This is a genomic window from Nitratireductor indicus C115 (assembly GCF_000300515.1).
GTDB lineage: Bacteria > Pseudomonadota > Alphaproteobacteria > Rhizobiales > Rhizobiaceae > Nitratireductor > Nitratireductor indicus.
In genome coordinates this window covers 110978-167664 of record NZ_AMSI01000012.1, presented here as the reverse complement: position 1 = coordinate 167664, position 56687 = coordinate 110978, and the positions used below count along the sequence as shown (strand labels likewise).

Annotated in this window: 56 protein-coding genes (2 of these 56 running past the window's edge); 25 read left to right on the top strand and 31 right to left on the bottom strand. The window is 60.8% G+C overall.

Annotation, left to right across the window (positions count from 1 at the left end):
- On the top strand, positions 1-903 hold the 3' portion of the coding sequence (locus tag NA8A_RS17370; RefSeq protein WP_009451673.1) for an SAM-dependent methyltransferase. The gene continues 315 nt to the left of window position 1, outside the view; 903 of the gene's 1218 nt are visible here — the last part of the coding sequence; its start codon lies beyond the left edge, outside the window; the stop codon is at positions 901-903.
- On the opposite strand, the gene NA8A_RS17365 is transcribed toward NA8A_RS17370, so the two are convergent.
- Entirely contained in the window at positions 891-1676 is a 786-nt protein-coding gene (locus tag NA8A_RS17365) for an SDR family NAD(P)-dependent oxidoreductase (RefSeq protein ID WP_009451672.1), read from the bottom strand. The two genes, NA8A_RS17370 and NA8A_RS17365, sit on opposite strands and share 13 nt — an antisense overlap.
- A gap of 180 nt (positions 1677-1856) precedes the next feature.
- On the opposite strand from NA8A_RS17365, the gene NA8A_RS17360 reads away from it, so the two are divergent.
- From NA8A_RS17360 to NA8A_RS17345, 4 genes are all read left to right on the top strand, one after another.
- Complete coding sequence (locus tag NA8A_RS17360; RefSeq protein WP_009451671.1) at positions 1857-2786, top strand: alpha/beta fold hydrolase; 930 nt, start codon at positions 1857-1859, stop codon at positions 2784-2786.
- A gap of 127 nt (positions 2787-2913) precedes the next feature.
- On the top strand, positions 2914-3909 hold the full coding sequence (locus tag NA8A_RS17355; RefSeq protein WP_009451670.1) for an ABC transporter substrate-binding protein: 996 nt from the start codon (positions 2914-2916) through the stop codon (positions 3907-3909).
- A 13-nt stretch (positions 3910-3922) separates the two neighbouring features.
- Positions 3923-5599, top strand: coding sequence for an ABC transporter permease (locus NA8A_RS17350; RefSeq protein WP_009451669.1), 1677 nt, complete (start codon positions 3923-3925; stop codon positions 5597-5599).
- The gene (locus NA8A_RS17345) at positions 5596-6657 is read left to right on the top strand and encodes an ABC transporter ATP-binding protein (protein ID WP_009451668.1); all 1062 of its coding nucleotides are present in this window, start codon (positions 5596-5598) and stop codon (positions 6655-6657) included. Before NA8A_RS17350 ends, NA8A_RS17345 begins: the two co-directional genes overlap by 4 nt.
- Positions 6658-6877: 220 nt before the next feature.
- Here the strand turns inward: NA8A_RS17345 and NA8A_RS17340 are convergent, their stop codons facing one another.
- The 4 genes from NA8A_RS17340 to NA8A_RS17325 form a co-directional block, all read right to left on the bottom strand.
- Positions 6878-7720, bottom strand: a complete 843-nt coding sequence (locus tag NA8A_RS17340) for a carbohydrate ABC transporter permease (protein WP_009451667.1) — start codon at positions 7718-7720, stop codon at positions 6878-6880.
- Complete coding sequence (locus NA8A_RS17335; protein WP_040672917.1) at positions 7717-8592, bottom strand: carbohydrate ABC transporter permease; 876 nt, start codon at positions 8590-8592, stop codon at positions 7717-7719. Before NA8A_RS17335 ends, NA8A_RS17340 begins: the two co-directional genes overlap by 4 nt.
- A gap of 80 nt (positions 8593-8672) precedes the next feature.
- On the bottom strand, positions 8673-9968 hold the full coding sequence (locus NA8A_RS17330) for an ABC transporter substrate-binding protein (RefSeq protein ID WP_009451665.1): 1296 nt from the start codon (positions 9966-9968) through the stop codon (positions 8673-8675).
- Between the two features lie 54 nt (positions 9969-10022).
- Positions 10023-11072: an ABC transporter ATP-binding protein gene (locus NA8A_RS17325; RefSeq protein ID WP_009451664.1), complete on the bottom strand. Its 1050-nt coding sequence runs from the start codon at positions 11070-11072 to the stop codon at positions 10023-10025.
- 164 nt (positions 11073-11236) lie between these two features.
- On the opposite strand from NA8A_RS17325, the gene NA8A_RS17320 reads away from it, so the two are divergent.
- Positions 11237-12079 carry a metallophosphoesterase family protein gene (locus NA8A_RS17320; RefSeq protein ID WP_009451663.1) on the top strand — a complete coding sequence of 281 codons (843 nt, stop codon included), beginning with the start codon at positions 11237-11239 and terminating at the stop codon, positions 12077-12079.
- 54 nt (positions 12080-12133) lie between these two features.
- On the opposite strand, the gene surE is transcribed toward NA8A_RS17320, so the two are convergent.
- The gene (gene surE, locus NA8A_RS17315; RefSeq protein WP_009451662.1) at positions 12134-12898 is read right to left on the bottom strand and encodes a 5'/3'-nucleotidase SurE; all 765 of its coding nucleotides are present in this window, start codon (positions 12896-12898) and stop codon (positions 12134-12136) included.
- 245 nt (positions 12899-13143) lie between these two features.
- Here surE and NA8A_RS17310 point away from each other — a divergent pair, with 245 nt between their 5' ends.
- Positions 13144-14130, top strand: coding sequence for a sugar-binding transcriptional regulator (locus NA8A_RS17310; RefSeq protein WP_009451661.1), 987 nt, complete (start codon positions 13144-13146; stop codon positions 14128-14130).
- A 487-nt stretch (positions 14131-14617) separates the two neighbouring features.
- Positions 14618-15004 carry a MerR family transcriptional regulator gene (locus NA8A_RS17305; RefSeq protein WP_009451660.1) on the top strand — a complete coding sequence of 129 codons (387 nt, stop codon included), beginning with the start codon at positions 14618-14620 and terminating at the stop codon, positions 15002-15004.
- 6 nt (positions 15005-15010) lie between these two features.
- Here NA8A_RS17305 and ade read toward each other — a convergent pair whose 3' ends face one another.
- The 5 genes from ade to NA8A_RS17280 form a co-directional block, all read right to left on the bottom strand.
- Positions 15011-16711 (bottom strand): adenine deaminase, encoded by a 1701-nt coding sequence (ade, locus tag NA8A_RS17300; protein ID WP_009451659.1) that lies wholly within the window; start codon positions 16709-16711, stop codon positions 15011-15013.
- A gap of 175 nt (positions 16712-16886) precedes the next feature.
- A complete protein-coding gene (locus NA8A_RS17295) occupies positions 16887-17573 on the bottom strand; it encodes a helix-turn-helix domain-containing protein (RefSeq protein ID WP_009451658.1) in 687 nt (228 codons plus the stop codon).
- A gap of 100 nt (positions 17574-17673) precedes the next feature.
- Positions 17674-18033, bottom strand: coding sequence for a response regulator transcription factor (locus NA8A_RS17290; RefSeq protein WP_009451657.1), 360 nt, complete (start codon positions 18031-18033; stop codon positions 17674-17676).
- 117 nt (positions 18034-18150) lie between these two features.
- Entirely contained in the window at positions 18151-18768 is a 618-nt protein-coding gene (fixJ, locus tag NA8A_RS17285) for a response regulator FixJ (RefSeq protein WP_009451656.1), read from the bottom strand.
- Positions 18761-20113 carry a PAS domain-containing sensor histidine kinase gene (locus tag NA8A_RS17280; protein WP_143088061.1) on the bottom strand — a complete coding sequence of 451 codons (1353 nt, stop codon included), beginning with the start codon at positions 20111-20113 and terminating at the stop codon, positions 18761-18763. Before NA8A_RS17280 ends, fixJ begins: the two co-directional genes overlap by 8 nt.
- A 340-nt stretch (positions 20114-20453) precedes the next feature.
- On the opposite strand from NA8A_RS17280, the gene NA8A_RS17275 reads away from it, so the two are divergent.
- Positions 20454-20753, top strand: coding sequence for a DUF6455 family protein (locus NA8A_RS17275; RefSeq protein WP_009451654.1), 300 nt, complete (start codon positions 20454-20456; stop codon positions 20751-20753).
- 93 nt (positions 20754-20846) lie between these two features.
- On the opposite strand, the gene hemN is transcribed toward NA8A_RS17275, so the two are convergent.
- Positions 20847-22220, bottom strand: coding sequence for an oxygen-independent coproporphyrinogen III oxidase (gene hemN, locus NA8A_RS17270; protein WP_009451653.1), 1374 nt, complete (start codon positions 22218-22220; stop codon positions 20847-20849).
- A 164-nt stretch (positions 22221-22384) separates the two neighbouring features.
- Here hemN and ccoN point away from each other — a divergent pair, with 164 nt between their 5' ends.
- The 8 genes from ccoN (at position 22385) to ccoS (ending at position 30553) form a co-directional block, all read left to right on the top strand.
- Positions 22385-24025: a cytochrome-c oxidase, cbb3-type subunit I gene (gene ccoN / locus NA8A_RS17265; RefSeq protein WP_009451652.1), complete on the top strand. Its 1641-nt coding sequence runs from the start codon at positions 22385-22387 to the stop codon at positions 24023-24025.
- A 12-nt stretch (positions 24026-24037) separates the two neighbouring features.
- Positions 24038-24769: a cytochrome-c oxidase, cbb3-type subunit II gene (gene ccoO / locus NA8A_RS17260; protein WP_009451651.1), complete on the top strand. Its 732-nt coding sequence runs from the start codon at positions 24038-24040 to the stop codon at positions 24767-24769.
- Positions 24770-24779: 10 nt separating this feature from the next.
- Positions 24780-24929: a cbb3-type cytochrome c oxidase subunit 3 gene (locus NA8A_RS17255; protein WP_009451650.1), complete on the top strand. Its 150-nt coding sequence runs from the start codon at positions 24780-24782 to the stop codon at positions 24927-24929.
- Position 24930: 1 nt separating this feature from the next.
- Positions 24931-25794 (top strand): cytochrome-c oxidase, cbb3-type subunit III, encoded by an 864-nt coding sequence (gene ccoP, locus NA8A_RS17250; protein WP_009451649.1) that lies wholly within the window; start codon positions 24931-24933, stop codon positions 25792-25794.
- Between the two features lie 208 nt (positions 25795-26002).
- Positions 26003-27580 (top strand): cytochrome c oxidase accessory protein CcoG, encoded by a 1578-nt coding sequence (gene ccoG / locus NA8A_RS17245; protein WP_040672916.1) that lies wholly within the window; start codon positions 26003-26005, stop codon positions 27578-27580.
- On the top strand, positions 27577-28074 hold the full coding sequence (locus tag NA8A_RS17240; RefSeq protein WP_040672915.1) for a FixH family protein: 498 nt from the start codon (positions 27577-27579) through the stop codon (positions 28072-28074). The genes ccoG and NA8A_RS17240 overlap by 4 nt, the downstream gene beginning before the upstream one ends.
- Entirely contained in the window at positions 28071-30368 is a 2298-nt protein-coding gene (locus tag NA8A_RS17235) for a cation-translocating P-type ATPase (protein ID WP_009451646.1), read from the top strand. Before NA8A_RS17240 ends, NA8A_RS17235 begins: the two co-directional genes overlap by 4 nt.
- Positions 30365-30553, top strand: coding sequence for a cbb3-type cytochrome oxidase assembly protein CcoS (ccoS, locus tag NA8A_RS17230; RefSeq protein ID WP_009451645.1), 189 nt, complete (start codon positions 30365-30367; stop codon positions 30551-30553). Before NA8A_RS17235 ends, ccoS begins: the two co-directional genes overlap by 4 nt.
- Positions 30554-30606: 53 nt before the next feature.
- Here ccoS and NA8A_RS17225 read toward each other — a convergent pair whose 3' ends face one another.
- The 5 genes from NA8A_RS17225 to NA8A_RS17205 form a co-directional block, all read right to left on the bottom strand.
- Positions 30607-31032: a universal stress protein gene (locus NA8A_RS17225; RefSeq protein ID WP_009451644.1), complete on the bottom strand. Its 426-nt coding sequence runs from the start codon at positions 31030-31032 to the stop codon at positions 30607-30609.
- A gap of 13 nt (positions 31033-31045) precedes the next feature.
- Positions 31046-33739, bottom strand: coding sequence for a TRAP transporter permease (locus NA8A_RS17220; RefSeq protein ID WP_009451643.1), 2694 nt, complete (start codon positions 33737-33739; stop codon positions 31046-31048).
- Between the two features lie 85 nt (positions 33740-33824).
- Positions 33825-34805: a TAXI family TRAP transporter solute-binding subunit gene (locus tag NA8A_RS17215; RefSeq protein WP_009451642.1), complete on the bottom strand. Its 981-nt coding sequence runs from the start codon at positions 34803-34805 to the stop codon at positions 33825-33827.
- Positions 34806-35090: 285 nt separating this feature from the next.
- A complete protein-coding gene (locus tag NA8A_RS17210; RefSeq protein ID WP_009451641.1) occupies positions 35091-36413 on the bottom strand; it encodes an aspartate aminotransferase family protein in 1323 nt (440 codons plus the stop codon).
- Positions 36410-37315 (bottom strand): MurR/RpiR family transcriptional regulator, encoded by a 906-nt coding sequence (locus NA8A_RS17205; protein WP_009451640.1) that lies wholly within the window; start codon positions 37313-37315, stop codon positions 36410-36412. Before NA8A_RS17205 ends, NA8A_RS17210 begins: the two co-directional genes overlap by 4 nt.
- Before the next feature lie 81 nt (positions 37316-37396).
- Here NA8A_RS17205 and NA8A_RS17200 point away from each other — a divergent pair, with 81 nt between their 5' ends.
- From NA8A_RS17200 to NA8A_RS17175, 6 genes are all read left to right on the top strand, one after another.
- Positions 37397-38245, top strand: coding sequence for a beta-keto acid cleavage family enzyme (locus tag NA8A_RS17200; protein WP_009451639.1), 849 nt, complete (start codon positions 37397-37399; stop codon positions 38243-38245).
- A gap of 197 nt (positions 38246-38442) precedes the next feature.
- On the top strand, positions 38443-38856 hold the full coding sequence (locus tag NA8A_RS17195; protein ID WP_009451638.1) for an OsmC family protein: 414 nt from the start codon (positions 38443-38445) through the stop codon (positions 38854-38856).
- A 63-nt stretch (positions 38857-38919) separates the two neighbouring features.
- A complete protein-coding gene (gene pcaD / locus NA8A_RS17190) occupies positions 38920-39708 on the top strand; it encodes a 3-oxoadipate enol-lactonase (RefSeq protein WP_009451637.1) in 789 nt (262 codons plus the stop codon).
- 160 nt (positions 39709-39868) lie between these two features.
- Positions 39869-40408: an isoprenylcysteine carboxyl methyltransferase family protein gene (locus NA8A_RS17185; protein ID WP_009451636.1), complete on the top strand. Its 540-nt coding sequence runs from the start codon at positions 39869-39871 to the stop codon at positions 40406-40408.
- 107 nt (positions 40409-40515) lie between these two features.
- A complete protein-coding gene (locus NA8A_RS17180; RefSeq protein ID WP_009451635.1) occupies positions 40516-42588 on the top strand; it encodes a 3-hydroxyacyl-CoA dehydrogenase NAD-binding domain-containing protein in 2073 nt (690 codons plus the stop codon).
- Between the two features lie 52 nt (positions 42589-42640).
- On the top strand, positions 42641-42979 hold the full coding sequence (locus tag NA8A_RS17175) for a protein tyrosine phosphatase family protein (RefSeq protein WP_009451634.1): 339 nt from the start codon (positions 42641-42643) through the stop codon (positions 42977-42979).
- A gap of 57 nt (positions 42980-43036) precedes the next feature.
- Here NA8A_RS17175 and NA8A_RS17170 read toward each other — a convergent pair whose 3' ends face one another.
- From NA8A_RS17170 to NA8A_RS17155, 4 genes are all read right to left on the bottom strand, one after another.
- The gene (locus tag NA8A_RS17170; protein WP_009451633.1) at positions 43037-44359 is read right to left on the bottom strand and encodes a TRAP transporter large permease; all 1323 of its coding nucleotides are present in this window, start codon (positions 44357-44359) and stop codon (positions 43037-43039) included.
- The gene (locus NA8A_RS17165) at positions 44356-44886 is read right to left on the bottom strand and encodes a TRAP transporter small permease (protein ID WP_009451632.1); all 531 of its coding nucleotides are present in this window, start codon (positions 44884-44886) and stop codon (positions 44356-44358) included. The genes NA8A_RS17170 and NA8A_RS17165 overlap by 4 nt, the downstream gene beginning before the upstream one ends.
- Before the next feature lie 144 nt (positions 44887-45030).
- On the bottom strand, positions 45031-46080 hold the full coding sequence (locus tag NA8A_RS17160; protein ID WP_009451631.1) for a TRAP transporter substrate-binding protein: 1050 nt from the start codon (positions 46078-46080) through the stop codon (positions 45031-45033).
- Positions 46081-46284: 204 nt separating this feature from the next.
- Entirely contained in the window at positions 46285-46752 is a 468-nt protein-coding gene (locus NA8A_RS17155; protein WP_040672913.1) for an Lrp/AsnC family transcriptional regulator, read from the bottom strand.
- A 144-nt stretch (positions 46753-46896) separates the two neighbouring features.
- Here NA8A_RS17155 and hppD point away from each other — a divergent pair, with 144 nt between their 5' ends.
- Entirely contained in the window at positions 46897-48009 is a 1113-nt protein-coding gene (hppD, locus tag NA8A_RS17150; RefSeq protein ID WP_009451629.1) for a 4-hydroxyphenylpyruvate dioxygenase, read from the top strand.
- A 110-nt stretch (positions 48010-48119) separates the two neighbouring features.
- Here hppD and NA8A_RS17145 read toward each other — a convergent pair whose 3' ends face one another.
- From NA8A_RS17145 to hmgA, 8 genes are all read right to left on the bottom strand, one after another.
- A complete protein-coding gene (locus tag NA8A_RS17145; RefSeq protein WP_240532813.1) occupies positions 48120-48329 on the bottom strand; it encodes a DUF2783 domain-containing protein in 210 nt (69 codons plus the stop codon).
- A 2-nt stretch (positions 48330-48331) separates the two neighbouring features.
- The gene (locus NA8A_RS17140) at positions 48332-49951 is read right to left on the bottom strand and encodes an FAD-dependent oxidoreductase (RefSeq protein ID WP_009451627.1); all 1620 of its coding nucleotides are present in this window, start codon (positions 49949-49951) and stop codon (positions 48332-48334) included.
- On the bottom strand, positions 49951-50139 hold the full coding sequence (locus NA8A_RS17135; RefSeq protein ID WP_040672910.1) for a hypothetical protein: 189 nt from the start codon (positions 50137-50139) through the stop codon (positions 49951-49953). The genes NA8A_RS17140 and NA8A_RS17135 overlap by 1 nt, the downstream gene beginning before the upstream one ends.
- A 111-nt stretch (positions 50140-50250) precedes the next feature.
- Positions 50251-51201 (bottom strand): MBL fold metallo-hydrolase, encoded by a 951-nt coding sequence (locus NA8A_RS17130; RefSeq protein ID WP_009451625.1) that lies wholly within the window; start codon positions 51199-51201, stop codon positions 50251-50253.
- A gap of 13 nt (positions 51202-51214) precedes the next feature.
- On the bottom strand, positions 51215-51562 hold the full coding sequence (locus tag NA8A_RS17125) for a hypothetical protein (protein ID WP_009451624.1): 348 nt from the start codon (positions 51560-51562) through the stop codon (positions 51215-51217).
- An 11-nt stretch (positions 51563-51573) separates the two neighbouring features.
- On the bottom strand, positions 51574-52581 hold the full coding sequence (locus tag NA8A_RS17120; protein WP_009451623.1) for a fumarylacetoacetate hydrolase family protein: 1008 nt from the start codon (positions 52579-52581) through the stop codon (positions 51574-51576).
- A 10-nt stretch (positions 52582-52591) separates the two neighbouring features.
- Positions 52592-53467, bottom strand: coding sequence for an MBL fold metallo-hydrolase (locus NA8A_RS17115; RefSeq protein ID WP_009451622.1), 876 nt, complete (start codon positions 53465-53467; stop codon positions 52592-52594).
- Positions 53464-54777, bottom strand: coding sequence for a homogentisate 1,2-dioxygenase (gene hmgA / locus NA8A_RS17110; protein ID WP_009451621.1), 1314 nt, complete (start codon positions 54775-54777; stop codon positions 53464-53466). The genes NA8A_RS17115 and hmgA overlap by 4 nt, the downstream gene beginning before the upstream one ends.
- Positions 54778-54890: 113 nt before the next feature.
- On the opposite strand from hmgA, the gene NA8A_RS17105 reads away from it, so the two are divergent.
- Positions 54891-55340, top strand: a complete 450-nt coding sequence (locus NA8A_RS17105; RefSeq protein ID WP_009451620.1) for a MarR family winged helix-turn-helix transcriptional regulator — start codon at positions 54891-54893, stop codon at positions 55338-55340.
- A 6-nt stretch (positions 55341-55346) separates the two neighbouring features.
- Here the strand turns inward: NA8A_RS17105 and tdh are convergent, their stop codons facing one another.
- Both tdh and NA8A_RS17095 read right to left on the bottom strand, forming a co-directional pair.
- Positions 55347-56381 carry an L-threonine 3-dehydrogenase gene (tdh, locus tag NA8A_RS17100; RefSeq protein ID WP_040672907.1) on the bottom strand — a complete coding sequence of 345 codons (1035 nt, stop codon included), beginning with the start codon at positions 56379-56381 and terminating at the stop codon, positions 55347-55349.
- A gap of 52 nt (positions 56382-56433) precedes the next feature.
- Positions 56434-56687, bottom strand: the final stretch of a protein-coding gene (locus NA8A_RS17095) for a glycine C-acetyltransferase (protein WP_009451618.1). Its footprint extends 934 nt past the window's final position; the window shows 254 of its 1188 coding nt (coding positions 935-1188); its start codon lies beyond the right edge, outside the window — the gene reads right to left on this strand; the stop codon is at positions 56434-56436.

Genomic DNA, 56687 nt, shown 5'->3' with positions numbered 1-56687 from the left:
GGCGGCATTCTCGACACATCAGCCCTCGTCTCGCGTTTCGACTTCCTGCGCCACAGGCTGCGTCGCAATTCCCGCGCGGGAAGCCGGCGAAACATCGCCTTCCACTACGATCTCGGCAATGCCTTCTATGCCCAATGGCTCGATAGCACGATGACCTATTCATCGGCGCTTTTCACGCGCGAGGGCCAGAGTCTTGAGGACGCCCAGACAGAAAAATATGACCGCATCCTCAGGCGGCTGCGGATCGGCCCGCAGGATCATGTGCTGGAAATCGGATGCGGTTGGGGCGGGTTTGCAGAACACGCCATCCGAACAACCGGCTGCCGGGTGACAGGGCTGACGCTATCGAAAGAGCAGGCTGTCTTTGCCCGCCAACGGCTGGAGAAAGCCGGGCTGAAGGGCCGGGCCGATATCCGCATCGAAGACTATCGCGATTGCGAGGGGACCTTTGACAAGATCGTTTCCATCGAGATGTTCGAGGCCGTCGGAGAAGAGAACTGGGCGCTCTATTTCGACCAGTTGCGGCGCCTTCTCAAGCCGCAAGGCAAGGCGATGGTTCAGGTCATCACGATCGATGAGGGACGGTTCGAAACCTATCGCCGCAGGGCCGATTTCATCCAGACATACATTTTTCCCGGCGGGTTTCTGCCATCTGTCACCGCATTCGAAAACGTTGCATCTTGCGGCGCTCTGAAGGTCACCGACTGTTTTCGGTTTGGCGGAGATTACGCAGCCACGCTCGATGAGTGGGAAAAGAAATTCAGACCCGCCTGGCCTGCTGTGGCCAAGCTCGGCTTCGATGAGCGCTTCCATCGCATGTGGCTCTATTATCTTGCCTATTGCAGGGTCGGTTTCCGAACGGGGCGGATCGATGTGGCGCAATTCGAACTTCAGAGGTCCTGAGGGTCGCGGACCAGTCGCCGCATGAGGAAAAAGCGAAACCCGGCTGGAAGCGCGTGCAACAGACGAATGACGATGCGCATCTTCCATGGGAAGACGATCTCATAACGCCCATCGGCAAGTCCACGCTCAATCGCTTCGGCGGCCTCCTGCGCCGAGATGAGAAACGGCATCGGAAAATCGTTCTTTTCCGTCAGGGGCGTATCGACAAAACCGGGATTGATTACCGTGACGGCAACGTTCCGGCGCTCTGCTTCCGGTCGCATTGCCTCGCACAGATTGTTGAGCGCGGCCTTCGTGGCGCCATAGGTCGCGCCGCCCGGCAATCCATTATAGCCAGCAACCGATGCCATCACGGCCACATGGCCGCGCCGGCGCTCCATCATGGCGGCAAGAACGGGTTCGAGCGCGTTCATTGTGCCGAACAGATTCACTTCGATCATGGTACGCGCACGCTCGATCGTGAAGTTGAACGCTCCGTCGCGCCGATAGGTGCCCGCAGCCAGAACCGCAAGTTCGACGGGCCCATGCTCCTGCTCCAGGAGCACGAAACTATCGCGCACGGCCTGCGCATCCGTCACATCGAGCGGACAGGCAAAGATGCGGCCTTTCCCGTCGACAGCCAGCGCCTCCAGGGCTTCAGCACTGCGCGCGCTCACGGCTACCCGCCAGCCCTTCCTGGCAAGATGCAGGGCAAGCGCACGACCGATGCCTGAGCTGCCGCCTGTTATCCAAGCCAGCCTGCCCTTGTTCTCATCACTCCTGCCCAGCAGCATATGGCAACTCCCTTTGCCTGTTCTGTTTTCAATACGCTTTCCCTTCAGCGACGGTTCACATCGACCACCGCGGTGAACCGCCAGACGCACTCGCGCGTTAGACTTGATATCCGCGACGGTTTTTTCCGGCGCTCAGACGCCCTATCTGTGAGAATAATTTCAAGCTCTCCAAGGCAGACCATGGATATCGCCACTGCTTCCTCACCGCTCGAAAGCTCCTCAACCGACGGGATGCGCGTGGAAGATCGCCTGACAGATGTGGGCGGTTACCGCATGAGGAGCCTTCTGATCGAAGCCCGGGAAAATGCGGACCTGCCTCCTGTCCTTTTCATTCACGGGGCCAGCACGAGCCTTCTGGACCCGCTCAATGCGTTTCGCGAACCGCTCGAGGGGCGGGCCTCGCTTTTTTTCGTGGACCGGCCGGGGCATGGCGGCTCGCAGGCAGGACCTGCGGAGAACCGCAGGCCGGACGGGCAGGCTCATGCGATTGCCAGGTTGATGGATGAGCGCGGCATCGGCAGGGCAATCGTGGTGGGACACTCCTATGGCGGCGCCGTAGCCGCCGCGCTGGCGCTTGAACACCCCGAGAAGCTGCGCGGGCTGCTGCTTCTTTCCCCGGTTCTCTATCCATGGCCCGGCGGAATTGCATGGTATTACACCGCTTCGGCAATGCCGGTATTCGGCTGGTTGTTCACCCGCCTTGTCGTGCCCCTCGCCGGGCGGCTGGCAATGGAAAGCGCTGCGCGCTCGGTTTTCTCGCCGGACCCTCTTCCTGCGGGCTATATCGAGAAGAGCCGTGCCATCGAGGCCATTCAACCCGCCGCCTTCCGGCACAATGCCCGCGAGATCGCATCGCTGCTCGACTGGACGAAGGAAAACGCCCGCAGATATGCGAAGATTGCAGCCAACACGATTATCGTCACCGGCGACACGGACGACGTCGTCTCACCGGACATCCATTCGCGGCAGATGGCGCAGGCAGTACCGAATGCTGAGCTGATCGTCATCCCCGGGCTCGGGCACAAGCCCGACTATTGCGCGACAGACATGGTCATCGCCTCGATAGAAGCCCTGGCCAGAATGCCCGAGCACAAGCCCCCTCTTGAATAACCATGTTCGGCACGCGCCAGCTCGGCGGTGAAAAGCCGATATGGAAACGTTGCCATATATGCCGGCTGCCGATACGGTGATCCGTCCAACAAGATCACTCGCGACAAGGTTTCTGGGGAGGAAAATCATGAAGTTTTCGCTGCGAACTGCCGCTGCCGCCGTGCTTGCATCCATGCTCACGGTCGGTTCTGCTCATGCGCTGACCGTTTATTCCAGCGTTGACGAGGAAAACGCGAAGAAACTGCTCGATGCCTTCTCCGAGGCAACCGGTGTCGACGTGCAGATGGTGTTCCTCTCTTCCGGCCCCGCACTTTCGCGCATCGAGGCCGAGAAGGCCCGGCCGCAAGCCGATATCTGGTTCGGCGCACCAAGCGAGAACCATATCCTCGCCAAGGAACGCGGACTGACGGAAGCCTATCCTTCGCCCAACGCTTCGGCATTGCGCGACGAATTCAAGGACGCAGACGGCTTCTGGCATGCGATCTACACGAACCCGCTCGGCTTCGGCGTGCGCACCGACATTCTCAAAAGCCGCAACGCGCCGGTTCCAACCTCCTGGGAAGACCTGAAGAACCCCGCCTACAAGGGGTTGATCCAGATGCCCTCGCCGCAATCTTCCGGCACCGCCTATTCCGTGATCCTGACACTCCTTGAGGAGCGTGGCGAAGATGGCGCGTTCGAATATCTGAAGGCGCTCAATCCGAACATTCAGACCTATACCCAGAGTGGCACGGCCCCGAGTGGTGCGCTTGGCGTCGGCGAAACGCCGCTTGCGATCCAGTTCACGCCGGGCTTCCTGAAGCTCGCCGATGAAGGGTATCCGGTCGAGGTCGTCTTCCCGAGCGAGGGTGTCGGCTATGAGGTCGCCTCCATGTCGATCCTCAAGGGCGCGCAGAAACCCGACGAGGCCAAGAAGCTTGTCGACTGGATGACCTCCGCCGAAGGCCAGACGGCGCTCAGCCAGACCAAGACCTACTTCCTGCCGGTGCGCACCGATGTCAGCGGCGGCGCGGGGGTTCCCTCCCTCGACAAGATCAAGCTCGTTTCGGTGAAGCCTTCCTTTGCCGCCGAGAACAAGCAGCGCCTTGTCGAGCGCTGGACCAAGGACGTGCTCGGTCAGTAAGGCAGACAGTATCTTGTCCGGCACCGCACGCTCGCAACTGCGCCTCCTGGCGCGGGACCCGGTTCTGCTCGTCCTGTTGACGGTGATCGCGCTGTCGATCGCCGTCTTCGTCGTCTATCCGCTCGTCAAGGTCTTCATGGCCAGCTTGCATGTCAACGACGTCTGGACGCTCGACGGCTACCGGGAACTCGCCGAACGCCGCCTCTACCGCAACGCGCTGGTCAACAGCCTCAGCGTCGCAGCGCTCGTGGGCATCATCAGCGTGGCCATTGGCTATGTGGCGGCATTCGTCCTGACGCGGCTGGAAGTGCCGGGCAAGACGCTCCTGCATTACATCACGATCCTGCCGATCGTCTCCCCGCCCTTCGTCAGCGCGGTGTCGATCCTCTTCCTGTTCGGCTTCAACGGACTGGTGACACGCCAGCTCCTCGGGCTCAACGACTTTTCCATCTACGGCTTCCACGGGGTGGTGATCTCGCAGGTCTTCACCTTCGCGCCGATCGCCTATCTTTCCCTGCGCGGCGTTCTTGCCTCGCTCAGCCCGACGCTCGAAGACGCAGCGCTAAACATTGGCGCAACCCGCTGGCAGACCTTCTGGAAAGTCACTTTCCCGCTTTCCCTGCCGGGAATCGCGAGTGCGTTCCTCGTCGTCTTCATCGAATCCATGGCCGATTTCGGCAATCCGCTGGTTCTGGCCGGAGCCGCCTTTCCCATGCTTGCGCCGCAGGCCTATCTGGAGATTACCGGCTCCTTCAACCTGTCGCGCGGGGCGACGCTCGCCATCGTGCTGCTCATCCCCTCGATGACGGCCTTCGCCATCCAGCGCTATTATCTGGCCAAGCGGCAATACATCACCGTCACCGGAAAGCCGACGGCATCGACCAGCAAGATCGTCAGCAATCCGATGAAATGGCTGCTCTACGGTATCGTGAGCTTCTTCGCCGTGCTCGTCACGGCGTTCTATGCCGTCATCATCGTCGGCGCCTTCACCCAGGTCTGGGGCTTCAACTACACGCCGACGCTCGCGCATTTCCGATACGTCTTCGATGTCGGGCTGGATTCGGTGAAGGATACGCTGATCGTCGCCATCGTCTCGACCCCGATCAGCGGCATATTGGGCATGCTTGTCGCCTTCCTGGTGGTGAGGCGGGTCTTTCCAGGCCGTACCGCGCTCGAATTCGGCTCGATCCTTTCGTTCGCCGTGCCCGGAACCGTTGTCGGCATCGGCTATATCCTTGCCTTCAACGCACCGCCCATCATCTTGACGGGCACGCTGGCGATCCTCGTCCTGTGCTTCGTCTTCCGCTATGTGCCAGTCGGTATCCAGTCGGGCATCGCCGTATTGCGGCAGATCGATCCTTCGATCGAAGAAGCCGCGCAAAATCTCGGCGCAAACGGCCTGACCACATTCCGCAAGGTGACGCTGCCATTGATCGCGCCCGCCTTCTTCTCCGGGCTTGTCTATGCCTTCGTGCGCGCCATGACGGCCATTAGCGCCGCAATCTTCCTGGTCTCGGCAAACTGGAACCTCATGACCGTGCAGATCCTCAACCAGGTGGGGTCGGGCCGTCTCGGCGTCTCGGCCGCCTTCAGCGTGGTGGTGATCGTCATCGTGCTGATTGCCATCGGCATCATCAGCTTTCTGATCAATCGGTGGACCCGCCACACCTCCATGGTGAGATTTCAATGACAGACAGCATTCGTATCGTCGGCCTCAACAAGGTTTTTCCCAGCCCTGGCGGTGGGTCCGTGCATGCGGTCAAGGATATCAATCTTGATATCGGTGCGGGAAAGCTCGTGACCCTGCTCGGCCCGTCAGGCTGCGGCAAGACCACGCTGCTGCGCATGATCGCGGGCTTCGAGGAGCCTTCCTCGGGCGACCTGTTCTTCGGCGAACGGCGCATGAACGAGGAACCGCCCAACACCCGCGACACGGCCATGGTGTTTCAGTCCTATGCGGTGTTTCCGCATCTGAACGTGTTCGAGAACGTTGCCTTCGGGCTGCGGCTCAGACATCTGCCCAAGGCGGAGATCGAGGCGAAGGTGACGCGTGTACTCGAGCAAACGGGGCTCGAAGGTTATGCGAAGCGCTCGCCCAACCAGCTCTCCGGCGGCCAGCAGCAGCGCGTAGCGCTCGCACGATGCATCGTCATGGAGCCGAAGGTGCTTTTGTTCGATGAACCCTTGTCCAATCTCGACGCCAAGCTGCGCGAGCAGATGCGCGTCGAGATCCGCGAATTGCAGCAGCGCCTCGGCATCACCAGCATCTATGTGACCCATGACCAGGTGGAGGCGATGAGCATCTCGGATGAGATCGTCATCATGAAATCCGGCGTGGTCGAGCAACTCGGCACACCGCAGGAAATCTATGCGCGCCCGGCGAACCGTTTCGTTGCAGACTTCATCGGCAAGGCGAACATCGTCGAGGCGCGGATCGCGGGCAAAAACACAATCGAGATCAACGGCGTCAGCATCGGCGTTCCGCTCGTCCCCGAACTGCCGGCGGGAGCGGAGGTATCAGCGATCCTGCGCCCGGAAGCGATCCACCTTTCAGCCGAGGGCGGACAGTTCCGGGGCATCGTGCGCCGCGTGATGTTCCTCGGCAATATCGCGGAATATCTGGTCGAGGTGGATGGCCTCGGAAACTGGCTGGTGGATATTTCAAACCCCGCGGAGGCCGGACTGTTTCAGGCGGGATCGCAAGTGTTTCTGGAGCCTTCGGCCGGTTCGATCCACATCCTTGGCTGAATGCCCTAGCGCGGTTCATCGTTTCGCAGAAACGCTGTCCCGCCCTATCTTCCTGTTTTTCTGCATTTATACGGATGTCAGGTAATTCCACCTGACTGTAAAATGCCCCAGGTCAAGCCCGGAGACGACTGGCGAAGGGAGAGGGATTCGATCGGAAACCGCGGCGATTTCCGTGAGCTCCTCCGCCGGCCGTCCCCGGACCTGATCGGGAAGCGCCCGGCTATTTGATGCCGGCGCGCATGAAGCTTTGCACGAACTGCCGCTGGAAGAGCAGGAAACCGACCAGAAGCGGAGCGGACGTCATCAGGCTTGCCGCCGAAATTACGCTCCATTGCACGCCCTGATCCGGCGATGCGAAGACCTGCAGCCCCACGGTGAGCGGCCGGGTCGTCACCGAGTTGGTGATGACGAGCGGCCACAGGAGGTTGTTCCAGTGGTAGCTCACCGACACCAGGCCGTAGGCGACATAGATCGGGCGGGCGAGCGGCACATAGACCTTCCAGAGCGTCATCAGCGGGCCAGCGCCTTCCACCCGTGCGGCATCGTCCAGTTCCCGGGGGATGGTCAGAAAGGTCTGGCGCAACAGGAAGATGCCGAAAGCTGACGCCATGTAGGGAAGCCCCATGGCAAGGATCGTGTCGACAAGGCCGAGTTGCGAGATCGTCCGGTAATTCTCCACCAGCAACACCTCGGGCATAATCATCAGCTGGACCAGAACCAGCATGAAGATCAGCGTCTTGCCGCGGAATTCATAACGCGCGAACGCATAGGCCGCGAGGGTGCAGATCACGAACTGGCAGACGAGGATCGTCGAAATCAGCATGAAGGTGTTGAGGAAGTAGCGTCCGAAGGGGGCCGCATTCCACGCGTTGAAGAAATTCTCCAGCGTCAGCGGTGCGAAAAGTTCAAAACGAACCTCATATTCGGGGGCATGAAAGGCCATCCACACCGAATAGAGAAGGGGCAGGACCCACAGGATGCCAAGCAGATAGCATCCCGCCTTTTCGAGCAGGTCCCAGAGTTTTTCGCCGCGCGACTGCGGCAGGGAAGCTGCGATGGTCATTTGTAGTGCACCTTGCGGTCGAGGATGCCGAACTGGATGAAGGCAAGCAGTGCGAGCACGATCAGGATCACGACCGTGATTGCCGAGGCGTAGGCCGTATCCCAGTAACGGAAAGCGACGTTGTAGACATAGTAGAGCAGCAGCGTGCTGGCGTTATCGGGGCCGCCGCGCGTCATGACGATCACATGATCGATCAGTCTGAACGAGTTGATGAATGCGTTGATCATCACGAACAGTGTCGTCGGCATGAGCAGCGGGAATGTGACACGCCGGAAGAAATACCACCGGCCCGCCCCTTCCAGCGCCGCTGCCTCGCCAAGGCTCGGGCTGATCTGCTGCAGGGCAGCCAGGTAGAAGATCATGAAGAATCCGGCTTCCTTCCACACCGCGAGCACCATCAGGCTGCCAAGCGCCGTTTCAGGATCGCCCAGCCAGTTACGTCCATGAAAACCGAAAAGGCCCAGGAACTGGTCGATGAGGCCGTAGCCCGGCGTGTAGAAGAACAGCCACATATTGGCGACGGCGATCATCGGCAGCACCGTCGGCAGGAAGAAGGACATGCGCAAAAGCGCCTTACCCTTGATGGCCGAGTTCACGATAACCGCCATCAGCATCGCCAGCGCGATGGAGGCAGGCACCGTGCCCAGCGCATAAATCGCGTTGTTCTTGAGTGCGGCGACGAAGACCGGATCGCTGAGCATCGACGCATAGTGATCCATGCCGACGAACTTGGCAGGCCGCTTGCCACGCGGGGTCTGGAAAGTGCTGCTGATGAAGGTCATCACAGCAGGAAAATGCGTAAAGGCTGCCAGCAGCACAGCCGCTGGCAGAAGCAACAGCCATGGAGTGACCGCAGTTCTTATCCTGTACACGGAGCCCCTCTTTCAAATTCTGGCTGTCTTGGAAAACCGCAGGGCCGCAACGTTCGTACGGCCCCGCGGGATCGAACCTGCTAGTCGCGATAGGGCTTCAGGATGCGCTCGGCTTCCTGCTGAGCATCCGAAAGAGCCTTGTCGACTGGCTTGCCGCCCGTCAGCGCAGCCTCGATCGCATCGTCGATGACGCGAGCCACGCGCTGGTTCTCGTGGGTGGAGAGCTCCGGCACCATGTAGGGGATCTGCTCGCGTGTTACCGCAGCACCCGGAAACTCGGCAACATAAGCCTTCATTGCATCGGTTTCCCAGGCATCGTCGCGCGCGGCGATGTAGCCCGTCTTGATGCTCCATTCGGCCGATTGTTCAGGCATGGAAAGCCATTTCACGAACTGGAAAGCTGCTTCCTGCTTCTGCGGCTCCACATCGTTGAAGATGTAGGCATTGCCACCGCTGGTCGGAGCGCCGCGCTTCTTGTGTTCGGGAAGAATCTGCACGCCGAAATCGAAGGGGGCGTTGGTCTTGATGTTTGTCAGATTGCCGCTGGTGGTCGTGATCATTGCGGCGCGGCCCTCAAAGAAGTCCTTCGGATTGGTCGCCCACTCGATCACGCCGGGCTTCATCACCTTGTGCTTGGCGGCAAGATCGACCCAATATTGCAGAGCCTCGACCACTTCGGGACTGTCGAAATAGGTCTTGTCGCCGGTCTCTTCATAGATTTTGCCGTCATTCTGGGCGACGTACCCCTGCAAAAGCCAGTAGGAAGTCAGCGAGGACGGCACCTGCATGCCCCAACGCTCCACATTGCCGCCGGCGTCGCGCTTCGTCAGCTTTGTCGCGAAATCGACAACCTCTTCCCAGTTCTGCGGCCCCTTATCGGGATCGAGGCCCACTTCCTTGAAGGCTTCCTTGTTCCAGAAGAACAAGGTGGTGCCGCGCTGGAAGGGCACGCCCCAGGTCTTGTCCTGGGAGCGGCTGTTGGCCATGAACACCGGATTGAAACCGGCAAGCCACGCCTTGTCCTCGTCCGTCTTGACGAAATCCTCCATCGGCACGATGGCGTCTTCATCGATCAGCGAAAACATGTCGGTGGAAAGGATCACGGCGACTTCCGGCGGCTGGCCGGCGCGATAAGCCGTCAGCGCCTTGCTGAAGGTTTCCGAATATGTGCCGGAGTAGATCGGATTGACCTTGATGTCCGGGTGTCCCTCTTCGAAGCGCTCGATCAGCCCTTCGAAAATCTTGCTCACCGGGCCGCCGATGGCCACGGGATAATAGAAGTTGATCTCGACCGGCTCTGCCTCGGCGCCAGCCACCATCGCCAGAAGCGCAAAGGCCGGCAGCGATGCCTTGAAGAAGCGTTTCGTTTTTTTCATGTTCTCCTCCTCACCAATATGGTTCTGCTTACACGGGTGCGTATTCGCGCGGTGTCAGCGCACCGGTTGAACGAAGCCGCTCTCCCTATCGAAAACGTGCATGGCCTCAGGCTCCCAGCTTAGGCTCAGCCGGCTTCCGACCGCGATAGGGCGGACACCGTCCACGCGCACCGTGATATTCTCCTCGCCCGCCTCGCATTCCAGAATGCTGTCGGCGCCGTGATACTCCACATTGCGCACGATGACGGGCAGCATGCCTTCCTCGCCAACGCGGATCTGCTCGGGCCGCAGGCCCATCAGAAGCCCCTCGCCGCGCCCCTCGAACATGCGCGCCGCCGTTCCCTTTACAACCGCGCCACCGGCGCCATCCGCCAGGCCCACGAGGTTCATGGGTGGTGTCCCGATGAAGCGTGCGGCAAAGGTGGTGGCAGGCTTCAGATAAAGCTCTTCCGGAGTTGCCTTCTGCTCAATATGCCCGGCCTTCATGAGAATGACCTGATCGGCAAGGCTCATCGCCTCGATCTGGTCGTGCGTCACATAGACCATGGTCATGCCGAGCGCGCGCTGGATGTTGCGGATTTCGCGGCGCATATCGTGGCGCAATTGCGCATCGAGATTGGAAAGGGGCTCATCCATCAGGCAGATCGGCGCTTCGGCGACGATTGCCCTGCCAAGCGCAACACGCTGCTGCTGGCCACCCGACAATTGTGACGGCTTGCGTCCAAGATAGGGACCAAGCCCAAGAATCTCGACGGCCCGGTTGAGACGGCGACGGCGCTCATCGGCAGGCACGCGGCGCACCTTTAGACCGAAGACGATGTTTTCCTCGACGCTCAGATGCGGGAACAGCGCATAGGACTGAAAGACCATTGCAAGGTCGCGGCGGGCAGGCGGCGCATCGGTCACATCACGACCGCCGATACGGATTGTGCCGGATGTAACGGTATCGAGCCCGGCAATCAGGCGCAGCGTCGTGGATTTGCCGCAGCCGGAAGGTCCAAGAAGCACGGTCAGCGTGCCCGGCTCCACGGTGAAGTTCACGTCCTTCACGGCATCGAACGTCGCCCACCGCTTGTTGAGATTGACGATCTCGATACCTGTCATTCGCGTCCTCCCTCGAAACCGGCGCACATTCCTTCGCAACGCACGCCAGCCGTATGCCTCTGCATATTCATTATTGAACTATTTTATCTTCGTCAATGCATTTGTACAAAAATTGAAATGCGCTAATATGCGTTCAAACGACATATACCCATCGGGAGACATTCATGAGTTTCAGCATCCTCCACATCTCCGACACGCATTTGTCGCCGCGCACGCAGCATTTCCGCGCGAACAACGACATGCTCTCGCAGATGCTGCGAGCAGCCCCGCATGACTGCGTCATTCATACGGGCGACATTACCCTCGACGGCATCCGTTATGAGGAGGACTACATTCTGTGCCGCGCGCTTCTTGAAGGGATAGGCAAGGAAATCCGCTACATTCCCGGCAATCACGATATCGGCGACAACCCCCGGCTCTCCAAGCCGGCGGAGGCAGGCGGCAGCGGCATCAATGCCGAACGGCTCAATCGATTCAAAACCTTCTACGAAAGCGACCGCTTCGCCTTCGATCGCGATGGATGGCGGATCATCGGCATCAATTCCATGCTGATCGGATCCGGCCTCCCGGAAGAGCAGGAGCAATATGACTGGATCGACAGCCAACTTGCCACGCTTGGCGAACGCCATCTCGCCGTATTCTCGCACCAGCCTCTTTACATCGACGCGCCCGACGATACGGAACTCACTTACTGGACTGTGGATCCGACGGGCTGGCCGCGCCTCGCCGCGCTGATGGACCATCCCCAGCTACGCCTTATTGCGAGCGGACACCTGCACCAGCAACGCTCACGCAAGCGCAACGGCGTCGCTCTCGAATGGTGCTCCTCCATCGCCTTCACCACGACCGAGGAACTGGTGCCCGAAATGGGAGGATCGCGACGGGTCGGCTATATGGAGCATATGCTGAACGACGACGGCACGGTGTCCTCCAGGGTCCATCATGTCGATGGTTTTGCCAACACCCATCTGGAAGACGTGATCAAGGAAGTTTACCCCCTGATCTGAAAAAGGCGGCCATTTGGCCGCCTCCCCCTATACTTTCTTTGCCAAAGGCGCGGCTTACGCGACGCCTTTGGCTCCAGCGCCTTCTTCATGAAGGACGCCCACCGGCACCACCGCATTTCCATGCCAGTTGAGCCGCGTAACCGAGGCAATTCCCGCCGCAATCAAGTGATTTTCGTCGCCAGGCAGCGCATGATAATTGCGGTCTGCGAGCGGCTCGATATGGGCGCGAACTGCATCTTCCTCATGAATGCGAACACGCGTCGCCACCTTGTCACGGCCGATCCGGGCAGCCTGCAGCGGCGCGGGCAATGCGTGCGGAAGATTCACGTTCAGCCAATGACCATCGGAAGCCCAATCAGACCGAGCCTCCCAGAAACCGGCTATGCGCTCGGCAAGCCAGCCGATGCCCGACGCGGACATGGGCTGCGCATCGCGCGGCATCGAGAAGGAGACCGCGGGAATTCCATTGAGCGAGGCTTCCCGCGCGACGGCCATTGTGCCGGAATAGGAGACATCCTCGGCCACGTTGCGTCCCTCATTGATGCCTGAAAGCACCAGGTCAGGCCTACGATCGTCCCGAAAGACCCAGTTCATCCCCGCGATGACGCAATCGGCAGGCGTGCCGGAGCAGACGTAGCGGGACGGCCCGATCCGCGAGACCGTGAAGCCCTTGCGCAGGCTTATCCCGTGGCCGAAGCCGCTTCTGTTTCCATCCGGAGCGATGACCCAGACATCATCGCTGAGCTTGCGTGCGGCCGCTTCGAGAAGCGCAAGGCCGGATGCCTCCACCCCATCGTCGTTGGAGAGCAGTATGCGCATTCAATCTACCTTTGTGATCGCGTTCACAGAATTTTCGAGCGGCCTTTCCCCTGAAAGGTTGACCGCATCGTCGGGGGCGATCATATTTGTATGGTTTGTATATTTCTAGAGCAAATGTTCATTTTTGATTGTTACCCTGTATCCTTACGGGATTGGAAAGCTCAATCACGCTAGGAATATAAGGAGGCGCTGGTTATAGATGAACCGGCGACTGCCGGGATGGCTCGAAAGCGAAGGATTTTTGCATGGCAAGGGCGGCCACGAGGAACAAGAAGACCAAGTTCCAGTCCGACCAGGAGGAACTGAAGCTACGCGCGGCCTGGCACTATTTCGTCGAAGGGTTGACGCAGGAGCAGGTCGCCCAGCATCTCGGCATCAGCAGAATCAAGACCTACCGTCTGCTGGCGGCGACGCGCGAGGATGGCACGGTTCAGATCACGATCAATTCGCAGGCCGAGCCCCTCCTGAAGCTGCAGCGCTCGCTTGAGAAGCATCTGGGGCTGTTCGAATGCGTGGTGGTGCCCGCATCCGAGCAGACAGAGGCCAGCGTCAGCTCCGTGATCGGCCACGCCACAGGACGGTATCTTTCCGAACGGCTGGAGGAAGGCCTGTCCATCGGCATCGGATGGGGCGCCACGCTTCAGGCATGCATGAACTCACTTACCTGGCGCGAAATCGACAACATGACCGTGGTTTCGCTGCTCGGCGGGCTGACACACGCAGCGGCGCACAATCCTTCGGCCGTCGCCTGGCGTCTTGCCGAATTCTACAAGACGGAACTCTATCAGATCACCGCGCCGATTTTCCTGCCGAGCGAGAAGCTCGCTTCGGAATTGTGGAAACTCGACGACCTGAAAGACCTTTATGAGCGCGCCCGCAACGTCGATCTGGCGCTCATCAGCGTCAGCGACATCAGCAAGCATGCCTCGATTTTCCGCAGGAACCTTCTGACCGCGGAAGATGCTCAAAGCCTCAGGGAAGCAGGTGCGGTCGGCGACGTTCTGGCGCATTTCGTCGATAATGATGGCAATGTCATCAAGCATCCGATCAACCGCCGCGCCATGTCCATAGACCCCACCGACATTCGCAAGGTGCCCAAGGTGATCATTTCATCCGGCGGGGTACGCAAGGCTTCGGCCATCCGCGCCGGCATCCTTGCGACCAACGCCAAGGTGCTGATCACCGACGAGGCGACCGCGCAGGAGCTTCTGCGCCTGCCTCCTGTGCAGTAATCCCGATAGCTTGTTGAGGCTGCATTCTTCGACAGCTTAAACATCTTTTAAGTGGCAAGCACTGCTTCACAGGCACTCTCGACCTTGCCGTGAAACACAGCAGGCAGTGCAAAGATCGCCAGTGAAACTGCATAGCAGGCTATCGAAAATTGACTTTTACGTAACCTGAATGCAAGTTCATCCCATGGGCAGGCGTTAGTCTGTTCCGGGACATGCTGCTTCGATCCACCCTGCATGGGGTTTATGCCCACATTGCATACCGGTGGAAAATGAGCGGGAGGTTCCGGTTCGGTCGCAATCGTCGGTCCATTGCGGAATGTTGCCCCATTTCCGGCTTTCATCGTGTGGAAAAACAAATAGATGCAGATAACCAACGTTTTCCCGACATGAACCTGTCTTTAAAGACATATGTTGCCTGCTGGCGGGCGAACGGGGAAACAGCGGCCGCAGGGCTAACCGCCTTGGCGGAGATCAGGGGCGCAAAGGCATGCGAGACTACTACTCCATAACCGAGCTCACCCGCGAATTCGGCGTTTCGACCAGAACCCTGCGCTTTTATGAAGATGAAGGGCTGGTCAACCCCGTACGGCGTGGGCGGACCCGCCTCTACCGGCCATCCGACCGGCATCTGGTACGCCAGATTCTGCGCGGACGCAGACTGGGATTTTCGGTCGCAGAGATCCGCGAAATCATTCAGGTCTACAAGGCGCCGCCCGGCGAGGTGGGACAGCTCAAGCTGATGCTGGCGCGCATCGCAGAGAAGCAACAGGATTTGCGGCAAAAGCGCCGAGATCTGGAAGATACCCTCGAAGAACTCGCCCGCGCGGAAGAATCCTGCGTGGAACGCCTTGCCGAACTCGGCGTGACGACCTGATCCTTTTCAGGAGATCAGTTCGAAACGGTCCACATCCACCATGCCGCGGTCGGTGATCTTGAGATGCGGGATCACGGGCAGCGCCAGAAAAGCGAGTTGCAGGAAAGGCTCTTCCAGCGTCACACCGAGCGTTCTCGCGGCGGCCCGAAGCTTCTCCAGCGACGTTTTGACCGCTTCAAAGGGTTCCAGGCTCATCAAACCGGCTACGGGCAAGGCCAGTTCGGCCAGAACCTCACCGCCGCGCACCACCACAAAGCCGCCTTCCAGTTCCTTGAGGCGGTTTGCCGCCAGCGCCATATCGCCATAATCCATGCCGACCACCGCGATATTATGGTGATCGTGACAGACCGTCGAGGCAATAGCCCCGTCCTTCAGACCGAAACCCTTGACGAAGCCAGTCGCGACATTGCCATTCTTGCCGTGTCTTTCGATGACGGCGATCTTTACGAGATCACGGCTTGCGTCCGGCCGCTTGTCTCCGTCCACGGGCGGAATGTCCGCGCTCAGATGTTGCGTGATGATCTTGCCGGGGAGAATGCCGATGACGGGCGTCTCAACCCGGTTGCCACCGGTGCGAAACGACCCGGCGTCTATTTTCGGCGGCTTTACGGAGCCACGCGCAACCGGTGGCACTGTCTCGCGCCGTGCGAATGCCTCCTCCGTCAGGCGCATCCCGCCACAGAAAACCATCTGCGCCCTGCAATCCGCCAGATCGTCCAAAACGACGATGTCGGCCCGCCTGCCCGGAGCGATCTGTCCGCGATCCTTCAAACCGAATGCTTCCGCCGCCGAAAGGCTCGCCGCGCGATAAACCGCCAGGGGCTCGGCCCCGCGGCCAATCGCTGTCCGGATCATATGATCCAAATGTCCATGTTCAGCGATATCAAGAGGATTGCGATCGTCCGTGCAGAAGGCGATATAGGGCGAGTTACGCTCGGTGATCAGCGAATGCAGCGCTTCCAGGTCCTTGGAAACAGACCCCTCGCGGATCAGAATGCGCATGCCCTTGCGCAGTTTTTCCAAGGCCTCGCGCGCGCTCGTCGCCTCGTGCTCCGTGCGGATGCCGGCGGAAAGATAAGCATTCAGGTCGAGCCCTGACACCAGCGGTGCATGACCGTCTATATGCCGGCTGCGCCACGCCTCAAGCTTCGCCATCGCGCCCGCATCCTTGTGGATCACACCGGGGTAGTTCATGAATTCCGCAAGACCTATGACGGCCGGATGATCGCGGAAGGGAAGAAGATCTTCGGCCTCAAGCCGCGCACCTGCAGTTTCCATCTCGGTCGACGGCACGCAGGAAGACAATTGCACGCGCAAATCCATCAGCATGCGCGCGCTGGCTTCGAGAAAATAGCGAATGCCCTCGATGCCCGCGACATTGGCAATTTCGTGAGGATCGCAAATCGCCGTGGTGATGCCGCGTGGTGCGACACAGCGCTCGAACTCGAACGGCGTCACAAGAGAACTCTCGATATGAAGGTGGGTGTCGATGAACCCCGGAACGAGAATTCGTCCCGATACGTCGATTACCTCACGCCCTTCATAGGCTTCGCAGGTGCCCACGATCATGCTTCCGCAGATCGCCACATCGCCTTCGAGGAACTCGCCGGTGACAAGATCGAGAACACGGCCACCCCGCAGGACCACATCTGCCGGTATCCGTCCGTGGGCCTGATCGATCATGTCGGCAAGGGGCGGCAGGGTCATCGGAGGCTCCATCCACGGTCAGCACGCTGGGAACCTAGCGCATCAGCCTGAAAACCGGAATCGGTTTTCCGAAAGCATAACAAGCAACAAGGCTCCGGCCCGAGGCCGGAGCCTTGATCCGCCATTGCCCCAACCTGCCCCGGTTTCCGGGGCAGGCCCGCCAGGCGGATTCCGTTTATTCGCAGAGAGCCTCCAGCGCCGCTTCGTCCAGCACCTCGACCACGCGCGCATTGGTCAGGCGGATGATCCCGCTCGACTTCAGCTTGGACAGCATGCGCGAAACGGTTTCGATGGTCAGGCCCAGATAATCGCCGATATCGGTGCGCGACATGGGCAATTCGATCTGGCGTTCGCCGCCCTGGCGTTTGCGCATATCGAGCAGGAAGGCTGCAACGCGCTCGGCAGCATTCTGACGGCCAATCACCAGAAGGTGTTCCTGCGCACGCACCAGCGCCTCAAGCGCAGCACTCAGGGTCTGCCGCCAGGTGCCCTCGCCCGCCGGCTGACGGAAAACGCGAATGCCGGCACCGCAAACGGCCTCGGCAAAGAAATGATGCCGCCCATCGGCCTCGAACCCGAAAACCTCGCCCGCAACATGGAAGGCGCTGATCTGGCGGCGGCCATCGGCCAGGAGGCGATAAAGGCGCACGACGCCATATTCCACCTGATAAAGGGCCTTGGCTTCCTCGCCCTGCGCATAGATTTCCTGGTTGGCCTCGTAAAAGGCCACCTGATGCGGCTGTTCCGGTGCGAAGGAGGCAGGCATGCGACCGAGATCGCCAAGTCTGTCGCGACCGGCAAAGGAATGTCCGGTCAGGGTGTTGCCGGGGAAATGCGAAGCTGTTGCGGCCTGAGCAAGCATCTGTTGTCTCCCGATTGCACTGGCTGAATGACTCTTGCCTATGCAGGAAGATTGCCTCTTTCGGCGCGCTTGCGAAATTCGGTTTTGTCCCTACGGGAAACTACGTAGCGTGGGCGCGGCGCTCATCATGAAGCAGTTCTTGGACCGCCCTCACCACCGCTCCGCCCAGAAGCGGCTTTTCGACAATCCGCAACCAGGCATGCTGCGGCACCACATCCGGCGCGTTTGCCAAAAGAATGACCGGGCAGCCCTTTTCCAGGATTTCGGCGACCGGGATATGCCGTTCTTCAAGGATCTCATGATCCACCACGATGCAATCCACCATAACACCCTGGTTACCGCCGGCAAGACGCGACAGCTCATCCAGGCCGTCCAGCAATCTCACCCTGTAGCCTTCCGATTCGAGCATGAAACGAAGCGAAAGCCGGAAAGCCGATTCAGGTGCAACGACCGCAATCATGTAAGGCACGGCAAGGCTTCTCCCAGTCCCCGGAAGCGCACATCGCCATCCCGGCAGGGAAACTCTGGGACATGTCGTCGCACAATGCTTTGCTTTGGATCAAAGGAGAGCGGAAAATCAATCGTGTGCGGCTTCGCAGGCCAGAACCATGCGCACGAGCTCAGGCAGATTTCTTGCCTGCATCTTCATCATGACATTTGCCCTGTGCACCTCGACCGTACGCGGCGAAATATCCAGTTCGAATGCAATCGCCTTGTTGGGCAGACCCGCCACGATGCGCTTCATGACCTGACGTTCACGGTCTGAAAGATGCTCGATGCGCTGGCGCACATCAGCAGAATCCGCACCTTCGCGCGGGCGCTTGTCAGCCTCGGCTATGGCTCGGTCCACCGCGGCCAGCAACACCTCGTCATCGAAAGGCTTCTCGATAAAATCGATGGCTCCGGCTTTCATTGCCTCGACCGCCATCGGCACATCGCCATGGCCAGTGATGACGATGGAGGGCAGCATATGGCCCGAATCGCGCAGCTTGAGCAGCAGCTCCACTCCACTCATGTCGGGCATGCGCAGATCGGTGATCAGACACGCATCGTGCAGGCCGGGCGCGACCTTCAGGAAGGCCGTCGCGGATTCATGGATGCGGGCAACATGCCCTGCCATGGTCAACAGAAAAGCCAGCGATTTTCGAACCGGCTCCTCATCGTCAACGATGTGGATCACCACGTCTTCAGACATTCTGCAGTTCCTGTTCTTCCAGTGCAGGCAGGATGAAGCGGAAACGGGTGCCAGTGTTCCCCGTGGTCACCATCTCCAGCGCACCGCCATGGGCTTCTGCTATGCGCTTGGAAATGGAGAGGCCGACGCCCATACCGCCGCGTTTCGAGGTCACGAAGGGCTTGAAGAGATTTTCGGCGATCTCCTCCGGGATGCCGATGCCCGTATCGCATACCTCGATCACGATGGTTCGGGCCTCGCCCGCCTGAACCGATATCCTGAGTTCGCGTTTTCCGCTGTTGCGCATCGCTTCCATCGCATTGCGCATCAGATTGACCATGATCTGCTGTATCTGCACCCGGTCCACCATGACGCGCCCAAGCGCCGGGGCGAACTCGAAGACGGTGCGGACCCCCAGTTCGCGGGAACCGACCAGCGCGAGGGCTGCGGCCTCCTCGATCAGCTTCTGCACATCCTCTGGCTGCTTTTCCGTTTCACCATGGGTTACGAATTCGCGCAGATGACGGATGATCTGCCCGGCATGCAGCGACTGGCGCGCGGTTTCCTCAAGCGCATCGCGCATGCGCTCCGATACGCTGTCGGGCATATCCTTGAGCAGCCGGTTGCAGCCCTGCACATAATTGGAAATGGCCGAAAGCGGCTGGTTCAGCTCATGGGCCAGCGTTGACGCCATCTCGCCAAGCTCGTTCACACGGGCAAGCTGGGCCAGCTCGGACTGAATCTCCTCCAGCTTCGCTTCCGTTTCCGCGCGCTCGGTCAGATCACGAATGAATCCGGTGAAAAACGCCTGGCCGTTGCTCTGCATTTCGCCGACGGCGAGCTTCATCGGAAAGGTCGACCCGTCCTTGCGGCGTCCCACGACCACGCGGTCTATGCCGATAATGCGCTTTTCGCCCGTGCGGAAATAGCGCTGCATATAGCCGTCATGCTGGGCGCGATAAGGTTCGGGCATCAGGAGATTGACGTTCTTGCCCAGAACCTCCTCTTCCTCATAGCCGAACTGCCGCACCGCCGCCCGATTGAAGGAGACCATAGCCCCATGGTCGTTGATCACCACGGTGGCGTCCGGCACGGTGTCCAGTATCGAGCGAAGATGGGCGTCGCGCGCCTCGTAGCGCTGGCGCATCAAACGGCTCGCCTCTCCCGTATCCCGGCACACGGCGCCTGCATGGGCAAGCAGGAGGAGGAATACCGCGAAGCCACCCAATAGCGGCGCAGCCACCGACAGGGAGCCGAGATAGGCCGCAACGCCCACACCTCCTGCAGAAAGCGCGGCAGCCAGAAATCCCGGATAGCGCCCGCCAATCACCGCGGCGCCGAGCGTGGTGAGACCGCCGACAAGCATCGTCCAGGCTTCGCCGAAGGCCCATCCAGTTCCGAAACCCGCGGACAAAAGCGCTGCGCAACCAATCAGCGCGACAGCGTAGCCGGCGATACAGTTGTTCCGAGTCGATCCGGCAATATCAAGCCCTGGCCCCAAGATCGCCCCTTCCAGATGAAATGCTTATCGTGACGCATTATTTCCATCACGCCGGCCATCGCAAGGGGCTGCGAAATCCGTCCCTCCGAAACATGTCAAGGAAAGTCACTGTTCCCAACGGCGAAGCTTGCCGTAATTTGATCCAGCGCAATGCAGACCTTGCCTTAAATCGCTAAAGGGACATGGTTCAACAGGAGTGTCTGCGGTGAACAACCTCAGCGATACGGTCGATAGCCATATGGGCAACAGCTATGCGGGCAAAAGCCATACGCATTTGCTGGTTCGTATGCTCGATCGCTGCGACGTCGATATCCAGCAGCTCACTGATGATTGCCTTGGACAGGCGATGGCGGAGACGATGCGCATCTGTGCGCTTTGCGCCAATGCGCAATCGTGCCGCAGCTGGTTGCAGGCCACCGCCGGCGAACATCACCTGCACCCACCAGCATTTTGCCCGAATGCACGGCGTTTCGAGAAAGCGGCCCGGCAGGTGGCCGCCGCCTGAAGACTTGCGGCTGCGCGCCGGGAAGGCCGCAACGCTTTGACTGTTCTGGCCCGCTTTTATCAACTCCGATATTGCACAAGCCCCGGCAACGGTTCACACCGCCGCCGAATGCCGTGCGCTGCCGCGCTTGAAATATTGATCGAAACGCGCCGCCGTGGAGCGGACAAGCGGTCGCGCCTCGTCTCGCACGACGAAACCTGCATCCGTCTCGACAAGACCCGCCCCGGCATCGTTTCGCGCACAATCACGCGCTTCTTCCACCAGGAGCCGGCCATAATCGCCGAACAGACGAACCACCTCTTCCTGCGAGAAGGCGAAGTCGCACATCAGCCTCTCGATCAGCCAGCCCCGCGCACGGTCTTCCTCGCTGAAGGCAATTCCGCGCGCGACCGCAACTCCGCCGTCCCTGACCGTGCGTTCATAATTGGCGGTTGCCGGGGTGTTCTGTGCATAGCCTTGCGGCAGACGCGAGACCGAGGACGGTCCGAGACCGATCAGGGTCTTGCAGGCATCTTCCGTGTAGCCCTGGAAATTGCGGTAGAGGCGGCCCTCATCGGCAGCAAGTGCAAGGGCGTCGCCAGGCTTGGCGAAATGATCGAGGCCGATGGGTTCGTAACCCGCCTCACATATTATGCGCGCGGCCTCCTGCTGCTGGGCATAACGTTCGCGCGGGCCTGGCAATGCCGCTTCATCGATCATCGTCTGGTGCTTCTTGAACCAGGGCACATGGGCATAACCGAAAAGCGCAATACGGTCCGGAGACAGGGTAAGCGCCTCGCGGATCGTGCGGGCCACGCTATCGACTGTCTGGTGCGGCAACCCATAAAGGAGATCGAGATTGACCGAACGAACACCCCTGGAACGAACGCCGTCGATCACCGCCTTGGTCTGCTCGAAGGTCTGCTCGCGATTGATCGCCTGCTGAACGCGAGGTTCGAAATCCTGCACACCGAGGCTCGCCCGCGTCATACCGATCGCGGCGAAAGCGTCGAAGCGCGCTTCGTCCATGTCGCTGGGGTCGAGTTCGACACTGATTTCCGCATCGTCCATAAATTCGAACGATGTGCGTAGCGCGACACCGAGCCGCACCACATCCTCGGGCTTGAGCATGGTCGGCGAACCGCCCCCGAAATGCAGCGCCCGCACGTGCCCCCTGCTTGCCACCATGCGGCCGACCGTCGCGATCTCACACAGGAGCGCCTCGATGAATTCGGCTACCGGCTCGTAGCGGCGCGTCATCTTCGTATGGCAGGCGCAGAACCAGCAAAGGCGGTCGCAGAAGGGGATATGCACATAAAGCGATATCTCCTCGCCGCGACGCATTTCGCCCAGCCAGCGTGAAAACACCTCGCCGGTCACTCCGGCATGAAAATGCGGAGCGGTGGGATAGCTCGTGTAGCGCGGAACCGCTTCCGAAAACCGTTCTGCGGGCCGTGTTCCGTTCATCTGTTCGCCTGCACGCTGCATGGCTGTCATCCCGATATGGTTGTTGAAACCATTCTCTTTCCGATCCGGGACCGGGAAGCTTTGACGCAGATCAAGGCGCGTGACGATCGGCTAAGAGAAAGGAAGGATGCGAGAATCGGGGGGAACCGGATTCCCGCTCGCTTTTCTGGATTGGGGAAATAGCAATGAGATTTGGCACCGAGATCGTACTGGTCGGCGTTGCGGCCTTTGCTGCGCTAGCCGCAGCCGGCCTCGCGCAGGACTCGGCCTTCCAGGCACATATGTGGGTTCTGTTCTTTGTTCTTTTTGTCGGAACGATCGTGTTGATGCGCAACACGAGCTTCGCTCCGGCGACGGCGGCATCCATACCGCTTCAAACCGATACCGAGAGTTACATGGACGGTCCGGTGCGCTACGGCGTCATCGCCACCATGTTCTGGGGAATTGTCGGCTTTCTCGTGGGCGTCACCGTGGCGCTGCAGCTTGCCTACCCCGATCTCAATCTTGAGCCTTGGTTCAATTTCGGCCGCATGCGCCCGCTGCACACCTCCGCGGTGATCTTCGCCTTCGGCGGCAACGCACTGATCGCCACCTCCTTCTATGTGGTGCAGCGCACGTCGCGCGCGCGACTGTTCGGCGGCAATCTCTCGTGGTTCGTCTTCTGGGGCTACCAGCTCTTCATCGTGATGGCGGCCACCGGCTATCTCCTGGGCATCACCCAGAGCCGCGAATATGCCGAACCCGAATGGTATGTGGACCTGTTCCTGACCATCGTTTGGGTTGCCTATCTCATCGTCTTCCTCGGAACGATCCTGAAGCGCAAGGAGCCGCATATCTATGTGGCGAACTGGTTCTACCTCTCCTTCATCGTAACCATCGCGATGCTGCATGTGGTGAACAACCTCGCGGTTCCCGTCTCGCCGCTCGGCTCCAAGAGCTATTCCCTGTTCTCGGGCGTCCAGGATGCGCTGACCCAGTGGTGGTACGGCCATAATGCGGTGGGCTTCTTCCTGACCGCCGGCTTCCTCGGCATGATGTATTACTTCATCCCCAAGCAGGCCAACCGCCCGGTCTATTCCTACCGCCTGTCGATCATCCACTTCTGGGCGCTGATCTTCCTCTATATCTGGGCCGGTCCGCACCATCTGCATTACACCGCCCTGCCCGACTGGGCGCAGACGCTCGGAATGGTGTTCTCGATCATGCTGTGGATGCCTTCGTGGGGTGGCATGATCAACGGCCTGATGACGCTTTCGGGCGCCTGGGACAAGCTGCGCACGGATCCGATCATCCGCATGATGGTTCTGGCCGTCGCCTTCTACGGAATGTCGACCTTCGAGGGTCCGATGATGTCGGTGAAGGCCGTCAACTCGCTCTCGCACTACACGGACTGGACCATCGGTCACGTCCATTCGGGTGCTCTGGGCTGGGTTGGCATGATCACCTTTGGCGCCGTCTACTATCTGGTTCCGAAGCTGTGGAACCGCGACCGCCTGTACTCGCTGCGTCTGGTGACCTGGCACTTCTGGCTGGCGACGCTCGGCATCGTGGTTTACGCGGCCGTGATGTGGGTGTCGGGCATCCAGCAGGGCCTGATGTGGCGCGAGTATGACGATCAGGGCTTCCTGGTCTACTCCTTCGCCGAAACGGTTGCAGCAATGCACCCCTACTACGTGCTGCGCGCACTCGGCGGCGCCCTGTTCCTGCTCGGCGGCGTGGTGATGGCCTACAACCTCATCATGACCATCCTGGGATACGAGCGTGAGGAAGAGCCCATCGGCGGCCGCGTCACGCAGCCCGCGCCCACCATTCAAAATGCCGGTTAAGGAGCGCTACCAATGGCATTGCTCGACAAACACGCGATCATTGAGAAGAACGCGACCCTGCTTCTGGTGTGCTCCTTTGCTGTGGTGACCATCGGCGGCATCGTGGAGATCGCCCCGCTGTTCTACCTTCAGAACACCATCGAAAAGGTTGAGGGCATGCGCCCCTACAGCCCGCTCGAACTGGCGGGGCGCAACATCTACATCCGCGAGGGCTGCTATCTTTGCCACAGCCAGATGATCCGTCCCTTCAGGGACGAGGTCGAACGCTACGGCAATTACAGCCTTGCGGCGGAATCGATGTACGATCACCCCTTCCAGTGGGGGTCGAAGCGGACGGGGCCCGACCTCGCCCGCGTCGGCGGCCGCTATTCCAACACCTGGCACGTCGATCACCTGACCGATCCGCGCTCCGTGGTGCCGGAATCGGTGATGCCCCGCTATGGCTTCCTGAAGGACACGCCGCTCGAGATCGGAGACTTCTCCACGCAGCTCGTGGCCAATCAACGCGTGGGCGTTCCCTACACGGAAGAGATGGTCGCCAACGCCAATGCGGACATTCACGCACAGGCCAATCCGGATGCCGATACATCCGGCCTTCTGGAGCGCTACCCCAAGGCAGTGGTGGCGGATTTCGACGGCAATCCCGCAGCAGTGACCGAAATGGATGCGCTGGTTGCCTATCTGCAAATGCTCGGCACGCTGGTCGATTTCTCGACCTATGACGAAACAGCCGGATACCGGTAGGAGAGTTGCGATGGACTACACCGCAATGCGCCAATTCGCCGACAGCTGGGGTCTCCTTTTCATGGTGATCGTCTTTGTCGGCGTGGTGCTCTTCGCCTTCCGCCCCGGAAGCAAGAAGAGTGCAGACGAAGCCGCCCGTATTCCGCTTAAGGACGACTGAGATGAGCGAAAAACACATCGACGAGATTTCCGGCGTCTCGACAACCGGCCATGAATGGGACGGGATCAAGGAACTCGACAACCCCATGCCCCGCTGGTGGGTCTGGACCTTCTACGGCACCATCGTATGGGCACTTGCCTATACGATCGCCTATCCGGCCTGGCCGATGATCAGCTCGGCCACCAAGGGCGTGCTCGGCTATTCGAGCCGACAGGAGCTTTCCACCACGCTGGAGGCAGTCTCTGCGGAACAGGCGAGCCTGCGCACGGCTATTGCCGAGAAGCCGCTCGAGGAAATTCTGGGCGACGAGACGCTGCGCCGCTTCGCCACTTCGGCGGGTTCTGCCGCCTTCAAGGTGAATTGCTCGCAGTGCCACGGCTCGGGCGCGCAGGGCGCTGCCGGATATCCGAACCTCAACGATGACGACTGGTTGTGGGGCGGCGATATCGAGAGCATCCATCAGACCATCGCCCATGGTATCCGCGCAGAAGGCGACGACGACACGCGTATCTCGGACATGCCGGCATTCGGCGACATTCTGAGCCCCGAGGAGATCAAGCAGGTGGCGGCCCATGTGGTCTCCTTCACCGGCACGCCCTCCGACGCTGCGCTCGCCGAAGCGGGTGCCCAGGTCTATGCTGACAATTGCGCTGCCTGCCACGGCGAGCAGGGCAAGGGCGATATCTCGGTCGGCGCGCCTAACCTCGCGGATGCCATCTGGCTTTACGGTTCGAGCGAAGCCGATATAGCGGCGCAGGTGCGCCTGCCGAAACAAGGGGTGATGCCTGCATGGCAGGCTCGCCTCGGCGATCCGGCGGTCAAGCAGTTGTCCGTCTACATCTACTCGCTGGGGGGTGGCCAGTAGTCCAACCCGGAGTGAGCGGGGTCGCGGGTTTGCCCCAATTGACGCGCGGCCCCCAAACTTGAAGCCCGGTCCTTGCGACCGGGTTTTTTTGTCGCAGCGACCGAAGGCGCGCTTTCCTTCCCGGGCCGGACGGCTTTGATCCGCATCAAGGCGTCAGGTGCGCCGGAATGACATGAGACAGTGACCACACAGTTCACGAGCCAAGCCAATGACCTTAGCCACAGACACTGTAGCAAGCCCGGACGTGGAGCGAATCGATGCGGAGGCCGTGAATTCGGCCAAGACGCGCCAGCCGCTCTATGCCGCGCGCAAGAAGATCTTTCCAAAGCGCGCTTCCGGCCAGTTCCGGCGCTTCAAATGGATCATCATGGCCATTACGCTGGGCATCTACTACCTGACGCCCTGGTTGCGCTGGGACCGCGGGCCCTACGCCCCCGATCAGGCCGTGCTCATCGACCTCGCCAATCGGCGCTTCTATTTCTTCTTCATCGAAATCTGGCCGCAGGAATTCTTCTACGTGGCGGGGCTTCTGGTGATGGCCGGCATCGGCCTCTTCCTGATCACATCGACCGTGGGACGCGCCTGGTGCGGCTACACCTGCCCGCAAACCGTCTGGGTCGATCTGTTTCTCGTGGTCGAACGCGCCATCGAGGGCGACCGGAACGCCCGTATCAAGCTCGACAGCGCCTCCTGGTCAGGCGGCAAGCTTGCCAAGCGCTTTTCGAAGCATGTCATCTGGCTCCTGATCGCCGTGGCGACTGGTGGTGCGTGGGTGTTCTATTTTGCTGATGCGCCGACGCTGCTCGTCAATCTGGTAACCGGGAGCGCGGCACCCGTCGCCTATATGACAATCGCCATACTGACCGCGACGACCTATGTGTTCGGCGGACTCATGCGCGAACAGGTCTGCACCTATATGTGCCCCTGGCCGCGCATCCAGGCGGCGATGCTGGACGAGAACTCGCTGACCGTCACCTACAATGACTGGCGGGGCGAACCGCGTTCGCGTCATGCGAAGAAAGCAATCGCCGCAGGCGAATCCGTTGGCGATTGCGTGGATTGCAATGCCTGTGTCGCCGTCTGCCCCATGGGCATCGACATTCGCGACGGGCAACAGCTCGAATGCATCACCTGCGCGCTTTGCATCGATGCCTGCGACGGCGTGATGGACAAGCTCGGGCGCGAGCGCGGCCTGATCTCCTACGCCACGCTTTCGGACTACAACAACAACATGGCGCTGGCGACGGCGGGCGGCAGCACGTCCATCGACCCGAAACTCGTGCACGGCACGGACGGCAAGCTGACCGACAATGTGGTGCACTTCCACTGGCAGAAGATCTTCCGCCCACGCACCTTCGTCTATTTCGGTGCCTGGTCTCTTATCGGTGTTGCAATGCTTTATGCCCTGCTCACCCGCGACAGGCTGGAAGTGAACGTGCTGCATGACCGCAATCCGCAATATGTGCTATTGTCGGATGGTGCGGTCCGCAACGGCTATACGGTCAAGCTCCTGAACATGATCCCCGAGCCGCGCGTCATCTTCGTCTCGCTCGAAGGCCTGCCCGGCGGAACCATGCAGGCGGTGGGCATCGACCAGCCGGAAGGCCGCTCACTGGCCGTTCCCGTGGAACCGGACAAGCTGCGCGAAATTCGCATTTTCGTCCGGCAACCCGCCGAATACACGAAGGATGGCAATGAGCGGTTCAACTTCGTCGTCGAGGACAAGGCAAGCTTCGAACGCGATGTGTATCATGCCAAGTTCAACACACCGGAGAACGCACGATGAGCGGACGGGCTGATAGGCCGAAGGAGTTTACCGGGCGGCACATGCTCCTTCTGATGATTGCCTTCTTTGGGGTCATCATATCGGTCAACGTCACGATGGCGGTGCTGGCCAATTCGAGCTGGACGGGCCTGATCGTCAACAATTCCTATGTGGCGAGCCAAACCTTCAACGAACGGGCGGCTGAAGGCCGCGCCCAGGACGCACTCGGCTGGACAGGTGCTTTCGCGGCCGCCGACGGCGCCGTCACCTACAGGCTTTCGGACAAGAGCGGCAGCCCGATCCGTCTCGACGCGGTTCGGATCACGATGCACCGCCCCGTCACTGCCGATGAGGACGTCACGCTCGACATGGTGGCACAGGATGACGGAAGCTATATGGCCCAGCATGGTCCCGGCGACGGAACCTGGGTCGTAAAGATCGAGGCCGATGCAGGTCTCGAACATCCCTTCCGCGACGTCCGGCGGGTGGTGATCCGCGACGGAGCGACAAGATGAGCTGCTGCGCGCCCGGCACGGAAATGGCGCTCGAAGCCGCCGAGGCCGAGCGCGCAGGCCCTTCCGCCGAAGAGATATTGCTGACAAGCCGCGCCATCGGCGACGGATTGCGACAGACCGATCTTTCCGTGCCCGGCGTGCATTGCGGTGCCTGTATCCAGGTCATTGAAAAGGCGCTTAACAAGCTGGACGGCGTCGCGGCCGCGCGCGTCAACCTTTCCACCCGCCGCGTCAGCGTGAAGTGGCGTGAGGACAAGCTGCCGCCGATCATAGAAACGCTGAACAGGCTCGGATATGCGGCCCATCTCTTCGAAGCCGGAGAGACCGGCAAGGATCCGGTCCTTTCGGAGCTGATACGCGCAGTGGCCGTGGCCGGCTTCGCGGCGGGCAACATCATGCTTCTTTCGGTTTCCGTCTGGTCGGGCGCCGACGATGCAACGCGCGACATGTTTCACTGGCTTTCGGCGCTGATCGCACTACCGGCTCTTTTCTTTGCAGGGAGTATCTTCTTCCGGTCAGCCTGGAACGCGCTCAGACACGGGCGCATGAACATGGACGTGCCCATCGCGCTCGGCGTGTCGCTCGCCTATGGGCTCAGCCTATATGAAACCATTAACCACGGTGCGCACGCCTATTTCGATGCGTCCGTTTCGCTGCTGTTCTTCCTTCTGATCGGTCGCACGCTGGACCATGTGATGCGTGAGCGGGCACGCACCGCCGTCTCGGGGCTGGCGCGGCTTGCACCGCGCGGCGCGATGGTGCTTTCGGACGATGGCGGACGCGACTATTTTCCGCTGGAGGAGATAAGGCCGGGCATGCGGATTGCCATTGCTGCGGGCGAACGCATCCCTGTCGACGGAGTGGTGGAAAGCGGCGCCTCGGAGATCGATTGCTCCATGGCGACTGGAGAAAGCGCGCCACAGGCAGCAGGACCCGGCGCAGATATCCGCGCCGGCATGCTGAACCTCACGCAGCCATTTGTGATGCGCGCCACTGCCACGGCCGACAACTCGTTTCTCGCCGAAATGATGCGCCTGATGGAGGCAGCCGAAGGCGGGCGGGCGCTCTATCGCCGGCTTGCCGACCGCGCCTCCGCGCTCTATTCACCGGTCGTGCATGTCACTGCCTTCCTGACCTTCCTCGGGTGGATGATCGCCACCGGAGGAGACTGGCATCGCGCGATCACGGTTGCCATTGCGGTGCTCATCATCACCTGTCCCTGCGCGCTCGGCCTTGCTGTGCCAATCGTGCAGGTCGTCGCGGCCCGCCGGCTCTTCGAAAACGGCATCATGGTCAAGGACGGCGCGGCAATGGAAAAGCTCGCCGAGATCGACAGCGCCGTCTTCGACAAGACCGGAACGCTGACGCTGGGGGTTCCGCACCTCGCCAATGAGCGGGAATTGGGGGACACCACGATGGCACTGGCAGCTTCGCTTGCGGTCCATTCACGCCATCCCTTTTCGCGCGCCATCGTGCGCGCAGCCGCCGGAGCCGGAGCCGGCTCTGCGGCGGTTCAGTTCGACACGGTGCGCGAATTGCCGGGCCTTGGCATCGAGGCCCTGAGCGGTGCCGACGTCTGGCGGCTGGGCCGTGCGGGCTGGGCTCTGGACCTTGCCTCGGACGCCTCTCATGAAAGCGGAACTGTGCTCGCGCACAACGGAAGACGGCTTGCAGCCTTCCGCTTCGACGACACGCTGCGTCCCGACACCAAGGCAGCCGTCGACCATCTGCGGCTGCAAGGCATCGGGCTCGAAATCATGTCCGGCGACAGCCGCGAACAGGTGGCGCGTGTGGCCGGACGGCTCGGCATTCAGACCTGGGAAGCCGGCGTCCTGCCCGGTGAAAAGCTTTCCCGTCTGTCCGCTCTTTCCAGTGAAGGACACAAGACGCTGATGGTGGGAGACGGGCTCAACGACGCGCCAGCCCTTGCCGCTGCCCATGTCTCCATGGCGCCTGCAACGGCTGCGGATATAGGCCGGAATGCCGCCGACTTCGTGTTCCTGCGCGAGAGCTTCCTTGCCGTGCCTCTCGCCCGCGACATCGCAAAACGGGCCGGGCGGCTGATCCGCCAGAACTTTGCGCTCGCCATCATCTATAATCTTCTGGCCGTGCCCATTGCCGTGCTCGGCTATGTGACGCCCCTCATCGCCGCAATCGCCATGTCGCTTTCCTCGTTGATCGTCATCGGCAACGCGCTACGGCTGCGCACCGATGCAAGGCTTGTCGGCAACCACGGCGACACGGAAGCGGACCACCGGCAGGCAGAAATTTCGACGATGGTGGAAGCGGCATGACCAATCTTTTCATCCTCATTCCGGTTGCGCTGTTTCTTGGCGCCATCGGGCTGCTCGCCTTCCTGTGGTCGCTCAAAAGCGGCCAGTATGACGACCTCGACGGGGCGGCCGAACGCATTCTTATGGATGAGGCAGACGAAAAGCCGCTCAATGACAAAGAGCGGGGCACACGGCCCCGCTCCTGATGCTACCGGTTATCCGGTCGGATTTCTCCTGACGGCCCAGGCTTACAATCGGATCAGCGCACCACCAGAACCGAAATCTCGGCATGGCGCACGACGCGCGCGGCATTGGGCCCGATGAGATAATCCTCAGGCCCGGGGCGCTTGGCGGACAGCACGATCAGATCCGCCTTGATCTCATTCGCATAACGCAAAATCTCGCGATAGATCGAACCGTGCCCCACGATGTGCCGATGTTTCACATTATCGGGCACGTGTTTGGAGGTGTATTCGTGCAAGGCGGTATTGGCATGTTCTATCGCCTGGCGCTCATGCTCCTTGGGGAAGAAGCCACCCACGATCGACATGCCGTAATCGGGCACGACCGTCATGATATGCAAGCGGCTCTTGAAGGTTCTGGCGTAGTCGACCGCCGTTTCGAGCGTACGCAGCTCGTTTTCGGCATTTCCCAGATCGATGGATACGAGGATGTCCTTGTACATCGTTGTTTCCTCCTCAGGCCTGAGCCGATTGCGGCTTGCCGGCATGCGGGTTGCCGCCCAGCGTGCCGCCGCGGCGGCGCTGGCTGAACATCACCAGCCCCAGCAGGATGATTGCCGGAATATAGAACACCTCACGCGGCAGGCGCCCTTCATTGCTGACCTGAACCGCCGTGACCTCAACAGGGGTGTCGGCATAGAAATCAAGGCTCGACAGGGTTTTGCCCGCAAGGCTGTTCATATCGAACGGCTCCTCAAGAATGACCTTGCCGTCCTCCACCCGGGCCACCAGGCCGGTCGCTTCCTCGAAACGGGCCTCGCCCGTGTCGGCAGTTGCGCCGAGATTGAAAGCCATGGTGCGCTCATCGATCTGGTCCGGATTGTCGAAATTCGGGCCGCGGATCGAGAGGCGGATATTGGCGTTCTCCGGTTCTTCCTTAACCGCCTCGAATATCTGTGCGGGCGCAGTCTCCACATAGGGCGGCTGCACCAGATCGAGGAAAAAGCCCGGACGCAACAGCATGAAAGTGACAAGCAGCAGGGAAACGGTCTCCCAGATGCGGTTGCGCGCCATGAAGAACCCTTGCGTCGCGGCCGCGAATATCAGCATCGCGATGATCGCCTTGAAGGTGATCAGAACAGCACCTGCCCAACCCACATCGATCAGGAGAAGATCCGTGTTGAACACGAAGATGAAAGGCAGAAGCACCGTGCGCAACGAGTAGAAGAAAGCCGTGAAGCCGGTCTTCATCGGATCGCCCCCGGAAACCGCAGCGGCGGCGAAGGAGGCAAGGCCCACCGGTGGCGTCACATCGGCCATGATGCCGAAGTAGAACACGAACATGTGTGCCGCGATGAGCGGGATCAGCACCCCGTTGGCCGCACCGAGCTCGACGATCACCGGCGCCATGAGCGAGGAAACCACGATATAGTTGGCCGTGGTCGGAAGGCCCATGCCAAGCACCAGACTGATCAGAGCTGTGAAGACGAGGATCAGGAAGATGTTGCCGCCCGAGAGGAACTCGACAAACTCGGCCATGACCTGGCCGATGCCGGTGAGCGTCACCGTACCGACGATGATGCCGGCGGCGGCCGTCGCACAGGCGATGCCGATCATGTTGCGCGCGCCGAGGATCAGGCCGACGCGAAGATCGGTGATGCCTTCGCCAATGGCAGCGCGCTGTTCGTCGCTTTGCAGGCCACGGAAGAGCGCCTTGAGCGGCTTCTGTGTGAGGATGATGACGATCAGCAAAAGCACCGCATAGAATGCCGAAAGGCCGGGCGACTTACGCTCCACCATCAGCGTCCACACAAGGACGAAGAGCGGCAGAAGATAGTGAAGGCCGGTCTTGATGACTTCGGAAGCGACCGGAAGCTCCACCACCGGGGCGTTGGGATCGTCCATTTCCAGGTCGGGCGCCTTTGCCGCGTACCAGATGAGCGCCAGGTAGGCGAGCAGCAGCGCTGCAACCAGAACCGTGCCCGAAACATTCGGCAACGCCGCCTTGACGAAGTTGATGGCGAAATAGAGCACGCCGACAAGAATGACGATGGAGGCAATCACGATGCCCGAGCGCATGAGCGACACGAGCGCGGGATGGGTGACACGCTTCGGCAGCACCGGCATGTCGTTCTTCACCGCTTCGAGATGCACGAGATAGAGCAGCGCGATGTAGGAAACGACGGCAGGCAGGAATGCGTGCTTGATTACTTCCAGATAGGAAATGCCGACATACTCGACCATCAGGAATGCGGCGGCGCCCATGACGGGCGGCATGATCTGGCCGTTGACGGAACTCGCGACCTCGACCGAGCCCGCCTTTTCAGGCGTGAAGCCGACACGCTTCATCAAAGGAATGGTAAAGGTGCCCGTGGTGACGACATTGGCGATGGAAGAGCCGGAGATAAGCCCCGTCATCATGGATGACAGCACCGCGGCCTTGGCAGGACCGCCGCGCAGGTGGCCGAGCAGGGCAAAAGCGAGCTTGATGAAGAAATTGCCGGCGCCGGCGCGGTCGAGCATCGAGCCGAACAGAACGAACAGAAACACGAACGCCGAGGACACGCCGAGCGCAACGCCGAACACGCCGTTCGGCGACAGCCACATCTGGTCCATCGCACGGCTGAAGGACGCACCGCCCCAGCGAATGATGTCGGGAACATAGGAGGACGAGCCGAAGAAGACATAGGCCAGGAAAACCATGGCCACGATCGCAAGCGGCGGCCCCAGCGCGCGGCGTGTCGCCTCAAGCAGAAGCACCATGCCGATGCCGGCAACGATCAGGTCCTGCGTGATGGGCAGGCCGGGTCGCCCCGCAAGGGCACGGTAGAACACGAAGATGTAGAGCGCGCAGCAGGCAGCAACGATGGCCAACACCCAGTCGAGCAGCGGTATTCGATCGCGCGGACTGGAGGAAAGCGCAGGGAAAGCCATGAAGGCAAGGAACAAGCCGAAGGACAGATGAATGGCGCGCGACTGGGCATCGTTCAGCACCATAGGCAGCCCCGTCAGGCTCGACAATGTGTAAGGCAGAGGCGATGCAATATAGAGCTGGAAGAGGGACCAAAGCAGCGCGATGCCGGCTATGACCAGTCCCGCCGTCCCGGCAGGATCGCGCGCACCCGTATCGCTGGATGCAACCAGATCCTGGAGTTCTTCCTCATTCAGCGCCGTGGAGGCCCTGCCCGCATCTTCAGGTTTCGTCGCCATTGTCCCCGTATCCCCTTATGAATCGTTTTAATTTCCAGGGAAAAGAAGGGCGCCCGTTTTACGGGCGCCCCTTGATCTTGAAGGCTTACTTCAGCCAGCCTTTTTCCTTGTAGTAGGCCTCGGCGCCCGGATGCATGGGGGCGGAGTTACCCTGATTGACCATGCTTTCCGGCGTCAGGTTGGCGAGCGCGGGATGCAAGGCCTTGAAAGCATCGAAATCCTTGAAGACGGCATCGACGAAAGCGCGCACGACATCGTCCGGAACGTCGGCGGAGGTGACGACAGTGGCGCCCACACCGAATGTGTTCACGTCGCTGTCAGTGCCGCGGTACATGCCGCCCGGGATCGTGGCCTTGAAGTAGTAGGGATGATCGGCGATCAGCTTATCGACGACCTCGCCCTCGACCGGAACGATCACGCTATCGCAGGTGGTCGTGGCTTCCTGGATGGCGCCGGCCGGGTGGCCGACCGTGTAGGCGAACGCATCGATGTTGTTGTCGCAAAGCTGAGCACTCTGCTCGGCAGGAGCAAGCTCGGAAGCAACTGCGAAGTCAGCGTTGGTCCAGCCTTTCGACGCAATCAGCAGGTCCATCAGGGCGCGCTGGCCCGAACCCGGATTGCCGATGTTGACGCGCTTGCCCTTCAGATCATCGAAGGAAGCGATGCCGGCATCCTTTCGGGCAACAACCGTCAGCGGCTCGGCATGAAGCGAGAAGACCGAACGCAGCTTTTCATGCGCGCCGCCTTCCTTGAACGGGCCTTCGCCCTTGAAGGCGTTGTACTGAACGTCCGACTGAGCAACGCCGAACTCCAGATCTCCGCCCTTGATGGCGTTCACGTTGAACACCGAGCCACCCGTCGATTCGACCGAGCAGCGAATGCCGGTCTCGCGACGATTCTGGTTCATCAGACGGCAGATCGCACCACCGACCGGGTAGTAGACGCCCGTCACACCGCCCGTACCGACGGAAACGAAACGCTGTTCCTGTGCGCTGGCGGCGCCGGAAGCGAGCGAACCCAGCATGGCGGCCGCAAGGCCGAAACCCAGAATACGATTTGGTTTCATAAAACGTCTCCCAACTGCATTTACGCGTTCATGTTGCGTGCACGTCGAATTGTTGTGCAGCCCTTCAAGACCGACAACCGCGACCGGACATTGCGTGCAAGATGCCCGGCCATGCGCAATCTCGAAAGGCACAGGTGACGAAGCGTGAAGCCCACCTCGCCCCAAGTCAATGGATAGACTGCGCAATTTCCTGAAACTTGCAACCCGAAGACGCGCGCAACCAGCAATCGATGAGCACAAGTCTTTGGATAACAAGGTTTTTGTTTCTCTTTTCTATAAACACCTTCAAGCTACCGCAGCGTCAACTGCATCCCCCAGACGCTCGACAATCGCGTCCGCGGAAACCTCATCCAGAATAAATGGCGGCGCCAGTAGAACGTGATCGCCACGAGAACCGTCAATCGTTCCACCCGACGGGTAGATCATCAATCCACGTGCCATCGCCTCCTTTTTTATTCGCGCGTTGAGCTTCAGCGCGGGGTCGAAAGGCTCCTTCGTCGAACGATCCGCAACGAGTTCCAGGCCGAGGAAAAGACCGCGCCCGCGAATGTCGCCGACATGCGGATGGTTTCCAAAACGCGCTTCCAGGCGCTCTCGCAGATACGTCCCCATGCTCCTCACATTGGCGAGAAGATCGTCACGTTCAATGACCTCCTGCACCGCCAAAGCGGCAGCACAGGCAACCGGGTGGCAGATGTAGGTATGGCCATGCTGGAAAAAGCCCGATCCGTTGGCAAACGCATCGAAAATCTCCCGCGACAGGAGCACGGCGCCGATGGGCTGATAGCCCCCGCCAAGCCCCTTGGCGATGGTCATGAGATCGGGTGCGACACCATCCTGCTCGCAGGCATGCATTGTGCCGGTGCGCCCCATGCCGCACATGACTTCATCCAGGAGAAGAAGAACGCCATAGCGGTCGCAAATCTCGCGGATACGCCCGAAGTAACCGGCCACGGGCGGCACCGCGCCTGCCGTAGCGCCCACCACCGGTTCTGCGACGAAAGCCATGACCGTCTCAGGGCCGAGTTCGAGGATTTTCTCTTCCAGCGCACCGGCGGCGCGCGCAGCGTAATCCTCTTCGCTCTCCCCCGGTTTTCGATACCGGTAGGCATAGCATGGATCGATGTGGTGAGTGTCGATCAGGAGGGGGCGGAAGGGGTCGCGCCGCCATTCATTGCCGCCGGTCGCCAGCGTGCCCAACGTGTTGCCGTGATAGCTCTGGCGGCGAGCGATTATGTTGCGCCGCTGCAGCTCGCCCTTTTCGACAAAGTACTGGCGCGCCATTTTCAGCGCCGCTTCATTGGCCTCCGAACCGCCGGAAACGAAATAGACATGACTGATACCTTCCGGCGCGCCAGCAATCAGGCGGTCGGCCAAGCGTTCGGCCGGCTCGTTGGTGAAGAAACTCGTATGGGCGTATGCGAGTTTTTCGGTTTGCGCCTTGATCGCCTCGATGACATCCACATGACCGTGACCGAGACAGGAAACGGCAGCGCCGCCGGAAGCGTCGATATAGGCGCGGCCTTCCGCGTCGAAAAGTTCCACGCCGCTCCCTCCCACGGCAAGGGGGAGCTTTGCGTGTATCTGGCGATGCAGAATGTGGGTCATCTCGATTTTCCGAAGCGATGCGCACGCGGCGCGGATTGAGAAAGGTGAATCCTGAGGTCCGACAGCTGACGCTCGGCCCGCTCGATGGCGTCAAGCGCCGTTTCCCCGCCGAGCCCCGCCACAAGGGCCGCGAGAATTTCTGCTGCGGTGAAGGCCGCGGACATGGTGTGGAGGAATGAAGGGCTTTCCGTGCCGATGCAGATGGCATGATCGGCCAGAGCCGCAACGGGGGAGACTGGACTGTCCGTCAGTGCAATGACTGCGAGCCCAAGGGAGCGGGCATACCGGGCGGCCTCGACGCTCGCCGTCGTATAAGGGGCGACGGTGGTGACGAAAAAGACATCCCCGCCCCGCCCATGCCGCAAGGCATCGAGACCGGTGCCATCTCCTGCTCCAAGCAGGACAGCCTTTTCGCCAAGAAAGGACATGGCATAGGCGAACTGGGCAGCAATGGCATGGCTGGAACGCAATCCGAAACAATAAATACGTCGTGCAGCGGCCATCGTCTCCGCCGCCTCCGCCAGAGCATCGAGCGATGCCGGCTCGCCAAGGCGCGCCACCTGTGCCGCGCTTGCGGCAGCAATATCGCGCGCCAGCGCGTGGCTGCCGCCCTGCTTCTGCCGCGCAACCTGCGCACCGGCCTTGCCGGAAAAGCCGAGCGCCTTTTCCTTCAGGGCTTCGCCGTGGAGTTGCCGCAACGCCTCATAGCCCTCGAGCCCCAGGCGTTTTGCCAGCCGCGTCATCGTCCAGGGTTGCACGCCGGCGCGGCGTGCCTGTTCGCGCATCGAAAGGAGGGCGACATCGCCCGGATTGTCGAGAATATAACGCGCCGCCACACCAAGCTGCCCAGGCAACTGGTCGAAGGAGGATGCAATGCGATCTGCAACAGCGGCACGGTCCATGAAATGCATCCTAGACGCAGATCGGTGATTATGCAACAAACGTTGCATTAATTGCCTTGAATGCAACGAACGGAGGATTTCGTGGGCGAGATCGTGCAGCGCGTGGCAATTGCCGTGGCTCCCAATGGAGGACGCCGGATCAAGGTCGACCATCCGGCTATTCCGCTGACGACAAAAGAGCTGGCAGCGACCGCTGCGGCCTGCCTCGAGGCGGGGGCCGCCATGATCCACTGCCATGTTCGTGACGCCGAAGGCCGGCACATTCTCGATGCGGATGCCTATCGCGACGCCATCTCCGCAATCCGGCGGGCGGTGGGAGAGCGCATGGTCATACAGATCACCACCGAGGCGGTGGGACGCTATGCACCTGCCGAGCAAATGGAGGCGGTTCGCGCCGTGCGGCCCGAGGCGGCCTCGCTTGCCCTGCGCGAGCTGGTGCCGGATGCCACCCATGAGGAAGAATTCTCCCGTTTTCTTTCCTTCATGCGGTCGGAGAACATCGCACCCCAGATCATTCTTTATCATCCCGAAGAGGCTGAGCAGCTCAAGGGGATGATGGCACGCGGGCTGATCCCCTTTCCCGAAATCCCCGTTCTCTACGTGCTGGGCCGCTATACGGAGGGCCAGCGTTCGAACCCTGCCGATCTTTTGCCGTTTCTCGACAGCACGATGCCGAAATTCGGGCATTTCATGGTCTGCGCCTTCGGACAGCGCGAGACAGCCTGCGTGACGGCATCCGCCCTTCTGGGAGGCCATGCACGGGTGGGGTTCGAGAACAATTTGCACCTGACGGACGGGTCCCTGGCCCCGGACAACACGGCGATCGTTGCAGGCGCCGCCCAGGCGCTCGCAACGCTCGGGCTGAAACCGCAGGACGCCGATGGCCTGCGGGCAGACTGGGGACTGGGCTCGCCCGCTCGAGGTCGATAAACCCGGGCGCAGGAACCAATTGCTGATTGCGTGGCGCAAGTGGATGTGCGGTCCAGACATCACTGGAGCGGTTCGTCATTTCATTGAAACGCAGGGCCGCGCAAACTCTTTGTTTGTCCGCATTTATGCGGACGTCAGGTGATTCCACCTGACTGCAAAATGCTCTAGATGTGCGCAACCACCCACAGGAGTCTTCCATGGCCATCCGCATCAAGCCCAAGACCTACGGTCCTTATACGACCGCTATCGGCCCCAACAAGATCATCCACGTGGCGACAGCCGCGAAGCAAACGGTTGCCATCACCTCCCCCTCGACGGAAGAGGCCGGAACGCCGGTGGACTTCCTCGTCTCTGCACTGGGCGCCTGCCTTGCGCCGTCGTTTCATCATGCGGCCCAGGAAATGAAGATCGACGTGGGAACGGTCTCCGTCGAAGTCAGCGCCCGCAAGGCGGAAGACCTGCCCGACCGCGTTGGCAGCTACAGCGCAGCGGTTGCTCTTGACCATGTGCCGGGCGCCGAGGATTGCGCCGAACTCATCAAGCGCGCAAAGGCGCGCTGCACGGTCTCCAACTCGCTCAACGGGCCGGTGGAGATGCGCATCGCGGATTGACGGAACAGGCTGCTTCTCCCATACAGGATCGCGCGCAAGCGACGGTCCAGGGAGGAAGAGAACATGGCATTCGCACGGCTGAACGGGGTTGTGATTCACCACGAAGTGCGCGGCGATCCCAGCAAGCCCGCAGTGGTCTTCTCCAACTCGCTCGGCTGCGATTTCCGCATCTGGAACAAGGTGGCGGCCGAGCTTGCCGACGATTACCGTCTCGTTCTCTACGACAAACGCGGCCATGGGCTTTCCGAAGCCCCGCCGCAACCCTATTCCATGGACGATCATATCGACGATCTGGTGGCGCTGCTCGATCATGTGGGTGTGGATCGCGCTGCGGTGATCGGCCTGTCGGTCGGCGGCATGATCGCCCAGGGACTGGCTATCCGCTATCCCGAACGTGTGACGGCGCTCGTCCTGTGCGACACCGCCCACAAGATCGGCGATGACGCGCTTTGGAACATGCGCATCGAAACGGTGAACACCAAGGGCATCAGCGCGCTCACCGACAGCATCATGCAGCGCTGGTTCATGCCCGAATACCGCACCCCGGACAATCCCGACTTCGTGGGTTACACCGCCATGCTGACCCGCACCACAACAGACGGTTATGCCGGCACAAGCGCTGCCCTGCGCGATACCGATTACACGGAATTGACCCGCAAGCTGAAAGTGCCCACCCTTTGTCTGGGCGGCGATCATGACGGCTCGACGCCGCCTTCCCTGATGCGTGAACTGGCAAGCCTCATTGAGGGATCGGAATACACGGTCATCGAAAATGCCGGCCACCTGCCCTGCATCGATCAGCCAGCCCGGACGGCAAGCGTCATTTCGGATTTTCTTGGCCGGACTCTTTAGAGCAGCCTTGCCTTTGAACCTGCGCTCCGCGGCAGGCACCGCATGACGCTTCGGGCCATGTAACAAGGGCGTTGTGCGTGGTTCGCTGCCGGAGTGTGCCTCTGCACCATGTTTTTTCCCATTTAAATTACCTCAACCCATTTTAATAAAAGGATTTTTTATGCCTTACGCCATGATCGCATTTATCTGCGCTGCTCTCGTGTTGCGCTTTGCAACGCTTGCCGTCTCGATCCGCAACGAACGGCGTATGAAAGCCTCGGGAGCGAAGGAATATGGTGCTGTCAACACCCTCATCCTCGCGCTTTTGCATGTGCTGTTTTATATCTCGGCCATCGTGGAATGGAGCTTCGGCCCCAAAGGCGCATTTTCGAGCCTGCAATATGCGGGGCTCGCGCTTTACCTCTTCGGCGCACTGATGCTGATTCTCGTCATACGCAATCTCGAACGTTTCTGGACGGTCAAGATCATCATCGCTCCCGATCACCAGCTCGTCACGCGAGGCCTCTTCAAATGGGTGCGCCACCCAAACTACTTTCTCAACATCCTTCCCGAACTGATCGGATTCGCGCTGGCGCTCGGCGCCTTGCGCACCCTTGTCTTCGGCCTTCCCATCTATCTCGTATCGCTCATCCTGCGCATACGGCAGGAGGAAAATGCCATGCGTGAGGCCTTTCAGGACTATGGAAAGAGCTGTTCATGATGAGCACTTAAACAGCGTCGACAAATATGCAAAAGCAGGGTGGGATGCGCGTCCAGACGGACCTGACTCAAGCATCCCCCAAGCCGCAGCGTTCAAGGGAGTGAGCATTGTCCGATACCGTCTCGACCACACTTGAAGACGGCATTGCCGTCATTCTGCTCGACAATCCGCCGGTCAATGCGCTCGGCCACAATCTGCGCGAACCACTTTTCCGTGCTTTGGAGGCCGCCAAGGCGAATGACGAGGTCAAGGCTATCGTCATCGCCTGCGCCGGACGCACCTTCATTGCCGGAGCCGATATTTCCGAGTTCGGAAAGCCTCCCAAGGCGCCCAGCCTGCCCGACCTGATCGGCCTTCTGGAAAGCATCGACAAACCCACCGTCGCCGCCATCCACGGAACGGCGCTCGGCGGCGGGCTGGAACTGGCGCTGGGCTGCCATTACCGCATCGCCGAGCGCTCCGCGAAGATCGGCCTTCCGGAGGTAACGCTGGGCCTTATTCCGGGTGCAGGCGGCACGGTGCGCCTGCCGCGCCTGGTCGGTCCTGAAGCAGCGCTCGGCATCATCGTTTCGGGCAAGCCAATCGGCATGGACGAGGCCTTTTCTCTTGGAGCGGTCGACCGTATCGCGGAAGGCGACCTGAAGAGCGAGGCCATCTCCTTTGCGCGGGAAAAGCTTGCCGAAGAGGCCCCCCATCACCACATCCGCGAGCGCTCCGATAAACTCCAGATTGACGATGCAGCCTTCGAGACCGCCATCGAACAGGTGGCAAGGAAAGCGCGTGGCCTGACTGCCCCGGTCAAGGCGGCAGAATCCGTGCGCAACGCCGTCACCATGGAATTCGGCGCAGCGCTTGCGCGGGAACGCGAAATCTTCCTCGAACGGGTGGCCAGCGAGGAATCCGCCGCCCAGCGGCACCTCTTCTTCGCCACGCGCGAGGCAGCAAAGGTCAGAGGTGTAGGCCGCGATATCGAGGCACGGCCCGTCGCGCGCATCGGCGTCATCGGCGCCGGCACGATGGGCGGCGGCATCGCCATGGCGTTTGCCAATGGCGGTCTCCCCGTGACACTCCTTGAAATGAACGATGAAGCGCTGGCGCGCGGCCTGCATCAGATCGACCGAAACTATGCGGGTTCCGTGAAACGCGGCTCGATCAGCGAGGATGAAAAGACAGCTCGCCTTGCCCGCATCCAGGGCACCACGAGCTATGATGCACTGGCCGGATGCGACCTGGTGATCGAAGCCGTGTTCGAGAAGATGGACGTCAAGCGGCAGGTCTTCGGCGCTCTGGACAAGGTCCTGAAACCGGGCGCCATTCTTGCCACGAACACCTCCTATCTCGATGTGAACGAGATCGCCGCCGTCACCTCGCGCCCGCAGGACGTGGTGGGGCTGCACTTCTTCTCGCCGGCGCACATCATGAAACTTCTGGAGATCGTGCGCGGCGACCGCACCGCGCCAGATGTGCTTGCCACGGCGCTTGCGCTCGCCCGCCGCATCGGCAAGGTTCCGGTGGTCGTAGGCGTGTGCAACGGCTTCGTGGGCAACCGCATGCTGGCCGCCCGCCGCGAACAGAACGAGGCGCTGCTTCTGGAAGGAGCCACGCCGGCGCAGGTGGACAAGGTGTTCACGCAATTCGGCTGGCCAATGGGGCCTTTCCAGATGGCGGATCTCTCAGGCCTCGATATCGCCTGGAACAACCGCAAATCGCTCGGACAGACCGCTCCCATTGCCGATGCACTTTGCGAGGCCGGCCATTTCGGCCAGAAGAGCGGACGCGGCTTTTATCTTTACGAAGACGGCGCGCGCATTCCGATACCCGATCCCGACGTGCAGGCGTTGATCGAGCGGAAGGCCGCAGAACTGGGTGTCGAACGGCGGAGCATCGACGCTGAAGAAATCATCGAGCGCACGCTTTATCCGATGATCAACGAAGGCGCACGCATTCTCGAAGAGGGCATTGCGACCCGTGCTTCCGATATCGATGTCGTCTGGGTCAATGGATATGGCTTTCCACTGGCCAAGGGCGGGCCTATGTTCTGGGCGGAACGGTTCGGCCCCGCAAGGATTGTCGAACGGCTGGAACATTGGCATGGACGGACGGGTAACGCGCTCTTCGAACCTGCGCCGCTGCTGCGACAGCTTGCCCTGACAGGCGGTGGCTTTGCCAGTCTCGCATAACGGGCCGGTTCCCCCTACATTGGCAGCATCATTCACCAGCGGAACGAACATTATGAACATCAACAGGATCGCAGACGATTTTGCCGTTTCCCCCCAGATCAGCCCTGAAGACGTCGCAGCCGTGAAGGCGGCCGGTTACAAGAGCATTATCTGCAACCGTCCCGACGGGGAGGACATGGGCCAGCCGGAAGCGGAGATCATCGCCAGGGCCGCCGAGGCAGCCGGCTTACCCTTCCGCCATATTCCGGTGGTGAGCGGAAACATCACGATGAACGACCTGACCGACATGGCTGCCGCCCTGAAGGAACTTCCCGGTCCTGTGTTCGCCTATTGCCGCTCCGGCGGACGCTGCACCAATCTTTACGGCGCCATTCGCGACCGCGGTCTCTGAAGCATCCACCCGATACCGTCACGGCATGGCGTCACAGACGCCATGCCGGCTTCTGCTTCAATAGAGCCAGCGCAGCAGCACCAGCGAGATGGCCGGGAAGGCCGTCAGAAGCGCCACCCGGAGAATGTCGCTCAGGATGAAGGGCGTGACGCCGCGATAGGTCGCGGCAATGGGCGTATCCCTGGCCATCGAGTTCAGAACGAACAGGTTCATGCCCACCGGCGGCGTGATGAGCCCCACTTCCACGACGATCAGAACCAGAATTCCGAACCAGATGGCGAATTCTTCCGCCCCGAGGCCGAAATCCAGCGCGGTCACGATCGGAAAGAAGATCGGGATGGTCAGAAGGATCATGGAAAGCGAATCCATGACGCAGCCGAAGACCAGATAAAGCACCAGGATCAACGTCAGCACCATCCAGGGATTGAAGCCCTGCTCGGTGACGAAGGCCGCCATCTGCTGCGGCACCTGGGCAAGCGCCAGGAAGGAATTGTAGAAGCCCGCGCCCAGAACGATGAAGAAGATCATCGCCGTAGCCGTCGCCGTGGCAAGGATCGACTGCACGAAGGCCTCGCGGGTGAGACCGCCATTGATCAATGCGATCAGCCCCGTGCCCGCCGCTCCAACAGCCGCGCCTTCGGTGGGGGTGAAGACGCCGAGATAAATGCCGCCCACCACCGCCAGAAAGACGAGCAGGACCGGCCAGACATCGAGCAACGCACGGAAGCGCTCCGAATAGGGCGCGCGCTCACGGCGTCCGGCCGATTCCGGCCACAGGCGCACATAGACCGAAATCGCGATCATATAGCCTATGGCTGCAAGCAGGCCGGGAATGAAAGCGGCAACGAAGAGCTTGGCGATGTTCTGCTCGGTCAGGATGGCATAGATGACCAGAATGACCGATGGCGGAATGAGAATGCCGAGCGTGCCGCCGGCAGCCAGCGTACCCGTCGCAAGGGCGCCCGAATAGCCATAGCGGCGCAACTCGGGCAGTGCGACCTGGCTCATGGTGGCGGCAGTGGCAAGCGAGGAGCCGCAGATGGCCCCAAAACCCGCACAGGCGCCGACAGCCGCCATGGCGACGCCGCCGCGACGATGCCCCATCCAGGTTTCAGCCGCCTTGAAGAGCGCGCGCGACATGCCCCCCAGCGTGGCGAACTGCCCCATGAGCAGAAACAGCGGCACGATGGTCAGCGAATATCCGGAAAAGGTCGAATAGGTCTCGTTCTTGAGCTTGGCGAGGACAGGCGTGACATTGCCGAAAACGAGCCAGCTTCCGCCAAGTCCGCACAGGAGCATGGCAAGGCCGATGGGCAGGCGCAGGAAGATGAGGACGAGAAGGAAGGGAAAGGACCAGAGGCCGATTTCAAGATTGGTCAATGCATGCTCCCCTGACCCGAAACGGCGATCGGCGCACCGGTGCGCAATTCATTGAAGCGCACCGCGACCATGTAGACCGATACGATGGCGGCGATGACCGAAGCCATGAAGCAAGCCGCATAGGGCCACCATTGCGGAAACTGGAGAATGAAGCTCGTTTCGCCATAGGCGAGCTTATCGCGCATTCCGTAATAGAGTTGCCAGGCGATAAGCCCGATAGCGAGCGTCATCAAAAGCTCCGTCACGAGATCGATGATGTGATTGACCCTGCGGGAAAAGAACACCGTGAGGATATCGACCGTGGCATGGCCCCGGTTGAGCTGGCACCAGGGCAGAAAGGCGAACACGGCAAAGCCGACGCCCGCCTGCACCAGCTCGAAATCCCCCGGAACCGGACCAAGGCCGAAACGCACGAAGGCGCGCCCCGTGATGCTGGCCACGGTCATGATGATGACGGCAATCAGTACGATGCCGCCCAGAAGCGCCAGCATACGCGCCAGCCAGACGACGATGCGAGATAGTATCATGCCCCTCCCCGTGCCATTCGCGTTCCGCTCATTGTTGTTTCCTCGCGGCCGGGCAACAAAACGTTAGACAGCGCCGTGGCGTGGCGCAAGCGGCGAAAAAAGGGGCGGACACCGGCCCGCCCCGTGAAAAGACCGCAAGCGGCCTCAGTTCTTGGAGTATTTGTCGATCAGCGAGCGGGCCTCATCGATGAGCATCTGCCCATCCAGCCCCTTGCCCTTCATCTCCTCGACCCAGTTGTCGTAGACCGGCTGGGCGGCCTTCTTCCAGGTCTCGGTATCTTCGGCGCTGATCGTGATGATGTTGTTGCCGCGATCGACGGCAACCTGGCGGCTCGGACCATCAGCACCCGCCTGGGTGCGCCCGGCAAAGGCCGCGAATTCCTGGCCCGAATTGTCGTTGATCACCTTCTTCAGGTCATCGGGAAGGCTGTCATACTTGGCCTTGTTCATGGCCAGCACGAAGGTCGTCGTGTAAAGCGCATGATCACCGCCGAACTCGGTGTGGTTGGAGACCAGCTCCGGCACCTTGAGCGCGAGCGTAACTTCCCACGGAATGACACAACCGTCGATCACGCCTTTGGAAAGCGCTTCGGTGATCTGCGGGATCGGCATACCGACCGGCGTCGCACCAAGCTGACCGAGCAACTGGTTGATGATGCGCGTGGGCGCGCGAATCTTCATGCCCTTCATGTCTTCGATCGTGTTGATCGGATCCTTGGAATGCAACATGCCGGGACCATGAACCCAGACACCAAGCACATGGGTTTCCTTGAACTCCGTGTCCTTCATGTGTTTTTCAAAGAGGTCCCAATAGGCCCGCGAGGTAGCTTCCGCGCTGGTCATCATGAAGGGAAGCTCGAACACCTCCGTGGAGGGAAAGCGGCCAGGATTGGAGCCGGGCAGCGTCCAGACGATATCGACAATGCCGTCACGCGCCTGATCGTAAAGCTGGGGCGGCGTGCCGCCGAGCTGCATGGCCGGATAGCGCTCGATCTTGATGCGACCGCCCGATTCCTTCTCGATCTTATCCGCCCAGGGGTCGAGCACCAGCTTGGGCACATTCGCCTGGGCCGGCAGGAATTGGTGCAGCCTCAGCGTAACCTCTTGCGCAAACGAGGATGCGGTGGCCGCTATCAGGCCGGTTGCCGCGACGGCGGCAGCTAAAGCCAGTTTCTTCACGTGGAATGGTTTCATGCGTCTCCTCCCGATTGCATGACGTGCAGCGCCCTTGGCGCCATCCTCCTGTCAGCGGCACGACCCAGAAGCTCCCAAACTCAGGCCAGCCGTCCCATGCACCCTAACCTCTCCCGAAAGGAGTGCATATCCGGAGGCGACTTTAGCGCAATTCGTGTAACAATAAAGAGGAAAGATTCAAAATATTCGTAACATTAAGCCCTGTCAGAGCGGCAGGGATCCGGTCTCCTTCAACGTCTGGAGGACGATGGCGCTCTTGACGTGCTGGACCGATTCATGCGGCAGAAGCACGCTGTTGACGAATTCGGACAGGGCCTTCAGATCCGATGTAACAACCTTCAGGATATAGTCCATCTCACCCGTCAGGGCGTGTGCCTCCTGCACCTCCGGCAGACGGGAAACCAGTTCACCGAAGCGGCGGGCATTGTCGGGATTGTGGGTCGCCAGCGTGACGGTGATAATGTTGACAAGACCGAAGCCCAGGCGATCACGGTCCAGAAGTGCGGCGTATCCCTTGATATACCCCTCTTCCTCAAGACGCTGGCGGCGGCGAGAGCATTGCGAGGGCGACAGGTTCACCCGTTCGGCAAGATCATTGTTCGTATGCCGCGCATCCGCCTGCAAAAGAGACAATATCTTGCGGTCATATCCGTCCATACGCGCCTGAGCCACGATTTCTCCGTTATTTGTGCACAATACAAGCGCTAATAGCATCAAATGCGCCTCACAATGCAAGCCGCTTGCGAGACGGGAGGGTTAAACTTTGGTCATAAGGCGCATAAGCGCCTTTCGTCCCACGACCGGAGGAGAAAGATCATGGGTCCCTTCCCGCACGACGCGCCACCGGCGCGCATTACCGACGAAAACCCCGCCGGCACGGACGGGTTCGAATTCGTCGAATTCGCCCACCCGGAACCTGAAAAGCTCGCCGAACTCTTCACCCGGATGGGCTATACGGAAGTCGCCCGACACAGGAGCAAGAAGATTTCCGTGTGGCGGCAGGGCGACATCAACTACATTCTGAACGCAGAGCCCGGCAGCCATGCCATGCGCTTTGTCGACCTGCATGGCCCCTGCGCGCCATCCATGGGCTGGCGCGTGGTGGATGCGAAGCACGCCTATGAGCATGCGATCTCGCGCGGCGCCGAGCCGTATACGGGCAAGGACAAGGCGTTGGATGTGCCGGCCATCGTGGGCATTGGCGGGTCGCTGCTCTATTTCATCGAGGCCTATGGCGACAAGGGTTCTGCCTACGATGCCGAATTCGACTGGGTGGACAAGCGCAACCCCAGTCCCGAGGGCGTCGGTTTCTATTATCTCGATCACCTCACCCACAATGTCTATCGCGGCAACATGGACAAGTGGTGGGACTTCTACCGCACGCTGTTCGGTTTCCGGCAGATCCACTATTTCGACATCGACGGGCGCATCACCGGGCTGGTCAGCCGGGCCATCACCTCGCCTTGCGGGAAGATTCGCATACCGCTCAACGAATCCAAGGACGAGACGAGCCAGATCGTCGAATATCTGAAGAAATACAAGGGCGAAGGCATTCAGCACATCGCCGTGGGAACCGACGCGATCTATGACGCCACGGACCGGCTCGCCGAGAACGGGTTGAAATTCATGCCCGGCCCGCCGGACACCTATTACGAGAAAAGCCATGAGCGCGTGAGCGGCCATGAAGAGCCCATCGAGCGCATGAAGAAACACGGCATTCTCATCGATGGCGAAGGTGTCGTGAATGGCGGCATGACGAAGATCCTCCTGCAAATCTTCTCCAAGACCGTCATTGGGCCGATCTTTTTCGAGTTCATCCAAAGGAAGGGCGACGAGGGTTTCGGCGAAGGCAATTTCCGCGCGCTTTTCGAGAGCATCGAGGAAGATCAGATCCGCCGGGGCGCCATCAAGGTCGACGCAGCCGGCTGATGCACCGAACGTGAATGGAGCGGCGGCGTCTGTCGCCGCTCCCTATCTTCGTTTTTCCGTACCGATGGGTGGATCGGATGTCTCCATCCGACCACAAAAGGCTCTGCATCTTAACGCGAAATGCCCGAGGCTCTCGCAGCCGCAAGCAGCGCATTGAAGCGATCCGCATCGCCAACCTCGTTCGCGAGCAGAAGGATGAGACGGGCGTTGAGCCTTGCGCTTTGCTCGAATGAAAGCCCTTCATGGGCTTTCATCAGTGCGGCGTAGCAATCGTCGCCCGCTGGACCGAGCCGGTCCCGACCGATTTCAATGTCAGGCATCGTCATTCCCTCCCCATGGCGCGCATCATGGCCACGGCAATCTCCTGCCCATCGGCATGGCGAAAACGCGCGGCAATATGCTGGTCCGGACGCACGAGATAGAGCAATCCAGCGCCATATCGTTCGGCAACACGGCCTTGCGCATCGACAAGGCGCGTCACCCCATCCGCAGCCGCACCTTGCCCGTCGCGTACCGTCTGAACCACATGCAGCCCGGCTGGCAGACCCGGGGGCGGCGCACAATCGACCGCCAGAAGCGCGAACCCGTTTCCGATGCGGTTGAGAAGCCAACCGTGTTCTGATCCATCCAGAACAGGCGCATCGGGCATGACCGTTCCCGGCTCCAGCCCCTCGGCCTGCGACGGCTGCGTCTGAAGCGAAAAACCCGCCAGCGAACAGGGTTTCGACAGTCGGCCGGAATTGACCAGCCGGCGAGCGAACGCGTGATCCGCCGCCAGTTCAAGCACGCTGTCGCGAAAAATGCGCACCATCTCGCTCTTGGGTGTCATGAAGCCGGTGGAGCGCGCGGAGTTCAGGATATTCTCATCCGCCCCGTGAATGCGCTCCTCGTCATAGGTGGCGATCAGGCTGGGGGGCGCTTCGCCGTGTATGACCAGAGCGAGCTTCCAGCAAAGATTGTCGATGTCCTGGATACCGCCATTGCCGCCGCGCGCACCGAACGGCGAAACGATATGGGCGCTGTCTCCGGCGAAGATGATCCGCCCATGCACGAACCGGGCAAGCCTGCGGCACTGGAATGTATACACGGAGACCCAATCGAGTTCGAAACGGTCGTGACCGATCACCCTGGCTATGCGCGGAATGACGTTTTCAGGCTTCTTCTCTTCCTCCGGGTCCGCATCCGGGCCGAGCTGGAGATCGATGCGGTAAATTTCGTCCGGCTGTTTATGAAGCAGCGCCGACTGCCCTTTATGGAAAGGCGGTTCGAACCAGAACCAGCGCTCCGACGGGAAATCCGCCTTCATTTCGACATCGGCAATGAGAAAGCGTTCCTCGAAAACCTGCCCTTCGAAATCGAGGCCAAGCATCGCCCGCAGCGGCGAGCGCGCACCGTCGCAGGCAAGCACATAGGCAGCGTCGAGATGGTAGGGCCCATCGGGTGTCTCGATGCCGAGGCGCACATCTCCGGCACTCTGCTCAACGGAAACGACGCGGTTCTTCCAGCGCAAATCGATAAACTCCGGAAGGGCCGCAGCGCGCTCCACCAGATATTGCTCGACGTAATATTGCTGGAGGTTGATGAAAGCCGGCATCTTGTGCCCATCCTCGGGCAGGAGATCGAAGCTCCACACCTCGCGCTCGCGGTGGAAGAGACGGCCGACTTTCCAGGTCACCCCCTTTTCCACCATGCGTTCGCCGACGCCCAGCCGGTCGAAAATCTCAAGCGTGCGTTTCGACCAGCAAATGGCACGGCTGCCGACGGAAACCACGTCATTGTCATCGAGAACGACCACCCGTACACCGCGTTGGGCGAGGTCTATCGCTGCGGCAAGACCGACAGGCCCGGCGCCCACGATGGCGACGGGATATTGGCCCGACGGGCCACCGGCAATCTCGGGCGGTGTGGTGTAGGCAAAGGGTTCGTAGGAATAGCGCGGCATCAGCGTTCGCCGTCCAGTTGGAACCCGATCATTTCCTCACCCCGCAAAGGTACACCGAAGCCGGTATGAAATTCATCGCGGGGCGGCGGCTTCACGGCGCTATCGAAAAGCACGGCGCGATAAAGCCGGTCGCTCGACCAGCGATTGTTGCGCGCCATCCGGCGCATCAAGGCAGCCTGTGCCGACATGCACTCCTCCCTCTTGACCTGTTCCATATCCCCGTGCGGCCTCCTCGCCAGCGTTCCGGGGCGGATTTCTGTGCCTCGTCTTGCCCTGCCTTGCCTTGCCTTGAATTCGGCTCAGCCCTGCAACGCCTCCCACATGGCCTTGTCGCGTTCGGCGGTCCAGATGCGCGGCGTATCGATACCCAGCGCCTCGTCATAGGCGCGCGCGACATTGAAGGGCAGGCAATGTTCGTAGATGGCGTAATCGGCGAATTTTGGGTCGCAGGATGCGCGGCAGGCATCCCACGCCTCCTTCAGAGTGCCACCGCCCTGCGCCACGCGTGCCACCGGCTGATAGGTGGACATGACGAAATCGCCAGTCAGATCGAGCGCGTCATTGACCATTGCGTCTCCGACGAGGGCATCGCCCCGGCCCGGCGCGATGGCATCCAGATCGAACGCGCGGATTTCCTCGAGCGTGGAAGGCCAGTCATGGAAATGGCCATCACCGCAATAGCAGGCGGAATGATATTCCACGATATCGCCTGTAAACATGACATTTGCGTCCGGCACAAAGGCGACGATATCGCCAGCCGTGTGAGCACGCCCCAGGAACATCAGATCGACGCGCCGCTTGCCGAGATAGACCGTCATGGAATTGGAGAAGGTGGTGGTCGGCCAGGTGAGGCCCGGGATCGATTCATGCCCCTGGAAGAGGCGCGGGAAACGCACGAACTCGGAATCCCAGTCTTCCTGTCCGCGTTCCACCACCATGGAGCGCGCCTTGTCGCTCATGATGATGTTGGGGGCGCCATAGGCGGACGCACCGAGAACCCGCACCGCATGGTAATGGGTGAGCACCAGATGGCTGATCGGCTTGTCCGTGACCGAACGCACCTTCTCAATAACCTTTTCGGCAAGACGCGGCGTCGCCTGCGCTTCGATCACCATCACCGATTCGTCGCCGATAATGATGCCCGAATTGGGATCGCCTTCAGCGGTGAAGGCCCACAGGTCGTTGCCGATCTCATCGAAAGAGATCTTCTTTTCCGTGAGATCGCCGGCGGAAGCGAATGTCTTGGCCATTATACGATTATCCTCATGAACCCAGTTGAAGCCTGACCATCAGCGCGAGACTGCGCATGATCGACCAGGGGCTGACGGCCCCAAGAAGGAGACCGCAGATTGCCGAAAAGACAGTCCAGCCTGCCATAATGCGGGCGGGCGCCGCGTTTCCCTCGACGCGGGAAGCACGAACCGTGAAAGAGATGTTCACAGCAATGACGAAAAGGATGAAGCCGATCCCCAGCACAACGCTCGGCCAATAGGGCGGTGCATCGTTAAGGTAGACGAAGGCCGGCCGCAGCACCCAGCGCAGAAACGGTATTCCCGCAAGATTGAAAAGCGCGAAGAGAAGCACGAGGCGCTGAAGCGGCGAGAGGCTCATCCCGTCGCCCCCTATCCCTGCTCGACGCGCTGCTCGATGGCGCCGAAGATCGAGTGCCCCTGCTCGTCGCGCATCTCGATGCGGACCGTGTCACCGAAGCGCATGAAGGGTGTCTTCGGCTTGCCGTCCTCGATGGTCTCGATGGTGCGGATTTCGGCGATGCAGGAATAGCCGACACCGCCCTCCTCCACCGGCTTGCCGGGGCCGCCATCGAGCTTGTTGGACACGGTGCCTGAACCGATGATCGTGCCCGCCGAGAGGGGCCGCGTCTTTGCCGCATGGGCAATCAGCGCCGGGAAATCGAAGGTCATGTCGATGCCGGCGTTGGCCCTGCCGAAAGGCCTGGCATTGTAATCCACCGAAAGCGGCAGATGCAGCTTGCCGCCATCCCACGCATCGCCGAGTTCGTCGGGCGTCACGGCGGTCGGCGAGAAGGCCGAGGAAGGCTTCGACTGGAAGAAGCCGAACCCCTTGGCCAGTTCCGCCGGAATGAGACCGCGCAGCGAGACGTCGTTCACCAGCATGACGAGGCGGATCGCATTGCGCGCTTCATCCGGCGAAGCGCCCATCGGCACATCGTCGACGATGACGGCGACTTCGCCCTCCATGTCGATGCCCCAGGTTTCATCGGCCATGACGATGGGATCGCGGGGCCCGAGAAAACTGTCGGAGCCGCCCTGGTACATCAGGGGATCGGTCCAGAAGCTCTCCGGCATCTCCGCTCCGCGCGCCTTGCGCACCAGTTCCACATGATTCACGTAGGCAGAGCCATCGGCCCACTGGTAGGCGCGCGGCAAGGGCGACATGGCGTCATGCTCGTGGAAGCGGTCCGAGGGAACCGCGCCGTGCTCCAGACTTTCGGCAAGCGCCGCCAGATGCGGAGCGATGCGCGCCCAGTCATCGAGTGCTGCCTGCAGCGTGGGGACAAGAAACGAGGCGTCGGCGAAGCGCGTCAGATCGCGCGAAACGACGACCAGCCGGCCATCGCGCCTGCCGTTCTTGAGCGTGGCAAGTTTCATGCTGTTTCCTTCATGCTCTGGGCGCGGACGCTCGCTTCAGCGGCAGTTCGAACCCGTCCCTTCCGATGGTAAGGGAACCCTCCCAGGTCGTTCTCACCGCCCGTTCCCAGTCTTCCGGTCCGACCTGCGGATCGTCGGCGGGGATCAGGTGGTTGAGAACAAGATGCGCGCAGCCGGCATCGGATGCAATGCGTCCGGCATCTTCGGCAAGCGTGTGGCTCGCCATGAGGTGTTCCTTCAGCCGCGCGCCATTGCCCGTGCGGGCCACGAGGCGGTCGACGCCCTCAAGCAACATCGCCTCGTGAACGAGATAGTCGGCACCCTCCGCAAACGCCGCCAGCGGCTGAAAATGGCAGGTGTCAGCGGAAAAGACCACCGACCTGCCATTCTCGTTGAAGCGCAGCGCATAGCACTCCGTGACCGGCGGATGATCGACGCGCAGGGCCTCCACCGAGAGGTCTGCCTCTTCGAAAACCCGCCCTTGGGAAAACTCCGTCACCGTGACCAGCGCACGGATATCCGGGCGGCCTTCGTCCACGATGCGGGTTTCGATATCGTAGGAAAGCGAGCGGCAGAAATGAGCCCAGACGTCACGTGTTCCTTCCGGCCCGAACACGCGAACGGGGGTTGCCAGCCCGGCTGTCCAGGCTGTGTGAATGAGCGCGCCGAGTTCGAGAACATGGTCGGAATGAAGATGCGTGATGAAAACGAGGTCCAGTCCCTTCAGGGACAGGCCGGCATCCACCAGCCCTTTCGTAACGCCAAGGCCGCAATCGATGACCGCCGAGCGGCCACCGATCTCGATAAGGCAGGAGGTGGGCATGGGGCCGCCCGGTCTCAGCGCCGGGCCGCCCTTCGTGCCCAGAAGCACCAGTCTTTCGATCACGACCAGTCGCCCTCCGGCGTCCCGTTGAAGCGCTTCTTCAGGTCGTTCCAGCAGTCGATATAGTTGTCCTGAAGCGTATCCGTCTCGGCGGCGTAACGCGTCAAATGCTGGGGAAAGCGGGTCTCGAACATGAAGGCCATCGTGTCTTCCAGCTTCACCGGCTTCAGTTCCGCTTTCGTGGCCTTGTCGAAGCCGAAGGCATCGGGGCCGTGCGGCAGCATCATGTTGTGCAGGGATGCGCCGCCGGGCACGAAACCCTCCTCCTTCGCATCGTACTGGCCTTTGATGAGGCCCATAAATTCGCTCATGATGTTGCGGTGATACCAGGGCGGGCGAAAGGTGTGCTCGGCCACCATCCAGCGTGGCGGGAAGATGACGAAATCGATATTGGCCGTGCCCTCCTCACCGGAAGGTGCCGTCAGGACGGTGAAGATCGACGGATCAGGATGATCGAACAGAATCGCGCCGACGGGCGAATAGGTCGACAGGTCATATTTGTAGGGTGCGTAATTGCCGTGCCAGGCCACCACATCGAGCGGCGAATGGCCGATTTCCGTCACATGAAACTGGCCGCACCATTTCACGAACAGCCGACAGGGCCGTTCCTTGTCCTCGTACCAGGCGACCGGTGTCTTGAAATCGCGGGGATTGGCAAGGCAGTTCGCTCCGATTGGGCCGCGATCGGGCAGCGTGAACTTGGCCCCGTAATTCTCGCACATATAACCGCGCGCCGGCCCGCTCATCAGTTCCACCTGGAAGATCATGCCGCGCGGCAGGATTGCGATCTCACCCGGCTGAATTTCGATGATGCCCATCTCGGTTTTCAGCCGCAGGCCGCCTTCCTGCGGCACCAATAGAAGCTCGCCATCAGCGTTGAAGAAATAATCGTCAACCATGGATGAGTTGAACGCATAGACATGAGTGGCCATTCCCGCCTGGCCCTGCGCGTCGCCCGCCGTCGTCATCGTGTGGACGCCTGCAAGAAAATCCGTTTCCGCATTGGGCAGAGGCATCGGGTTCCAGCGCAACTGGCCAAGCGCCAGCTCGTGATCGCCGAGATTGGGCGCGGACTTCCAGGAATCGAAACGCACGGCGCTAAAACGGCCCGTATGCTTCACGCTCGGGCGGATCCGATAGAGCCAGGAGCGCTCGTTGGTGCCTCGCGGCGCAGTGAATGGCGAGCCCGAAAGCTGTTCGGCGTAAAGCCCATAGGCAGGGCGTTGCGGCGAATTCTGCCCCTGTGGCAGAGCGCCGGGCAGGCTTTCGGTCTCGAAGTCGTTGCCGAAGCCCGGCATGTACTGGACACCCATGGCCTTCCTCCCAATTTCAACTCACGACAAATTGGTTGCAACCGTAACCATGGCGAATGTAACTATCAATCGAGGCGGGAGTGGGGATTTCATCAGGGAGTGGCCAAGCTACCATGAGCGACGACAGCATTCTGGCTCTTGAAGCCTTTCTGCCTTACCGGCTGACGCGACTTACGGATGCTGTCAGCCGTGATTTTTCGCAGGCCTATCGGGCCCGCCTCGGCCTCACGCGGCCCGAATGGCGTACGCTCGCCACACTCGGGCAATACGGCACCATGACGGCAACGGAGATCGGTACGCATTCCTCGATGCACAAGACCAAGGTAAGCCGCGCCGTGGCAGCGCTGGAACAGCGCCGCTGGCTGACGCGGAAGCCAGATCCGGGCGACCGGAGGGTAGAGCAACTCGCCCTCAGCAAGGCCGGTGAAAAAGCCTATCGCGACATGGTGCCGGTGGCGCGGGGCTTCGAGGACGACCTTCTGGAGCGCATGAAGCCTGCGGAACGCAAGGCGCTCATGGAAGGGCTGGCAGCGCTGGAGCGGGCAGCCCTCAACCGCAGTTGAGCCGCCCTACCAGCTCATCACCACCTTGCCGGACCCGCCGGAACGCATGGCCGCAAACCCTTCACGGAAATCATCTGCCTTGATGCGATGGGTGATGATGTCGCGCAGGTCGAGCCGCGTCTGGACGAGGGCGATCATCTTGTACCAGGTCTCGAACATCTCCCGCCCATAAATGCCCTTCAGATGCAGCATCTTGAAGATGACCTTGTTCCAGTCGATCTCGAAGGCGGTGGGGGCAATGCCCAGAATGGCGATCTTGCCGCCATTGTTCATGGCATCGATCATGTCGCGGAATGCAGGTGCCGCACCCGACATTTCAAGGCCGACATCGAAGCCTTCCGTCATGCCGAGCTGGCGCATCACATCGGGGAGCGTTTCCTCCCCGGCATTGACGATGTGTTGCACGCCCAGCTTGCGCGCCAGCTCCAGCCTGTCGGGATTGATGTCGGTGATCACCACCTTGCGCGCGCCCACGGCCTGAGCCACCAGAGCCCCCATGATGCCGATGGGACCGGCGCCGGTCACCAGCACATCCTCGCCCACCAGGTCGAAAGACAGCGCCGTATGCACGGCATTGCCCAGCGGGTCGAAAATCGCCGCGATCTCATCGGGAATGTTGTCGGGGATGGCCACCACATTGTGCTGCGGCAGGGCAATATATTCGGCAAAGGCGCCGGGGCGGTGAACGCCAACCCCCAGCGTGTTGTGACACAGATGGCCCCGCCCGGCCCGGCAATTGCGGCAATGGCCGCAGACGATGTGCCCCTCGCCCGACACGCGCTGGCCGACATGGTATTCGGTCACGGCGGATCCGATATCGGCAACCGTGCCAACGAATTCATGCCCGGTCACCAGGGGCACCGGAACGGTCTTGCTTGCCCATTCATCCCAATTCCAGATATGGACGTCCGTGCCGCAGATGGCCGTCTTCCTGACCTTGATGAGCACATCGTTGGGGCCGATCTCGGGAACCGGGACTTCCTCCATCCAGAGGCCTTCCTTGGGCCTGGATTTCACGAGCGCCTTCATCATGTTGGACATGGTCAACGTTCCTCGATGGTTCTGAAGAAGTGGAGTTTGAAGCCGCACGCGCTCATGGGATCACACCAAGCTCCCGCCCCACCCTGCTGAATGCCTCCACCGCGCGGTCGATATCGTCGGGCGAATGGGCAGCCGACATTTGCGTGCGAATGCGGGCTTTTCCCTTCGGGACGACCGGAAAGGAAAAGCCGATCACGTAAATCCCCTCTTCGAGAAGCCGTGTCGCCATCTGCTCCGCCAATGCAGCGTCGCCCAGCATCACGGGAATGATCGGATGATCGGCACCCGCGAGCTCGAAGCCGAGCT

What these genes read in the sequence shown, in the direction of transcription:
- NA8A_RS17365 (WP_009451672.1), bottom strand. Translation starts at nt 1,676, where the DNA reads ATGCTGCTGGGCAGGAGTGATGAGAACAAGGGCAGGCTGGCTTGGATA.
- NA8A_RS17360 (WP_009451671.1), top strand. Translation starts at nt 1,857, where the DNA reads ATGGATATCGCCACTGCTTCCTCACCGCTCGAAAGCTCCTCAACCGAC.
- NA8A_RS17355 (WP_009451670.1), top strand. Translation starts at nt 2,914, where the DNA reads ATGAAGTTTTCGCTGCGAACTGCCGCTGCCGCCGTGCTTGCATCCATG.
- NA8A_RS17345 (WP_009451668.1), top strand. Translation starts at nt 5,596, where the DNA reads ATGACAGACAGCATTCGTATCGTCGGCCTCAACAAGGTTTTTCCCAGC.
- NA8A_RS17340 (WP_009451667.1), bottom strand. Translation starts at nt 7,720, where the DNA reads ATGACCATCGCAGCTTCCCTGCCGCAGTCGCGCGGCGAAAAACTCTGG.
- NA8A_RS17330 (WP_009451665.1), bottom strand. Translation starts at nt 9,968, where the DNA reads ATGAAAAAAACGAAACGCTTCTTCAAGGCATCGCTGCCGGCCTTTGCG.
- NA8A_RS17325 (WP_009451664.1), bottom strand. Translation starts at nt 11,072, where the DNA reads ATGACAGGTATCGAGATCGTCAATCTCAACAAGCGGTGGGCGACGTTC.
- NA8A_RS17320 (WP_009451663.1), top strand. Translation starts at nt 11,237, where the DNA reads ATGAGTTTCAGCATCCTCCACATCTCCGACACGCATTTGTCGCCGCGC.
- surE (WP_009451662.1), bottom strand. Translation starts at nt 12,898, where the DNA reads ATGCGCATACTGCTCTCCAACGACGATGGGGTGGAGGCATCCGGCCTT.
- NA8A_RS17310 (WP_009451661.1), top strand. Translation starts at nt 13,144, where the DNA reads ATGGCAAGGGCGGCCACGAGGAACAAGAAGACCAAGTTCCAGTCCGAC.
- NA8A_RS17305 (WP_009451660.1), top strand. Translation starts at nt 14,618, where the DNA reads ATGCGAGACTACTACTCCATAACCGAGCTCACCCGCGAATTCGGCGTT.
- ade (WP_009451659.1), bottom strand. Translation starts at nt 16,711, where the DNA reads ATGACCCTGCCGCCCCTTGCCGACATGATCGATCAGGCCCACGGACGG.
- NA8A_RS17295 (WP_009451658.1), bottom strand. Translation starts at nt 17,573, where the DNA reads ATGCTTGCTCAGGCCGCAACAGCTTCGCATTTCCCCGGCAACACCCTG.
- NA8A_RS17290 (WP_009451657.1), bottom strand. Translation starts at nt 18,033, where the DNA reads ATGATTGCGGTCGTTGCACCTGAATCGGCTTTCCGGCTTTCGCTTCGT.
- fixJ (WP_009451656.1), bottom strand. Translation starts at nt 18,768, where the DNA reads ATGTCTGAAGACGTGGTGATCCACATCGTTGACGATGAGGAGCCGGTT.
- NA8A_RS17280 (WP_143088061.1), bottom strand. Translation starts at nt 20,113, where the DNA reads ATGCTTGTCGGCGGTCTCACCACGCTCGGCGCCGCGGTGATTGGCGGG.
- hemN (WP_009451653.1), bottom strand. Translation starts at nt 22,220, where the DNA reads ATGCAGCGTGCAGGCGAACAGATGAACGGAACACGGCCCGCAGAACGG.
- ccoN (WP_009451652.1), top strand. Translation starts at nt 22,385, where the DNA reads ATGAGATTTGGCACCGAGATCGTACTGGTCGGCGTTGCGGCCTTTGCT.
- ccoO (WP_009451651.1), top strand. Translation starts at nt 24,038, where the DNA reads ATGGCATTGCTCGACAAACACGCGATCATTGAGAAGAACGCGACCCTG.
- NA8A_RS17255 (WP_009451650.1), top strand. Translation starts at nt 24,780, where the DNA reads ATGGACTACACCGCAATGCGCCAATTCGCCGACAGCTGGGGTCTCCTT.
- ccoP (WP_009451649.1), top strand. Translation starts at nt 24,931, where the DNA reads ATGAGCGAAAAACACATCGACGAGATTTCCGGCGTCTCGACAACCGGC.
- ccoG (WP_040672916.1), top strand. Translation starts at nt 26,003, where the DNA reads ATGACCTTAGCCACAGACACTGTAGCAAGCCCGGACGTGGAGCGAATC.
- NA8A_RS17240 (WP_040672915.1), top strand. Translation starts at nt 27,577, where the DNA reads ATGAGCGGACGGGCTGATAGGCCGAAGGAGTTTACCGGGCGGCACATG.
- NA8A_RS17235 (WP_009451646.1), top strand. Translation starts at nt 28,071, where the DNA reads ATGAGCTGCTGCGCGCCCGGCACGGAAATGGCGCTCGAAGCCGCCGAG.
- ccoS (WP_009451645.1), top strand. Translation starts at nt 30,365, where the DNA reads ATGACCAATCTTTTCATCCTCATTCCGGTTGCGCTGTTTCTTGGCGCC.
- NA8A_RS17225 (WP_009451644.1), bottom strand. Translation starts at nt 31,032, where the DNA reads ATGTACAAGGACATCCTCGTATCCATCGATCTGGGAAATGCCGAAAAC.
- NA8A_RS17220 (WP_009451643.1), bottom strand. Translation starts at nt 33,739, where the DNA reads ATGGCGACGAAACCTGAAGATGCGGGCAGGGCCTCCACGGCGCTGAAT.
- NA8A_RS17215 (WP_009451642.1), bottom strand. Translation starts at nt 34,805, where the DNA reads ATGAAACCAAATCGTATTCTGGGTTTCGGCCTTGCGGCCGCCATGCTG.
- NA8A_RS17210 (WP_009451641.1), bottom strand. Translation starts at nt 36,413, where the DNA reads ATGACCCACATTCTGCATCGCCAGATACACGCAAAGCTCCCCCTTGCC.
- NA8A_RS17205 (WP_009451640.1), bottom strand. Translation starts at nt 37,315, where the DNA reads ATGGACCGTGCCGCTGTTGCAGATCGCATTGCATCCTCCTTCGACCAG.
- NA8A_RS17195 (WP_009451638.1), top strand. Translation starts at nt 38,443, where the DNA reads ATGGCCATCCGCATCAAGCCCAAGACCTACGGTCCTTATACGACCGCT.
- pcaD (WP_009451637.1), top strand. Translation starts at nt 38,920, where the DNA reads ATGGCATTCGCACGGCTGAACGGGGTTGTGATTCACCACGAAGTGCGC.
- NA8A_RS17185 (WP_009451636.1), top strand. Translation starts at nt 39,869, where the DNA reads ATGCCTTACGCCATGATCGCATTTATCTGCGCTGCTCTCGTGTTGCGC.
- NA8A_RS17175 (WP_009451634.1), top strand. Translation starts at nt 42,641, where the DNA reads ATGAACATCAACAGGATCGCAGACGATTTTGCCGTTTCCCCCCAGATC.
- NA8A_RS17165 (WP_009451632.1), bottom strand. Translation starts at nt 44,886, where the DNA reads ATGATACTATCTCGCATCGTCGTCTGGCTGGCGCGTATGCTGGCGCTT.
- NA8A_RS17160 (WP_009451631.1), bottom strand. Translation starts at nt 46,080, where the DNA reads ATGAAACCATTCCACGTGAAGAAACTGGCTTTAGCTGCCGCCGTCGCG.
- hppD (WP_009451629.1), top strand. Translation starts at nt 46,897, where the DNA reads ATGGGTCCCTTCCCGCACGACGCGCCACCGGCGCGCATTACCGACGAA.
- NA8A_RS17145 (WP_240532813.1), bottom strand. Translation starts at nt 48,329, where the DNA reads ATGCCTGACATTGAAATCGGTCGGGACCGGCTCGGTCCAGCGGGCGAC.
- NA8A_RS17140 (WP_009451627.1), bottom strand. Translation starts at nt 49,951, where the DNA reads ATGCCGCGCTATTCCTACGAACCCTTTGCCTACACCACACCGCCCGAG.
- NA8A_RS17135 (WP_040672910.1), bottom strand. Translation starts at nt 50,139, where the DNA reads ATGTCGGCACAGGCTGCCTTGATGCGCCGGATGGCGCGCAACAATCGC.
- NA8A_RS17130 (WP_009451625.1), bottom strand. Translation starts at nt 51,201, where the DNA reads ATGGCCAAGACATTCGCTTCCGCCGGCGATCTCACGGAAAAGAAGATC.
- NA8A_RS17125 (WP_009451624.1), bottom strand. Translation starts at nt 51,562, where the DNA reads ATGAGCCTCTCGCCGCTTCAGCGCCTCGTGCTTCTCTTCGCGCTTTTC.
- NA8A_RS17120 (WP_009451623.1), bottom strand. Translation starts at nt 52,581, where the DNA reads ATGAAACTTGCCACGCTCAAGAACGGCAGGCGCGATGGCCGGCTGGTC.
- hmgA (WP_009451621.1), bottom strand. Translation starts at nt 54,777, where the DNA reads ATGGGTGTCCAGTACATGCCGGGCTTCGGCAACGACTTCGAGACCGAA.
- NA8A_RS17105 (WP_009451620.1), top strand. Translation starts at nt 54,891, where the DNA reads ATGAGCGACGACAGCATTCTGGCTCTTGAAGCCTTTCTGCCTTACCGG.
- tdh (WP_040672907.1), bottom strand. Translation starts at nt 56,381, where the DNA reads ATGTCCAACATGATGAAGGCGCTCGTGAAATCCAGGCCCAAGGAAGGC.